The 55255-nt window shown below is 70.0% G+C and carries 60 protein-coding genes (2 of these 60 running past the window's edge); 36 read left to right on the top strand and 24 right to left on the bottom strand.

All coding sequences use genetic code 11. The features are described 5' to 3' along the window. On the bottom strand, positions 1-420 hold the 5' portion of the coding sequence (locus AB0K11_RS17535; RefSeq protein ID WP_364979187.1) for a trypsin-like serine protease. 381 nt of this gene lie to the left of the window's left edge; 420 of the gene's 801 nt are visible here — the first part of the coding sequence; the start codon lies at positions 418-420; its stop codon lies off the left edge, out of view. 300 nt (positions 421-720) lie between these two features. Here AB0K11_RS17535 and AB0K11_RS17530 point away from each other — a divergent pair, with 300 nt between their 5' ends. Genes AB0K11_RS17530 through AB0K11_RS17520 form a run of 3 tightly spaced genes read left to right on the top strand, consistent with a single transcriptional unit; the run spans position 721 to position 3452 of the window. Continuing rightward, positions 721-1683: a PAC2 family protein gene (locus tag AB0K11_RS17530; protein WP_364980426.1), complete on the top strand. Its 963-nt coding sequence runs from the start codon at positions 721-723 to the stop codon at positions 1681-1683. Positions 1684-1701: 18 nt separating this feature from the next. Beyond that, complete coding sequence (locus tag AB0K11_RS17525) at positions 1702-2724, top strand: alpha/beta hydrolase (RefSeq protein WP_364979184.1); 1023 nt, start codon at positions 1702-1704, stop codon at positions 2722-2724. Between the two features lie 41 nt (positions 2725-2765). Further along, the gene (locus tag AB0K11_RS17520; RefSeq protein ID WP_364979181.1) at positions 2766-3452 is read left to right on the top strand and encodes a PhzF family phenazine biosynthesis protein; all 687 of its coding nucleotides are present in this window, start codon (positions 2766-2768) and stop codon (positions 3450-3452) included. A gap of 4 nt (positions 3453-3456) precedes the next feature. Here AB0K11_RS17520 and nrdR read toward each other — a convergent pair whose 3' ends face one another. Continuing rightward, entirely contained in the window at positions 3457-3921 is a 465-nt protein-coding gene (nrdR, locus tag AB0K11_RS17515; protein WP_264015317.1) for a transcriptional regulator NrdR, read from the bottom strand. Positions 3922-4078: 157 nt separating this feature from the next. After that, positions 4079-4528 carry a peptigoglycan-binding protein LysM gene (locus AB0K11_RS17510; protein WP_364979177.1) on the bottom strand — a complete coding sequence of 150 codons (450 nt, stop codon included), beginning with the start codon at positions 4526-4528 and terminating at the stop codon, positions 4079-4081. Between the two features lie 224 nt (positions 4529-4752). Here AB0K11_RS17510 and lexA point away from each other — a divergent pair, with 224 nt between their 5' ends. Next, positions 4753-5466 carry a transcriptional repressor LexA gene (lexA, locus tag AB0K11_RS17505; RefSeq protein ID WP_364979174.1) on the top strand — a complete coding sequence of 238 codons (714 nt, stop codon included), beginning with the start codon at positions 4753-4755 and terminating at the stop codon, positions 5464-5466. A 4-nt stretch (positions 5467-5470) separates the two neighbouring features. Here the strand turns inward: lexA and AB0K11_RS17500 are convergent, their stop codons facing one another. Further along, positions 5471-7462: a hypothetical protein gene (locus AB0K11_RS17500; protein WP_364979171.1), complete on the bottom strand. Its 1992-nt coding sequence runs from the start codon at positions 7460-7462 to the stop codon at positions 5471-5473. Between the two features lie 185 nt (positions 7463-7647). Next, complete coding sequence (locus AB0K11_RS17495; RefSeq protein ID WP_364979168.1) at positions 7648-8814, bottom strand: acyl-CoA dehydrogenase family protein; 1167 nt, start codon at positions 8812-8814, stop codon at positions 7648-7650. 117 nt (positions 8815-8931) lie between these two features. Between AB0K11_RS17495 and AB0K11_RS17490 the strand changes: the two genes are divergently transcribed. Continuing rightward, positions 8932-11235 (top strand): molybdopterin-dependent oxidoreductase, encoded by a 2304-nt coding sequence (locus AB0K11_RS17490; RefSeq protein ID WP_364979165.1) that lies wholly within the window; start codon positions 8932-8934, stop codon positions 11233-11235. A 52-nt stretch (positions 11236-11287) separates the two neighbouring features. Here the strand turns inward: AB0K11_RS17490 and hflX are convergent, their stop codons facing one another. The 5 genes from hflX to AB0K11_RS17465 are packed head-to-tail and all read right to left on the bottom strand — an operon-like array spanning position 11288 to position 16117. Further along, positions 11288-12697 carry a GTPase HflX gene (gene hflX / locus AB0K11_RS17485; protein ID WP_364979162.1) on the bottom strand — a complete coding sequence of 470 codons (1410 nt, stop codon included), beginning with the start codon at positions 12695-12697 and terminating at the stop codon, positions 11288-11290. Between the two features lie 45 nt (positions 12698-12742). Then, positions 12743-13615: a diaminopimelate epimerase gene (gene dapF, locus AB0K11_RS17480; protein WP_364979158.1), complete on the bottom strand. Its 873-nt coding sequence runs from the start codon at positions 13613-13615 to the stop codon at positions 12743-12745. 16 nt (positions 13616-13631) lie between these two features. After that, positions 13632-14552, bottom strand: a complete 921-nt coding sequence (gene miaA, locus AB0K11_RS17475) for a tRNA (adenosine(37)-N6)-dimethylallyltransferase MiaA (protein WP_364979155.1) — start codon at positions 14550-14552, stop codon at positions 13632-13634. Continuing rightward, entirely contained in the window at positions 14549-15235 is a 687-nt protein-coding gene (locus AB0K11_RS17470; protein ID WP_364979152.1) for a hypothetical protein, read from the bottom strand. Before AB0K11_RS17470 ends, miaA begins: the two co-directional genes overlap by 4 nt. 9 nt (positions 15236-15244) lie before the next feature. Further along, positions 15245-16117, bottom strand: coding sequence for a DMT family transporter (locus AB0K11_RS17465; protein ID WP_364979149.1), 873 nt, complete (start codon positions 16115-16117; stop codon positions 15245-15247). Positions 16118-16308: 191 nt separating this feature from the next. Between AB0K11_RS17465 and AB0K11_RS17460 the strand changes: the two genes are divergently transcribed. Further along, on the top strand, positions 16309-17730 hold the full coding sequence (locus tag AB0K11_RS17460; RefSeq protein WP_364979146.1) for a DUF349 domain-containing protein: 1422 nt from the start codon (positions 16309-16311) through the stop codon (positions 17728-17730). Here the strand turns inward: AB0K11_RS17460 and AB0K11_RS17455 are convergent. Together AB0K11_RS17455 and miaB are read right to left on the bottom strand one after the other, a co-directional pair. Beyond that, positions 17727-18332 (bottom strand): hypothetical protein, encoded by a 606-nt coding sequence (locus AB0K11_RS17455; protein ID WP_364979143.1) that lies wholly within the window; start codon positions 18330-18332, stop codon positions 17727-17729. The two genes, AB0K11_RS17460 and AB0K11_RS17455, sit on opposite strands and share 4 nt — an antisense overlap. Further along, the gene (gene miaB / locus AB0K11_RS17450) at positions 18320-19840 is read right to left on the bottom strand and encodes a tRNA (N6-isopentenyl adenosine(37)-C2)-methylthiotransferase MiaB (RefSeq protein WP_364980423.1); all 1521 of its coding nucleotides are present in this window, start codon (positions 19838-19840) and stop codon (positions 18320-18322) included. Before miaB ends, AB0K11_RS17455 begins: the two co-directional genes overlap by 13 nt. Before the next feature lie 158 nt (positions 19841-19998). Between miaB and AB0K11_RS17445 the strand changes: the two genes are divergently transcribed. The 5 genes from AB0K11_RS17445 to AB0K11_RS17425 all read left to right on the top strand — a co-directional run bounded on the left by AB0K11_RS17445 (position 19999) and on the right by AB0K11_RS17425 (position 24353). Further along, the gene (locus AB0K11_RS17445) at positions 19999-20727 is read left to right on the top strand and encodes an amino acid ABC transporter ATP-binding protein (protein ID WP_364980420.1); all 729 of its coding nucleotides are present in this window, start codon (positions 19999-20001) and stop codon (positions 20725-20727) included. 28 nt (positions 20728-20755) lie between these two features. After that, positions 20756-21589 (top strand): glutamate ABC transporter substrate-binding protein, encoded by an 834-nt coding sequence (locus AB0K11_RS17440; protein WP_364979140.1) that lies wholly within the window; start codon positions 20756-20758, stop codon positions 21587-21589. A gap of 21 nt (positions 21590-21610) precedes the next feature. After that, positions 21611-22291 carry an amino acid ABC transporter permease gene (locus AB0K11_RS17435; RefSeq protein ID WP_364979137.1) on the top strand — a complete coding sequence of 227 codons (681 nt, stop codon included), beginning with the start codon at positions 21611-21613 and terminating at the stop codon, positions 22289-22291. Next, complete coding sequence (locus AB0K11_RS17430) at positions 22291-23172, top strand: amino acid ABC transporter permease (RefSeq protein WP_364979133.1); 882 nt, start codon at positions 22291-22293, stop codon at positions 23170-23172. The genes AB0K11_RS17435 and AB0K11_RS17430 overlap by 1 nt, the downstream gene beginning before the upstream one ends. 86 nt (positions 23173-23258) lie before the next feature. Continuing rightward, positions 23259-24353, top strand: a complete 1095-nt coding sequence (locus tag AB0K11_RS17425; RefSeq protein WP_364979130.1) for an LLM class flavin-dependent oxidoreductase — start codon at positions 23259-23261, stop codon at positions 24351-24353. Between the two features lie 104 nt (positions 24354-24457). Here the strand turns inward: AB0K11_RS17425 and AB0K11_RS17420 are convergent, their stop codons facing one another. The 3 genes from AB0K11_RS17420 to recA all read right to left on the bottom strand — a co-directional run bounded on the left by AB0K11_RS17420 (position 24458) and on the right by recA (position 26623). Then, complete coding sequence (locus AB0K11_RS17420) at positions 24458-24874, bottom strand: hypothetical protein (protein WP_364979127.1); 417 nt, start codon at positions 24872-24874, stop codon at positions 24458-24460. Between the two features lie 197 nt (positions 24875-25071). After that, entirely contained in the window at positions 25072-25593 is a 522-nt protein-coding gene (gene recX, locus AB0K11_RS17415) for a recombination regulator RecX (protein ID WP_364979124.1), read from the bottom strand. Then, positions 25583-26623 carry a recombinase RecA gene (gene recA / locus AB0K11_RS17410; RefSeq protein WP_364979121.1) on the bottom strand — a complete coding sequence of 347 codons (1041 nt, stop codon included), beginning with the start codon at positions 26621-26623 and terminating at the stop codon, positions 25583-25585. Before recA ends, recX begins: the two co-directional genes overlap by 11 nt. 273 nt (positions 26624-26896) lie before the next feature. Between recA and AB0K11_RS17405 the strand changes: the two genes are divergently transcribed. The 16 genes from AB0K11_RS17405 to AB0K11_RS17330 all read left to right on the top strand — a co-directional run bounded on the left by AB0K11_RS17405 (position 26897) and on the right by AB0K11_RS17330 (position 41429). Then, positions 26897-27226: a hydrogenase maturation nickel metallochaperone HypA gene (locus AB0K11_RS17405; RefSeq protein ID WP_364979118.1), complete on the top strand. Its 330-nt coding sequence runs from the start codon at positions 26897-26899 to the stop codon at positions 27224-27226. Position 27227: 1 nt separating this feature from the next. Beyond that, on the top strand, positions 27228-28124 hold the full coding sequence (gene hypB, locus AB0K11_RS17400) for a hydrogenase nickel incorporation protein HypB (RefSeq protein WP_364979115.1): 897 nt from the start codon (positions 27228-27230) through the stop codon (positions 28122-28124). A gap of 34 nt (positions 28125-28158) precedes the next feature. After that, positions 28159-29214: a hydrogenase expression protein HypE gene (locus tag AB0K11_RS17395; RefSeq protein WP_364979112.1), complete on the top strand. Its 1056-nt coding sequence runs from the start codon at positions 28159-28161 to the stop codon at positions 29212-29214. Positions 29215-29306: 92 nt separating this feature from the next. After that, entirely contained in the window at positions 29307-31103 is a 1797-nt protein-coding gene (locus tag AB0K11_RS17390) for a nickel-dependent hydrogenase large subunit (RefSeq protein WP_364979109.1), read from the top strand. Between the two features lie 3 nt (positions 31104-31106). After that, positions 31107-32045, top strand: coding sequence for a NifU family protein (locus tag AB0K11_RS17385; protein ID WP_364979106.1), 939 nt, complete (start codon positions 31107-31109; stop codon positions 32043-32045). Then, a complete protein-coding gene (locus tag AB0K11_RS17380; protein ID WP_364979103.1) occupies positions 32045-32692 on the top strand; it encodes a DUF5947 family protein in 648 nt (215 codons plus the stop codon). Before AB0K11_RS17385 ends, AB0K11_RS17380 begins: the two co-directional genes overlap by 1 nt. After that, positions 32689-33336: a DUF6084 family protein gene (locus AB0K11_RS17375; RefSeq protein WP_364979100.1), complete on the top strand. Its 648-nt coding sequence runs from the start codon at positions 32689-32691 to the stop codon at positions 33334-33336. Before AB0K11_RS17380 ends, AB0K11_RS17375 begins: the two co-directional genes overlap by 4 nt. Next, on the top strand, positions 33333-34679 hold the full coding sequence (locus tag AB0K11_RS17370) for a hypothetical protein (RefSeq protein WP_364979097.1): 1347 nt from the start codon (positions 33333-33335) through the stop codon (positions 34677-34679). Before AB0K11_RS17375 ends, AB0K11_RS17370 begins: the two co-directional genes overlap by 4 nt. A 120-nt stretch (positions 34680-34799) precedes the next feature. Next, positions 34800-35285 (top strand): hydrogenase maturation protease, encoded by a 486-nt coding sequence (locus tag AB0K11_RS17365; RefSeq protein WP_364980417.1) that lies wholly within the window; start codon positions 34800-34802, stop codon positions 35283-35285. A gap of 3 nt (positions 35286-35288) precedes the next feature. Beyond that, positions 35289-35546 carry a HypC/HybG/HupF family hydrogenase formation chaperone gene (locus AB0K11_RS17360; RefSeq protein WP_364979094.1) on the top strand — a complete coding sequence of 86 codons (258 nt, stop codon included), beginning with the start codon at positions 35289-35291 and terminating at the stop codon, positions 35544-35546. After that, positions 35543-37816 (top strand): carbamoyltransferase HypF, encoded by a 2274-nt coding sequence (hypF, locus tag AB0K11_RS17355; protein ID WP_364979091.1) that lies wholly within the window; start codon positions 35543-35545, stop codon positions 37814-37816. The genes AB0K11_RS17360 and hypF overlap by 4 nt, the downstream gene beginning before the upstream one ends. 37 nt (positions 37817-37853) lie before the next feature. Next, positions 37854-38165: a HypC/HybG/HupF family hydrogenase formation chaperone gene (locus tag AB0K11_RS17350; RefSeq protein WP_364979088.1), complete on the top strand. Its 312-nt coding sequence runs from the start codon at positions 37854-37856 to the stop codon at positions 38163-38165. A 4-nt stretch (positions 38166-38169) separates the two neighbouring features. Further along, the gene (gene hypD, locus AB0K11_RS17345; RefSeq protein WP_364979085.1) at positions 38170-39270 is read left to right on the top strand and encodes a hydrogenase formation protein HypD; all 1101 of its coding nucleotides are present in this window, start codon (positions 38170-38172) and stop codon (positions 39268-39270) included. After that, the gene (gene hypE, locus AB0K11_RS17340) at positions 39263-40342 is read left to right on the top strand and encodes a hydrogenase expression/formation protein HypE (RefSeq protein ID WP_364979082.1); all 1080 of its coding nucleotides are present in this window, start codon (positions 39263-39265) and stop codon (positions 40340-40342) included. Before hypD ends, hypE begins: the two co-directional genes overlap by 8 nt. Next, positions 40342-41100: a DUF6390 family protein gene (locus tag AB0K11_RS17335; RefSeq protein ID WP_364979079.1), complete on the top strand. Its 759-nt coding sequence runs from the start codon at positions 40342-40344 to the stop codon at positions 41098-41100. The genes hypE and AB0K11_RS17335 overlap by 1 nt, the downstream gene beginning before the upstream one ends. Then, positions 41097-41429, top strand: a complete 333-nt coding sequence (locus tag AB0K11_RS17330) for a hypothetical protein (RefSeq protein WP_364979076.1) — start codon at positions 41097-41099, stop codon at positions 41427-41429. The genes AB0K11_RS17335 and AB0K11_RS17330 overlap by 4 nt, the downstream gene beginning before the upstream one ends. Before the next feature lie 9 nt (positions 41430-41438). On the opposite strand, the gene AB0K11_RS17325 is transcribed toward AB0K11_RS17330, so the two are convergent. Together AB0K11_RS17325 and AB0K11_RS17320 are read right to left on the bottom strand one after the other, a co-directional pair. After that, a complete protein-coding gene (locus AB0K11_RS17325; protein ID WP_364979073.1) occupies positions 41439-41633 on the bottom strand; it encodes a DUF3046 domain-containing protein in 195 nt (64 codons plus the stop codon). Between the two features lie 9 nt (positions 41634-41642). Beyond that, positions 41643-42815 carry a glycosyltransferase gene (locus AB0K11_RS17320; RefSeq protein WP_364979070.1) on the bottom strand — a complete coding sequence of 391 codons (1173 nt, stop codon included), beginning with the start codon at positions 42813-42815 and terminating at the stop codon, positions 41643-41645. Between the two features lie 38 nt (positions 42816-42853). Between AB0K11_RS17320 and AB0K11_RS17315 the strand changes: the two genes are divergently transcribed. Both AB0K11_RS17315 and AB0K11_RS17310 read left to right on the top strand, forming a co-directional pair. Next, positions 42854-43291, top strand: a complete 438-nt coding sequence (locus tag AB0K11_RS17315; RefSeq protein ID WP_364979067.1) for a limonene-1,2-epoxide hydrolase family protein — start codon at positions 42854-42856, stop codon at positions 43289-43291. A gap of 8 nt (positions 43292-43299) precedes the next feature. Further along, positions 43300-43716 carry a DUF5313 domain-containing protein gene (locus tag AB0K11_RS17310; protein ID WP_364979064.1) on the top strand — a complete coding sequence of 139 codons (417 nt, stop codon included), beginning with the start codon at positions 43300-43302 and terminating at the stop codon, positions 43714-43716. A 4-nt stretch (positions 43717-43720) separates the two neighbouring features. Here the strand turns inward: AB0K11_RS17310 and AB0K11_RS17305 are convergent, their stop codons facing one another. From AB0K11_RS17305 to pgsA, 5 genes are all read right to left on the bottom strand, one after another. After that, positions 43721-44551 carry a hypothetical protein gene (locus AB0K11_RS17305; RefSeq protein WP_364979062.1) on the bottom strand — a complete coding sequence of 277 codons (831 nt, stop codon included), beginning with the start codon at positions 44549-44551 and terminating at the stop codon, positions 43721-43723. A 19-nt stretch (positions 44552-44570) separates the two neighbouring features. Next, a complete protein-coding gene (gene pspA, locus AB0K11_RS17300; protein ID WP_364979059.1) occupies positions 44571-45392 on the bottom strand; it encodes a phage shock protein PspA in 822 nt (273 codons plus the stop codon). Between the two features lie 169 nt (positions 45393-45561). Further along, the gene (gene clgR / locus AB0K11_RS17295; protein ID WP_364979056.1) at positions 45562-45894 is read right to left on the bottom strand and encodes a transcriptional regulator ClgR; all 333 of its coding nucleotides are present in this window, start codon (positions 45892-45894) and stop codon (positions 45562-45564) included. 130 nt (positions 45895-46024) lie between these two features. After that, on the bottom strand, positions 46025-46513 hold the full coding sequence (locus tag AB0K11_RS17290; protein ID WP_364979053.1) for a CinA family protein: 489 nt from the start codon (positions 46511-46513) through the stop codon (positions 46025-46027). After that, positions 46491-47096: a CDP-diacylglycerol--glycerol-3-phosphate 3-phosphatidyltransferase gene (pgsA, locus tag AB0K11_RS17285; protein WP_364979050.1), complete on the bottom strand. Its 606-nt coding sequence runs from the start codon at positions 47094-47096 to the stop codon at positions 46491-46493. Before pgsA ends, AB0K11_RS17290 begins: the two co-directional genes overlap by 23 nt. Positions 47097-47174: 78 nt before the next feature. Here pgsA and AB0K11_RS17280 point away from each other — a divergent pair, with 78 nt between their 5' ends. Then, entirely contained in the window at positions 47175-47660 is a 486-nt protein-coding gene (locus tag AB0K11_RS17280) for an amino-acid N-acetyltransferase (protein ID WP_269896262.1), read from the top strand. 2 nt (positions 47661-47662) lie between these two features. Continuing rightward, complete coding sequence (locus AB0K11_RS17275; protein WP_364979047.1) at positions 47663-48661, top strand: hypothetical protein; 999 nt, start codon at positions 47663-47665, stop codon at positions 48659-48661. A gap of 4 nt (positions 48662-48665) precedes the next feature. On the opposite strand, the gene AB0K11_RS17270 is transcribed toward AB0K11_RS17275, so the two are convergent. After that, the gene (locus tag AB0K11_RS17270) at positions 48666-51194 is read right to left on the bottom strand and encodes a DNA translocase FtsK (protein WP_364979044.1); all 2529 of its coding nucleotides are present in this window, start codon (positions 51192-51194) and stop codon (positions 48666-48668) included. A 176-nt stretch (positions 51195-51370) separates the two neighbouring features. On the opposite strand from AB0K11_RS17270, the gene AB0K11_RS17265 reads away from it, so the two are divergent. From AB0K11_RS17265 to AB0K11_RS17245, 5 genes are all read left to right on the top strand, one after another. Then, a complete protein-coding gene (locus AB0K11_RS17265; RefSeq protein ID WP_264013469.1) occupies positions 51371-51685 on the top strand; it encodes a putative quinol monooxygenase in 315 nt (104 codons plus the stop codon). Positions 51686-51716: 31 nt separating this feature from the next. After that, positions 51717-52544: a mycofactocin-coupled SDR family oxidoreductase gene (locus AB0K11_RS17260; RefSeq protein WP_364979040.1), complete on the top strand. Its 828-nt coding sequence runs from the start codon at positions 51717-51719 to the stop codon at positions 52542-52544. A 197-nt stretch (positions 52545-52741) separates the two neighbouring features. Beyond that, a complete protein-coding gene (locus AB0K11_RS17255) occupies positions 52742-53374 on the top strand; it encodes a TetR/AcrR family transcriptional regulator (protein ID WP_364979037.1) in 633 nt (210 codons plus the stop codon). A 40-nt stretch (positions 53375-53414) separates the two neighbouring features. Further along, positions 53415-54476 (top strand): oxygenase MpaB family protein, encoded by a 1062-nt coding sequence (locus tag AB0K11_RS17250; protein ID WP_364979034.1) that lies wholly within the window; start codon positions 53415-53417, stop codon positions 54474-54476. A gap of 2 nt (positions 54477-54478) precedes the next feature. Beyond that, on the top strand, positions 54479-54844 hold the full coding sequence (locus tag AB0K11_RS17245; protein ID WP_364979031.1) for a hypothetical protein: 366 nt from the start codon (positions 54479-54481) through the stop codon (positions 54842-54844). Here AB0K11_RS17245 and AB0K11_RS17240 read toward each other — a convergent pair. Further along, on the bottom strand, positions 54831-55255 hold the 3' portion of the coding sequence (locus AB0K11_RS17240) for a ribonuclease J (RefSeq protein WP_364979028.1). 1255 nt of this gene lie beyond the right edge of the window; only the last 425 of its 1680 coding nucleotides appear in the window; the start codon falls outside the window, past its right edge — the gene reads right to left on this strand; the stop codon is at positions 54831-54833. The genes AB0K11_RS17245 and AB0K11_RS17240 overlap by 14 nt on opposite strands.

The raw sequence follows: 55255 nt of genomic DNA, 5'->3' as shown, positions 1-55255 counted from the left end.
CCGGCTGACCCGCGCGATCGCGTAGTCGGCCAGCGGATCCTGCCCGTCGATCCAGCGCGGATCGAGGTAAACCGCGTCGAGGTGCCACGGCTCCTGGCCCTGCGCGGCGGCGTCGAAGCCGGGGACGAACGTCGCGTCGAGGCCGTCGACCAGGCAGTGCGCGGCGGTCAGGATCAGGTCGCCGCGCGCCGAATCCAGCACCGAGGCGGTGCAGGTGTGGACGGGACCGTCGCCGACGAACACGGCGCCGACCCGGGGATCGGCCGACACCGGCCGGGCGACCGCGGCGGGCGCGCCCTGCGCCTCGGCGTGCTGCGGCACGGCCGGGGACGGACTGGTACAGCCGACAAGGACGACGGCGGGCAGCGCCGCCAGGACTGCGGTCTTCCGCAGGGCGGCCGCGACCGTGGACCCACGCATGGACCGATGGTGCCCGACGACGCTGGCAATCCGCCGCGTGCCGGTGATTCGGCGTGACCCGATGGGGGCATCCCCAGCGGAATGCGGCCCCGGGGGGCCGTGTTCGAACCATGTGCGGGTCCGAACGACACGCAGGCCCGCACGCAGCGCAGGTTCGGGCCACGAACGGGTCCACCACGGCGTACCGGCCGCGATGGGCGACACTAGTGGTCCCGGCACGAGGAGGATGTTGAGATGGCTGACGAGACGGGTGGCGTTGCCGACACCCCAGAGCAGTACTACCAGCCCGAGTCCACCGGCATGTACGAGCTGGAGTTCCCGGCGCCGCAGCTGTCGTCGGCCGACGGCCGCGGGCCGGTGCTGATCCACGCGCTGGAGGGTTTCTCCGACGCCGGTCACGCGATCAAGCTGGCCGCTCAGCACCTGAAGAACACCCTCGACACCGAGCTGGTGGCGTCGTTCGCCATCGACGAGCTGCTCGACTACCGCTCGCGGCGGCCGCTGATGACGTTCAAGACCGACCACTTCACCCACTACGAGGAGCCGGAGCTCAACCTCTACGCGCTGCACGACACGGCGGGTACGCCGTTCCTGCTGCTCGCCGGGATGGAGCCCGACCTGCGGTGGGAGCGCTTCATCACCGCGGTGCGGCTACTGGCCGAACACCTCGGCGTGCGGCGCGTCATCGGGCTGGGCACCATTCCGATGGCGGTGCCGCACACCCGGCCGGTCAGCCTCACCGCGCACGCCACCGACAAGGAGCTGATCGCCGACCACACGCCGTGGGTGGGCGAGGTGCAGGTGCCGGGCAGCGTGTCCAACCTGCTGGAGTTCCGGATGGCCCAGCACGGTCACGAAGCGGTGGGATACACCGTGCACGTGCCGCACTACCTGGCGCAGACCGCCTACCCGCAGGCCGCCGAGGCACTGCTGGCCGAGGTCGCCAGGAGCGCGTCGCTGCAGATCCCGCTGGCCGCACTGGGCGAGGCGGGCGCCGAGGTGTTCGAGAAGATCAACGAGCAGGTCGAGGCCAGCGCGGAGGTCGCTCAGGTGGTGACGGCGCTGGAGCGACAGTACGATGCGTTCGTCACGGCACAGGAGAACCGGTCGCTGCTGGCGCACGACGAAGAACTGCCCAGCGGTGACGAGCTCGGCGCGGAGTTCGAGCGGTTCCTCGCCCAGCAGTCCGGCGAGAAGTTCAAGGAAGACAAGTACAAAGACGGCTACGGTGACGGTTTCGGCGAGGGCGAGGACCGGCAGTAGCCCCGCACCGGAGGCCGCATGTCACCACGCAAGCCCGATCTTCGCCCGGTGCGCCAGCTGACGCCGTCGCTGGAGTACCGCACCATCCACGGCTACCGGCGGGCGTTCCGCATCGCCGGGTCCGGCCCGGCGATCCTGCTGATCCACGGCATCGGTGACAACTCCACCACCTGGAGCACGGTGCAGACCGCGTTGGCGCAGCGGTTCACCGTCATCGCCCCCGACCTGCTCGGGCACGGGAAGTCCGACAAGCCCCGCGCGGACTACTCGGTGGCCGCGTATGCCAACGGCATGCGCGACCTGCTGAGCGTGCTCGACATCGACCAGGTGACCGTCGTCGGCCACTCGCTGGGCGGTGGCGTCGCGATGCAGTTCGCCTATCAATTCCCGCAGCTGGTGGAGCGTCTCATCCTGGTCGGCGCAGGCGGGGTGACCGGTGACGTGAACGTGGCGCTGCGGATCGCGTCGCTGCCGCTGGCCAGCGAGGCGCTGGCACTGCTCCGGCTGCCGCTGGTGCTGCCCGCACTGCAGGCCGCGGGCCGCATCGCCGGAACCGCACTCGGTTCCACCCGCGTCGGCCGCGATCTGCCGGAGATGCTGCGGATCCTGGCCGACCTGCCCGAGCCGACGGCGTCCTCGGCGTTCGCCCGGACGCTGCGCGCCGTCGTCGACTGGCGCGGCCAGGTGGTCACCATGCTGGATCGTTGTTACCTCACTGAATCTGTGCCGGTGCAACTGATCTGGGGCTCGCACGACTCGGTCATCCCGGTCGGCCATGCCGCGATGGCGCACGCCGCGATGCCGGGTTCGCGCCTCGAGGTGTTCGACAAGGCCGGCCACTTCCCGTTCCACGACGAGCCGGAGCGGTTCGTCGAGGTGGTCGAGCAGTTCATCGACGCCACCGAGCCCGCCGTCTACGACCAGGACCTGCTGCGCACACTGCTGCGCAACGGGCTGCGCGAGGGCGCGCTGACCGGATCGGTCGGCACCCAGGTGGCGGTGCTCGACGCGATGGGCGCCGACGAGCGCAGCGCCACCTGACAACCGGCCAACCCGGCGGGGCGAGCACGTAGCATCGGCGCATGGCTTCCGACGTGACAGTGCTGCGCGTGTTCACCGACGCCGACGGCCAGCTCGGCAACCCCCTCGGCGTGGTGGACGCGGGCACCGTGGACCCCGCCGACCGGCAGCGGATAGCGACCGAACTCGGTTACAGCGAAACGATTTTCGTCGACGTTCCCGAGCCGGGCGCGACCACGGCGCACCTCCGCATCTTCACCCCCGCCACTGAACTCCCGTTCGCCGGCCACCCCACGGTCGGGGCGGCCTGGTGGCTGCGCGAGAACGGGTCCGCGCTGCGCACTCTGCAGGTCCCCGCGGGCATCGTGCAGGTCGCCTACGACGGCGACCTGACCGCCGTCAGCGCACGCTCGGACTGGGCGCCGGAATTCGCGATCCACGAGGTGTCCTCGCTCGACGAACTCGCCGCAGCCGACCCGTCGGACTTTCCCGACGACACCCAGCACTACGTGTGGACGTGGACCGACCGCGACAAGGGCGAAGTGCGCGCGCGAATGTTCGCGGCCATCCTGGGAGTACCCGAAGACGAGGCGACCGGCGCCGCCGCCGTGCGCCTCACCGACTACCTCAGCCGGGACCTGACGATCGTGCAGGGGCGGGGTTCGGTGATCCACACCCGGTGGAGCCCGGAGGGTTGGGTGCGCGTCGCCGGCCGTGTCGTCAGCGACGGCGCCCGGCAGTTGCTCTGACCGGTCAGCCCGACGTCCGCACCCGGCGGTGCTCGCGCAGCGCCTCGATCTCACGCTCGAAGTCGTCGGCCGACGAGAACGACCGGTACACCGAGGCGAACCGCAGGTACGCCACCTCGTCGAGTTCACGCAGCGGGCCGAGGATCGCCAAGCCCACCTCGTTGCTCGGGATCTCCGGTGAGCCCGCCGCCCGCACGGCGTCCTCGACCTGCTGGGCCAGTAGGTTCAGCGCATCGTCGTCGACCTGACGCCCCTGGCAGGCGCGCCGTACACCCTTGATGACCTTCTCGCGGCTGAACGGCTCGGTGACGCCGCTGCGCTTCACCACCGCCAGCACGGCCGTCTCCACCGTGGTGAAGCGGCGGCCACACTCGGGACAGGACCGCCGCCGGCGAATGGCCTGGCCCTCGTCGGTTTCGCGGGAATCGACCACCCGCGAGTCGGGATGCCGGCAGAAGGGGCAATGCATCGTCGCTCCTTCGCCTCGTCGACCGGTACGCACGTCGAACCACTCTGAGCGTACCTGCGCGGCGCCGGGACGACCCATCGGCGTCGCGGTCGGCGCGCCTCGACGAGGCGCTGCCACTCCCCTTGCGCAGTACGGCGATTCACCGTGCACGACGCGGTCAGCCCACCGGGGCGATCAACGTCTGGCCGGCGTCGACCGCCGCCGAGTCCAGCGCGTTGAGTTCCCGGATGCGATCGACGACCGCCGCCACCGGCGCCTCGGGCGCCACCCGCTGCGCCACCTGATGCAGTGACTCGCCGGTCTGCACCTGTACCACCGCCAGTTCCGCAGGCACCTGCGCCGGCGTCCCGACCACCCCGCCGAGCTGCGCCACCACGCCCAGCCACACCGTGATCGCCGCGGCCACCAGGGCCAGGCCCACCGTCGCCAACGGGGTGATCGGCCTGCGCCGGTGCGACGCCCGCGACACCAGCACGCCCGTGCCGCGGTACTGGACGGGGCGCCCGCCGGGGCGGGTGGACTGCGGCCGCCTGCGCACCTGCGGCGGCCGGCACACAGCCCGGTCGACCGGTCGCATCTCACTCTGCCGGGGTTCCACGATTGTCATCTGCCTGCCCTCTCCGCCGGTGGTCGTTCGCTACTGTGTTCGAAACATACTCGCTCAGGTGTTCGATGGATAGAACATGTGATCGAACTGTTGCGAAACGATAGAGCAGGCCACCGACAAGTCCCCGGACGCGATCCAGGGCGGCCCCCGGCGACGCCCATTCCCCGCGACACACCTCGAACACATGTTTGATCAACGGGCGTCGGGCGACTACATTCGGCTGCATGAGCGACGACAGCAGGGACATCGGCGAAGGCGGCAGCGCACCGGCGAGCACCGGCGGGCGGCGCACCCTCGACACCCTCACCGAACGACAGAGCACCATTCTCGACGTGATCCGGGCGTCGGTCACCAGCCGCGGATACCCGCCGAGCATCCGCGAGATCGGCGACGCCGTCGGCCTGACGTCGACGTCCTCGGTGGCCCACCAGCTCCGCACACTGGAGCGCAAGGGCTACCTGCGCCGCGACCCGAACCGGCCGCGCGCGGTCGACGTCCGCGCCTCCGACGATCCCGCCACCGCGGTCGTCACCACCGACGTCGCCGGTTCGGACTCACTGCCGGAGCCGACGTACGTGCCGGTGCTCGGCCGCATCGCCGCGGGCGGCCCGATCCTGGCCGAGGAAGCCGTCGAGGACGTGTTCCCGCTGCCCCGCGAGCTCGTCGGCGAGGGTTCACTTTTCCTGCTCAAGGTGGTCGGCGAGTCGATGGTAGACGCGGCGATCTGCGACGGAGACTGGGTGGTCGTGCGTCAGCAGAACGTCGCCGACAACGGCGACATCGTCGCGGCCATGATCGACGGCGAGGCGACGGTCAAGACGTTCAAGCGCACCCGCGGGCAGGTGTGGCTGATGCCCCACAATCCGGCGTTCGACCCGATCCCCGGCAACGACGCGGCGGTGCTCGGCAAGGTCGTCACCGTGATCCGCAAGATCTGACTGCTCAGTCCGCTCTGACGAATCCGTTCGTACGGGCGAATTCCTCGCTGGCGAACCATAGTTCGGCCACCGTGTCCTGATACCCGGGGCTCTCCGGCGACCAGTACAGACCCGATCGGGTGTCGGCCTTGATCGGGTATCCCTCCGGTGGCTCGTTCGAGCCGTCCACCGGTAGATGGATCGCGGTGCGGCCCGGCGTCGGCTCGTCGATGTCGATCGCCGCATGCCTGCCGCTGGGCGTCTCGTCCACCACCTCCACCCGGGTGGGCGTGGTGTCGACGTCATCGGAGTTCTCCTGCAGCGCGGCCTCGAACGCCGGTGCCGTCGTCGCGAGCCCGGCCGACGCAACCAAGGGCGAAGCGGCACCGCCGGCTTCGGTCGCCCGCGGATCCCATGGACTGGCCGAGCCGGCCGGTTCCGGCACCGCGGCGCCGTCATCGCCGTTGTCCTCGCGCCCCGCATACGGCCGATCGCCGTACAGCGCATCGTCGTCGTGGTGCGGATCGTGGTGTGGCTCGTCGTGATGTGGCTCGTCGTGGGGTGCGTGTTCGTGATTCAGGTCGTCGTACCAGCCGTCACCGGCCGCGCCGAACGGCCCGTCGTCGCCGCGCCCGTCTTCGCGATGCCCGCGCCTGCGGCTGAGCACCACCGCGCCGACGACGAGGCCGATGAGTGCGAGGACCGGGATGAGCGCCAGTAGCCACCAGAGATTCCACTGGTCCCACGGCCGCTCGAACCACCGCTTGGAGTCGGTGTCGGCGGACTGCCCACCGGCCGGTGCCTGCGACTGCTGCTGGCCGGGCACCTCGAGGCCCGCCAACTGAGAGGCCAGGCCGGCTGGTTCGGTGGTGAACTTGCCCGTGCTGCGGTCCCACGACACTGCGCCGCCGCTGAACCGCTGCGTGACCACCTCGCCGTTCTCGCTCTGGTCGGCCATCGGAGCGCCGAGTTCACCCGTCGCGCCGCCGAGCTTCGACCATGCGGCGTTCATCGCTCCGCGCACGATGACCGGCCCGTAGTCCGGAGTCCAGTAGATGACCGGCTTGTCCTCGGCGGCGAAGGTGCTGACCCGGCTGTTGACGCCCAGGCCGCCGTCGGCCTCGTTGCTCGTCGGGAAGCCGAGATCGCCCTCCGGCCCGCCGACGCTCTCGTACTTGTCGAGCACCTGGCCGGACACGACGTTGGCGCCGGTGGCCGGGGTGTAGAAGATCTTTCCGCCGGCGAAGTCCTGCCCGACGCCGTCGGCGCCGATCGTGTACTGCTCGCCCTCCTTGGCGCCGAGCGGACCCAGCGCGCCGCCCGCGGCGCGGCGTGCGGCATTGATGGCCGACGTCGCGTCCTCGGGCACCTGGAGACCGGCCAACTGCCCGGCCAGCTCGGGCGGCACCGTGGTGTAGGCCTTGCTCTTGCGGTTCCACGTCAGTTCCCCGCCGGTGAACTTCTGCGACACCTGGTCGCCGCGGTAGACCTCGTCCTCGGCGGGCACCCCGAGCGGCCCCGCGGATCCACCGAGCTTGTCCCACGCCGCGTTGACGGCGCCGCGAACCACGCGCGCGCCGGTGGCCGGGGTCCAGAAGATCACCGGGTTGTCGGCGGCGCTGAAGGTGGTGTTGCGGCTCTCCGGGCTCACCCGGCCCGGCTGCTCGTCGATGGTCGGGAAGCCCAGATCGCCGTCGGCGGGCCCGCCGAGCGACTCGTACTTCTCCAGGATCGCGCCCTGGGTGAAGTGTGCCCCCGTCTGCGGGGTGAAGAACATCTTGCCCGCGGCGAAGTTCTGCGCGAATCCCGCGCCGACCGGGTAGACGCCGCCGTCGCGGGGGCCGAGCGGGCCGGTCGGTCCACCACTGGCGTCCCACGCCGCGGTGATCGCGCCGTCGGCGTCGGTCTCCGGAGTCGCCCATGCGAGCGGTGCAGGCGCCAGCGCGACGGCCAGCACCGTCAGCCCCACCGCTGCGCGCCCCAACGTCGCCTTCAGCAGGGTCCGCCGCCAGCTCATCCAACCTCCCCTGGTCCGGCAACTTGCCCGAACGTAGCGCTTTCGCCGACGAGGCGTCTGATGACGTCGGACGAGAAAGCATGAGACCGATCTGGAGGAAAATACCCCGCAAACCGTGCCACCGGCGGCTGGTTGGCCTCCCGCGCGCCGCGTGACGGCCATCGGGATGTCAAAACCGCAGGTGGCTACACCCCCAGGCTGCGTCCGATGATCTCCTTCATGATCTCGGTGGTGCCGCCGTAAATGGTCTGGACGCGCGAATCGAGGTACGCGCGTGCGATCGGGTACTCCCGCATGTACCCGTAGCCGCCGTGCAGCTGCAGGCATCGGTCGATCAGGTGGACCTGCTTCTCGGTGGTGTACCACTTGGCCATCGCGGCCTGTTCGACGGTGAGCTTCTCCTCCAGGTGCAACCGGATGAACTCGTCGACCATCATCCGCACCAGGGTGGCCTCGGTGGCCAGTTCCGCCAGCAGGAACCTGCTGTTCTGGAAGCTGCCGATCGGCTTGCCGAACGCCTTGCGCTCTTTGGCGTACTGCAGCGTCTGATCGAGGACGGCCTCCATCGCGGCAGCGGCCATGATGGCGATCGAGATGCGTTCCTGAGGCAGGTTCTGCATCAGGTAGATGAAGCCCTGGCCCTCCTCGCCGAGCAGGTTCTCCGCGGGCACCCGCACGTCGGTGAAGGAGAGTTCGGCGGTGTCCTGCGCGTCCAGCCCGATCTTGTCGAGGTGGCGGCCGCGCTCGAAGCCCTCCATGCCGCGCTCGACGACCAGCAGCGAGAAGCCCAGCGCGCCCTTGTCGGGATCGGTCTGGGCCACCACGATCACCAGGTCGGCGTGGATTCCGTTGGTGATGAACGTCTTGGCGCCGTTGAGCACGTAGTGGTCGCCGTCCTTGACGGCGCGGGTCTTGATCCCCTGCAGGTCGCTGCCGGTGCCCGGTTCGCTCATGGCGATGGCCGAGATCAGCTCGCCGGTGCAGAAACTCGGCAGCCAGCGCTGCTTCTGCTCCTCGGTGGTCAGCCGCAGCAGGTAGGGCGCGACGACGTCGTTGTGCAGGCTGAAGCCGATGCCGCTGTAGCGGCCCGCGGAGGTCTCCTCGGTGATGATGGTGTTGTAGCGGAAGTCCGCGTTGCCCCCGCCGCCGTACTCCTCGGGCACCGCCATCCCGAGGAAGCCCTGCTTGCCCGCCTCCAGCCAGATGCCCCGATCGACGATCTTGTCCTTCTCCCACTGGTCGTGGTGCGGCGCCACGTGGCGCTCCAGGAAGCTGCGGTAGGACTCGCGGAACAGGTCGTGTTCGGCCTCGAAGAGGGTGCGCTCGTACTTGATGGCCGCGGATGTGGGCAAGCCCATGTGGTACCTCCGGTACTGGGTTTCGGACGTGCGGCCAACATATACCAACCGGATGGTTGGTCGCCTGCGGCCCGCCGGTCACCTCGGTCCTCCGGCCGTAGACTCGCGACCGTGCGCACCCGCCCCACCAGCCTCACCCACTGGGGCGGCTTCACCGCGGACGTGCACGCCGGCGACATCGCCGCGGTGACACCCCTGCCCGGCGATGCGGACCCGTCACCGCTGCTGGGCAATCTGCCCGGGTCGATCCGGCACCGATCGCGGATCGCCGCGCCGGCCGTGCGCCGCGGATGGCTGCGCGACGGCCCGGGACCGACGGCGCGGCGCGGCGCCGACGAGTTCGTCGCCGTCGGCTGGGACGAACTGACCGAGTTGCTCGCCGCCGAGCTGCGCAGGGTCGTCGACACCCACGGCAACGAGGCGATCTACGGCGGCTCCTACGGCTGGGCCAGTGCAGGCCGGTTCCACCACGCTCAGAGCCAGGTGCACCGCTTCCTCAAACTGCTCGGCGGCTACACGTTCTCGCGGCACTCCTACAGCCTGGGCGCCACCGGGGTGATCATGCCGCGGGTGGTCGGCACCCACGACGACCTGTTCAAGCGGTCGACCGACTGGGAGGTCATGGTCGCCTACACCGACCTGATGGTGTGCTTCGGCGGCGTGGCACTGAAGAACACCGCGATCAACCACGGCGGCACCACTGCCCACCCTGCGCGGGATGCGTTGCGCCGCATGCGCGAACGCGGCGCGCAGATCGTGTCGTTCTCGCCCCTGCGCGACGACGTCGACGGCGAGTGCGAATGGCACGCGCCGGTGCCCGGCACCGACGTGGCGATCATGCTGGCCCTGGCCTACGTGCTGGCGACGGAGAAACTGGCCGACCGCGACTTCCTGCGCCGGTACTGCACCGGTTACGAACACTTCGAACGCTATCTGCTCGGTGCCGACGATGCGACGCCCAAGACCCCGCGGTGGGCGTCGGCGATCTGCGGTCTGCCCGCCGCCGATCTCACCGCACTGGCCCGCCGGATGGCGGCGGGCCGCACGATGGTCACCGTCAGCTGGTCACTGCAGCGGATCCGGCACGGCGAACAGGCGCCGTGGATGGGACTGACGCTGGCCGCCATGCTCGGCCAGATCGGGCTGCCCGGAGGCGGATTCGGCCACGGCTACGGGTCGATGAACGAACCGGGCCTGCCGCCGCTGCGGTGCGGCCTGCCGAAGTTGCCGCAGGCCCTCAACCCGGTGCGCACGTTCATCCCGGTCGCCGCCGTCAGCGACATGCTGCTGCATCCCGGCCGCGAATTCGACTACAACGGGCTGCGGCTCACCTATCCCGACATCAGGCTGGTGTACTGGGCCGGCGGCAATCCGTTCCACCACCACCAGGACATCCCCCGGTTGCGCCGTGCACTGGGCCGGCCCGACACCGTGGTGGTGCACGAGCCGTACTGGACGGCGATGGCCCGGCACGCCGACATCGTCATCCCGTCGACCACCGCGTTCGAACGCGACGACTACTCGGGATCGCGCAACGACCCGATGCTGATGGCGATGCCGAAACTGGCCGAGCCCTTCGCACAGTCCCGCGACGACTACACGACGTTCGCCGCACTCGCCGACCGCCTCGGATTCGGCGAGCAGTTCACCGAGGGCCGCACCGCCCGTCAGTGGCTGGCGCATCTCTACGAGAAGTGGTCGGCCGGGCTGGATTTCGATGTGCCGACGTTCGAGGAGTTCTGGCGGGCGGGGCGGCTGCGGCTGCCGACCGACGATGGGCTGACACTGCTCTCGGACTTCCGTGCCGATCCGCGGGCACACCGGCTGGGCACCCCGAGCGGACTCATCGAGATCTTCTCCGCCGACATCGACGGGTTCGGCTACGCCGACTGCGCGGGCCATCCGCGGTGGTACGAGCCCACCGAATGGCTCGGCGGTGACCGCGCGCGGCGCTACCCGCTGCACCTGCTGGCCAACCAGCCGGCGTCGCGGCTGCACGGGCAGCTCGACGGCGGCGCCACCAGTCAGGCCGCGAAAGTGGCTGAGCGCGAGGCGATCCGGATGCATCCGACCGACGCAGCAGCTCGCGGGCTGGCAGGCGGCGACGTCGCACGGGTGTTCAACGACCGCGGCGCGTGCCTGGCCGGCGTCGTCGTCGACGACCGGCTGCGCCCGCAGGTGGTGCAGTTGCCGACCGGCGCGTGGTACGACCCGGCCGATCCCAGCGACCCGGATTCCCTGTGCGTGCACGGCAATCCGAACGTGCTCACCGAGGACGTCGGGACGTCGTCGCTGGCGCAGGGCTGTACCGGGGCGCACGTGCTGGTCGAGGTCGAGAAGTTCTGCGGCACCCCGCCGCCCGTGCGGGCCCACGAGCCGCCGGTGCTTCACGACCGCCGAGACGACGGTTGTTGACGAGAAAGCCGAGAAGAGGTGTCAACAACCGTAGTGTCGGCGCGATGAACAGCTAGAAGGTGGCGAAGTCCCGAAGGCCGGCGGACAGCGCGACCGGAACCCGGGCCTTGATGCGGGTGCCCTGCTCGGTGTGTTCGGTGGCGTCCACCCTGCCGTCGGCGTGGATGCGAGCGACGAGATCGCCGCGGTCGTAGGGCACCGTGACATCGATGACGACGTCGGTGGGCTCCACCAGTTCGGCCATCCGCGTGCGCAGCCGGTCGAGCCCCTCGCCGGTGCGCGCCGAGACGAACACCGCACCGGGCAGCGCGCTGCGCAGCTGGGCCAGCGTCAGCCCGCTCGCGGCGTCGACCTTGTTGACCACCACGAGTTCGGGCGGCGGCGCCATGTCGTAGTCGGCCGCGACGTCGTTGATCACCTGCCGCACGGCGTTGACCTGTGCCAGCGGGTTGACGTCGGACCCGTCGATGACGTGGACCAGCAGGTCGGCGTCGACGACCTCCTCCAGTGTGGAGCGGAACGCCTCCACCAGCTGGGTGGGCAGATGCCGGACGAAGCCGACGGTGTCGGTCAGCACGAACGGCCGCCCGTCGTCGAATTCGCCTCGGCGCGTAGTCGGTTCGAGGGTGGCGAACAATGCGTTCTCGACCAGCACGCCGGCCCCGGTGAGCGCGTTGAGCAGGCTCGACTTGCCGGCGTTGGTGTAGCCCACGATCGCCAGGGCGGCGACGTCGCTTCGACGCCTGACACTGCGCTGGGTGTCGCGGATCTTCTTCATGTCCTTGATCTCGCGGCGCAGTTTCGACATGCGCTCGCGGATCCGGCGCCGATCGGTCTCGATCTTGGTCTCGCCGGGACCGCGGGTGCCGACGCCGCCGCCGCTACCGCCCGCGCCGCCACCCTGACGGGACATCGACTCACCCCAGCCGCGAAGCCGGGGCAGCATGTACTCCATCTGGGCCAGCGACACCTGCGACTTGCCCTCGCGGCTGGTGGCGTGCTGGGCGAAGATGTCGAGGATCAGCGCCGTGCGGTCGATCACCTTCACCTTGACCGCCTTCTCCAGCGCGTTGAGCTGAGCGGGACTCAGCTCGCCGTCGCAGATGACGGTGTCGGCGCCGGTGGCCAGGACGATCTCGCGGAGCTCCTGGGCCTTGCCGGAACCGATGTAGGTCGAGGCGTCGGGTTTGTCGCGGCGCTGGATCAGTCCTTCGAGCACCTCCGAACCGGCGGTCTCGGCCAACGCGGCGAGTTCGGCGAGGCTGGCGTCCGCGTCGGCGGCGCTGCCCTCGGTCCAGACGCCCACCAGCACGACGCGTTCGAGACGCAGCTGGCGGTATTCGACCTCGGAGACGTCGGCGAGTTCGGTGGACAGTCCGGCGACGCGGCGAAGCGACGCGCGGTCTTCGAGCGCGAGCTCACCGGTGCTCGGGATGTTGCGGTTGTATTCGGGATGAGTCATAGGCGAATCAAGGTTCGCACGGAGTCCATGTGTCATGCACCTCGATTAACGCAGATGGGAGCGCCACCATTCTTCGGCGAGCTCCCCGTCCGCCAGCAGCACCGACGGTCCGCGCAGGTAGCTGGTCGCCTCGGTGACCGTGACGACGACGCTGCCACCGGGGACGACGACCGTCAGCTGCCCGGTCTGGGCGCTGTCGTGCGCGAGTGCGGCCACCGCGGCGGCGACCGTGCCCGTTCCGCATGAGCGGGTCTCCCCCACTCCGCGTTCGTGCACCCGCATCGACACCGCACCATCCACCGGCGCGGTGAGCACCTCGACGTTGACACCCTGCGGGAACTGGGCGGTGTCGAAGTGCACCGGCGCGGCGACGTCGAGTGCGGCAAGGTCCGCGGCGGTCAGAGAGGCGTCGACGCAGGCCAGGTGCGGGTTGCCGACGTCCACCGCCAGGCCGGCGAAGACCCGGCCGCCGACGGTGGCAGAGCCCGGTCCGAGCTGGTTGGCCTTGCCCATCTCGACGGTGACGTCGGCCGACAGTCGATCGACCTGGTGCAGCACCACCGGCCGCGGACCGGCCAGCGAGCCGACGACGAATTCGTCCCGCGACTCCAGACCGCTGGCGCGCAGGTAGTGCGCGAACACCCGGACGCCGTTGCCGCACATCTGGGCGATCGAGCCGTCGGCGTTGCGGTAGTCCATGTACCAGTCGCCGTCGGCCACCCCGTCGGGAAGCCGGTCGAACACGCCTGTGGCCAGCGCGGCGCCTGCCGTGGTCACCCGGAGCACGCCGTCGGCGCCGAGGCCGCGGCGGCGGTCGCAGAGTGCGGCCACCGCAGCGGGCGCAAGGTCCACCCGCGCGTCGAGGTCCGGCAGCACGACGAAGTCGTTCTGCGTGCCGTGCCCCTTGGCGAACTTCACCTGGTCAGGATACGTGTCACGTCCTTCCTGCCCGCCGCCACACGGCCAGCGCCCGGTCCACAGTGTCGGCCGCAGCCCCGTCGAGCCAGGTGGTGCGGTGATCGCGGCGGAACCAGGACCGCTGCCTGCGGACGTAGCGGCGGGTGCCGACGAAGGTCGGTTCGCGGGCCGCCATGCCGTCGCCGCCACCGTCCAGGTCGGCGATCACCTGCGCGTAGCCCAGCGCGCGGGCCGCGGTGACGCCGTCGCGCAGTCCGCGGCCCAGCAGCGCGGTGACCTCACCGACCAGGCCGTCCGCGAACATGGTGTCGGTGCGCTGCGCCAGCCGCTCGTCGAGAATTGTTGTCGGCCAATCTAACCCGACGATGGCGGTGTCCCAGCGCGGCGGCGCGCCGATGGCGGGCGCCGAGGCCGCAAACGGTCGGCCGGTCAGCTCCACCACCTCCAGCGCGCGCACGATGCGTCGCCCGTCGGTGGGCAGGATGGCTGCGGCGGCGTCGGCGTCGACGGCGGCCAGCTCGCGGTGCAGCGCGGCCACCCCGGCCTCTGCGAGCCGCTGCTCGTAGCGGGCGCGCACCGCGGGGTCGGTGGCCGGGAACGACCACTCGTCGAGCAGCGACTGGACGTAGAGCATCGACCCGCCGACGATCACCGGCACCGCGCCACGCGCCGCGATCGCCTCGACATCGGCGGCCGCGGCGGCCTGGTACCGCGCGACGGTCGCGGTCTCGGTCACGTCGAGCACGTCGAGTTGGTGGTGCGGCACGCCCCGTCGCTCGGCCACCGGTGTCTTCGCCGTGCCGATGTCCATGCCGCGGTAGAGCTGCATGGCGTCGGCGTTGACGATCTCACCGCCGATCCGCTCCGCGACGGCGAGAGCCAGCGCCGACTTGCCGGTGCCGGTGGGCCCGATGACGGCCAGCGGCCGAACGCTCACGGCGTCCACAGGCCGGCGAAGTAGCCCACCCCGTAGGGCGCGCCGCGGTAGAACTCCTCGGCCGATCGCGGCCCGGGTCCGGCCAGGCCGGCGAGCACCTGGTAGGCGACCCGGCCGACGACCGCATCCGGCAGCTCGCCCAGCGCGGCGACGTCCCCGCAGGCCAGTGCGTCGTCGAGCGCCTCCTGCAGAGGGACAGAGTCGGGGTCGTACCCACCTGGGGCGGGCGGGGTCAGCGTGTTCGCGCCGTCGGCGACGACGAGCAGCCCGACCGGGTCGTCACGGGCGTCGAGTTCGGCGCGCAGCCGTCGGCCCCGCTCGATCGCCTCGCCGGCGTCGAGCCCGGCCGGATACACCCGCACCTGCGCCGTGGCGGCGGGCTGGGCCTGCCCGCGGATCCAGCCGGCGATCAGGGCGCACAGCGGAAGGTCGTCGGGCGGGGTGCCGTCGCCCGGCGAGAGCGTCACGCGCTCGTCGACGCCGTAGCCGGCGAACGTGCCCGTCCGGGATTCGTCGATGACCGCGTCGTGCATGCCCGCGCCGACTGCCACCCAGCGGGCGGGCAGGGCCGCGGCGGCGGTCAGCACCGCGTCGCGCAGGCCGGTCAGCTCGACTGCCGCGGCGCCCGCCAGCCGGGGCACCATGACCGGCGCCGAGGGCACGATCGCGATGGCGGTGAGCACGCCACCAAACTAGTGGCCGGCGGGTGTGTCGGCGCCGGCCGCCTCGCCGCGCGCCAGCGCCGCCGTGGCCACCACCATCGCCGCGGCCGCGGCGATCAGGGTGAACCAGCCGGCCTCGCCGGGACGCAGCGCCTCGCCGAGGACGACGACGCCGAGCACCGACGCCACCACCGGTTCGGTCACCGTCATGGTGGGCAGCGACGCGGTCAGCGCGCCCGCCCGGAAGGACGCCTGCTGCCACGCGGTGCCTGCCACGGCCACCAGCGCCCACGCGTAGAGCTCGGGCATCCGCAGCACCGCGAGCAGACCGTCGTCGAGGCGGTCGACCACGCCCTTGGTCAGCACCGCGAACAGGCCCCAGAGCGCTCCGGACACCACCGCCAGCAGGACGGCGGAGGCCGGTCCCGACCAGATCCTGGCGCCGATCACGCACAGCACCAGCGCAGGCCCGAGCACCACGGCGACCGACGTCCAGACCTCCAGCGAGGCCCGGGCCTGACCGGCGGTGGGGTTGCCGACGGTGACGATCACCGCGACCGCGCCGGCCAGCAGCGCCGCCCACAGCCACTCCCACCGGGTCACCCTCCGGTGGGTGAGCCGGGCATTGATCGGCAGGGCGAACAGCAGCGAGGTGACCAGGATCGCCTGCACCAGCAGCACCGAGCCCAGGCCGAGCGCGGCGGCCTGCAGGGCGAAACCCACCGCCGAGACCCCGCTGCCCAGCCACCACTGGCGGTCGCGCAGCAGCCGCAGGAACAGCCCGGTGTGGCTGACCGGCTCGTCGGTCACCTCGTGGGCGGACCGCTGGTGGACGACGTCGCCGATCGCGATGAACAGCGCGGCGCCGAGTGCCAGCAGCGCGGCGATATCCGCCTTGGCCATCGCGGTGGTGCCTTCCTGCCGGGTGGGCGTGTGGCGTCGAGCCTGCCCAGGAAGGCTCGCCGGTTGCAAACCGGGACGGCGAAGGCGTGCGCATCGCGGGCGGCGACCTGTTTCAATTACGTCGGTACATGCGAGGCGCCGCGTCGCGCGGCAGTGCGCGGAACTTCCGCGCGGAGGTGCGAGGAACCGATATGACGACCAGTGAGCCCGGTACGGCATCCGACGACGATCGACCGGCGGACAGTGAGGTGACCACACCGGCCGACACCGGTGCGGACGCGGCGCCGCCCGCGGCCCCGGCGCCGACTCCCCGGCCCGGTCCGAAACCGGCACCCCGGCCGGGTGCGGCACGGCCGGTGCCCAGGCCCGGACGCCCCGCGGCAGCCGTCGCCGCGCCGCCGGCCAGCGATCCGCACCGCTTCGGGCGGGTGGATCCCGACGGCACCGTCTGGCTGATCACCGCCTCGGGTGAACGCACCATCGGCTCCTGGCAGGCCGGCGACACCGAGGCGGCGTACGCGCACTTCGGCAGGCGCTTCGACGACCTGCACACCGAGGTGGCGCTGCTGGAGACCCGGCTGGCGTCCGGCACCGGCGACGCCCGCAAGATCAAGTCGGCGGCCGCCGCACTGGCGGAGACCCTTCCGGAGGCGCACGTGCTGGGCGACGTAGACGCGCTGGCCGCCCGCCTGGCGGCGATCGCCGAACACGCCGACGAGGCGTCCGCGGCCGAGAAGGCCCGCCGTGAGGAGCACCGGGCGGCCCAACTCGCCCGCAAGGAGGCGCTCGCCGCGGAGGCCGAGGAGTTGGGCGCCAATGCCACCCAGTGGAAGTCCGCGGGTGACCGGCTCCGCGAGATCCTCGACGAGTGGCGCACCATCAGCGGACTCGACCGCAAGACCGACGACGCGCTGTGGAAGCGGTATTCGGCGGCCCGTGAGACGTTCAACCGGCGGCGGGGTTCGCACTTCGCCGAACTGGACCGCGGCCGCGCCGGCGCCCGCCAGGCGAAGGAGGCGCTGTGCGAACGCGCCGAGGCGCTCGCCGGGTCCACCGACTGGGGACCGACGAGTGGGGCGTTCCGCGATCTGCTCGCCGAGTGGAAGGCCGCAGGGCGGGCGGCCAAGGACGTCGACGACGCGCTGTGGCAGCGGTTCAAGGGTGCGCAGGACCGGTTCTTCTCCGCCCGCAACGCGGCCACGTCCGAGCGGGACAACGAGTTCAAGGCCAACGCCGCGGCCAAGGAGGCGCTGCTGGCCGAGGCCGAGCGGATCGACGTGACCGACGTCGATGCCGCGCGCGCGGCGATGCGCACCATCGGCGACAAGTGGGATGCGATCGGGAAGGTCCCGCGTGAGCGGAGCGCCGACCTGGAGCGGCGGATGCGCGCGGTCGAGAAGAAGGTCCGTGACGCGGCGTCCACCGGCTGGTCGGACCCCGAGGCGCAGGCGCGCGCAGATCAGTTCCGCACGCGCGCAGAGCAGTACGAGCGGCAGGCGGAGAAGGCCGCCGCGGCGGGGCGCACCAAGGACGCGGAGCAGGCGCGGGCGAACGCCGAGCAGTGGCGGCAGTGGGCCGAGGCCGCGGTCGAGGCGCTCGGTAAGCGGCGTTAGGTCGCCGGGGCGTCCGGATCGTCGCCGAAGCCGTCGAGCAGCCCCTTGCGCTGACCCTCGGCGGCCCGCCGACGGCGCTCCTCCTCGGCGGCCAGTTGCACCGCGGTGCGCGACCACACCACCCGTGCCCAGTGGAACGTCAGCACGATGACCGCGATCCAGCCGACGATCAGGCCGATCCCGGGGCCGGGGTACTGCTCGGGTGCGGTCTGCCGTGACCACACGGCGAGCATCCCGATCGGGCAGGCCACCGCCGAACCCGCGAGCGCGATCCATGCGAGTGCCCACCGCCGGGTCAGCAGCGCGAGGATGGAGAAGCCGACCGAGAACACCAGCGCCAGCCACGTGAAGACCCGCGACGGCAGCGAGATGCCTTCGCCGACAGCGGCTTCGGCTCCCACCAGCACGTCGAAGCCCTTGGCGCCACCGGTGTGCGGGAGGATCAGCGACAGCAGCACCACGAACACCAGCACGGCGACCACCATCGCCCTGGAGCCGGGTTCGAACTCGCGCGCCATCCGCCGTTCGACGTCTTCGATGTCGCCCTTGAACTGTTCGAAGCCCCCGTTGCCGGGATCCCCCGCGGCGCTCATCGGCCGCATCCGTCCGACGGCGCCGCGGCGGGCGGGGCGCCGATGCCCGGGATACCGAGGCCGACTCCGGTCCGCGGTCGCCGACCCTCGGCGTGCGCGTCGCCTGCGCGGGTGCGGCGGTGCGCGAGCAGCCCGGCGTCGGCGATCAGGTGATGGGGCGCGGCGCCGGTCACGGTCGTGGTGACGACGTCGCCGGGCCGGATGTCCGCGCCGCCGGGCGCGAAGTGGACCAGCCGGCCGTCGCGGGCACGGCCCGACATGCGGGCGGTGCTGGCGTCTTTGCGTCCCTCGCCGGTGGCGACCAGCAGCTCGACGGTGGTGCCGACCTGTGCGGCGTTCTCCTCCATCGAGATTCGCTCCTGCAGCTCGATCAGCCGCTGATAGCGTTCCGACACCACGTCTTTGGGCAGCTGGCCGGGCATCTCCGCGGCGGGGGTGCCCGGCCGCTTGGAGTACTGGAAGGTGAATGCCCCGGCGAACCGCGCCCGGGCCACCACGTCGAGGGTCGCCGCGAAGTCCTCTTCTGTCTCCCCCGGGAATCCGACGATCAGGTCCGTGGTGATCGCCGCGTGCGGGATCGCGTCGCGTACGCGGTCGATGATCCCGAGGAAGCGGTCGGCGCGGTAGGACCGGCGCATCGCACGCAGCACCCGGTCCGACCCGGACTGCAGCGGCATGTGCAGTGTGGGACACACATTGGGCGTCTCGGCCATCGCCTCGATCACGTCGTCGGTGAACTCGGCCGGATGCGGAGAGGTGAACCGCACCCGCTCCAGCCCGTCGATGTGACCGCACTCGCGCAACAATTTCGCGAAGGCGCCGCGGTCGCGGGCAAGCCCGGGGTCGGCGAACGAGACGCCGTAGGCATTGACGTTCTGGCCGAGCAGGGTGACCTCGAGCACGCCCTGGTCCACCAGCGAGCGCACCTCGGCCAGGATGTCGCCCGGACTGCGATCCACCTCTTTGCCGCGCAGCGCAGGCACGATGCAGAACGTGCAGGTGTTGTTGCAGCCCACCGACACCGAAACCCATGCCGCATAGGCGGATTCGCGGGCCGCAGGAAGCGTCGACGGGAACTCCCGCAGCGACTCCTCGATCTCGACCTGGGCGACCCGGTTGTGGCGCGCGCGCTCGAGCAGCGCAGGCAGCGACCCGATGTTGTGGGTGCCGAAGACCACGTCGACCCACGGGGCCTTGCGCAGCACCGCATCGCGGTCCTTCTGCGCCAGGCAGCCGCCGACGGCGATCTGCATGTCGGGGTCGGCCTGCTTGCGGGGCGCCAGGTGACTGATGTTGCCGTAGAGCTTGTTGTCGGCGTTCTCGCGCACCGCGCAGGTGTTGAACACCACCACGTCGGCGTCGGCGCCGTCGGCCGCGCGCCGGTACCCGGCCGCCTCCAGCAGACCGGCCAGTCGTTCGGAGTCGTGCACGTTCATCTGGCAGCCGTAGGTGCGGACCTGGTAGGTGCGCGCAACCGGGCCTGCGGCGCTGTGCGCCGCCGCCTCCCGCGTCACCATCGAAGTCACGCGCCCATGGTACGGGGACCGCATCGACGCCCGATCGCGCGGATTGATCAGTTCTCGGCATGCTGAGCATTACCTGGGTAAGGTCTGCAGCCATGGACAGCTCCGGCCGGGAAGCGCAGGTCGCCGATCCACCGCCGCAGACCGTGCCGATGATCGCGATGGAGCAGGTCAACAAGCATTTCGGCAGCCTCCATGTCCTCAAGGACATCGACCTGCGCGTCGAACGGGGCCAGGTGGTCGTGGTGATCGGTCCGTCGGGTTCGGGGAAGTCGACGCTGTGCCGCACCATCAACCGGCTGGAGACCATCGACTCGGGCTCGATCGCGGTCGACGGCCAGCAGCTCCCCGCCGAGGGACGCCGGCTGGCGCAGCTGCGGTCCGACGTCGGCATGGTGTTCCAGTCGTTCAACCTGTTCGCGCACAAGACGATCCTGGAGAACGTCACGCTCGCACCGACGAAGGTGCGGCGGCTGTCCAAGGACAAGGCCCGCACCGAGGCGATGGCGCTTCTCGAGCGGGTCGGTGTGGCCAACCAGGCCGACAAGTACCCCGCCCAGCTGTCGGGCGGACAGCAGCAGCGGGTGGCGATCGCGCGGTCACTGGCGATGACGCCCAAGGTGATGCTCTTCGACGAGCCCACCAGCGCGCTGGACCCCGAGATGATCAACGAGGTGCTCGCCGTCATGGCATCGCTGGCGTCCGAGGGCATGACGATGCTCGTGGTGACCCACGAGATGGGATTCGCCCGGCGGGCGTCGGACCGCGTGGTCTTCATGTCCGACGGTGCGATCGTCGAGGACGCCGAACCCGCGGAGTTCTTCGACAACCCGCAGTCCGACCGCGCCAAGGACTTCCTCGGCAAGATCCTCCACCACTGAATTCCCGGCGAAAGGAAACCCAAGACCCATGCCGTCCCTCTCCGTGCCCTCCCGGTGGCGCGCCGCCGGTGTCGTCGCACTCGCCCTGGCCCTCCCCTTCGCGGCGACCGCGTGCGGCGGCGGTGGCGGCAGCGGCGACAGCGACAAGATCGTGATCGGCACCAAGTTCGACCAGCCGGGCCTCGGTCTGCGCACGCCGGACGGCAAGCTGACCGGCTTCGACGTCGACGTCGCCACCTATGTCGCCGGTGAACTCGGCTACACCCCGGACAAGATCGAGTGGAAGGAGGCGCCGTCGGGCCAGCGCGAGACACTCATCCAGAACGACCAGGTCGAGTACATCGCCGCCACCTACTCGATCACCGACGCGCGCAAGGAGAAGGTCGACTTCGCCGGGCCGTACCTGCAGACCGGACAGAGCCTGCTGGTGCGGGAGAACAACACCGACATCACCGGGGCGGCGTCGCTGCAGAACAACAAGAAGCTGTGCTCGGTCACGGGATCCACACCGGCGCAGAAGATCAAGGACGAGTACACCGGCGTGCAACTGCAGCAGTACGACACGTACTCGGCGTGCATTGAGGCGCTGAAGAACGGCGCCATCGACGCGGTGACCACCGACGAGGTGATCCTCGCCGGCTACGCCGCGCAGCAGCCCGGCCAGTTCAAGATCGTCGGCGACACCTTCTCCGAGGAGCGTTACGGCATCGGGCTCAAGAAGGACGACGCCGAGCTGCGCACCAAGATCAACGACGCGCTCGAGAAGATGGAGTCCAGCGGCGCCTGGAAAGAGGCGTTCGACAAGAATCTCGGTCCGGCGGGGATCACGGCGCCCGCACCGCCGAAGATCGACCGGTACTGAGCCGGAGGTCTGGCCCGGGCCGTGGACGTCTTCACCGAGTACCAGGACCAGATCTTCGCGGCGTTCTGGATCACCATCAAGCTGACGCTGTACTCGGCGGTCGGCGCGCTGATCCTCGGCACCGTGCTGGCCGCGATGCGGCTGGCGCCGGTGCCGGTGCTCAATTGGCTGGGCACCTCCTACGTCAACGTGGTGCGTAACACGCCGCTGACGCTGATCATCCTGTTCTGCTCCTTCGGCTTGGGCAACACGCTGCACATCACCCTGGTCGATGCCAACTCCACGACGTCCATCGCCGACAGCGGATTCCGGCTCGCGGTGGTCGGATTGACCGTCTACACCGCGTCGTTCGTGTGCGAGACCGTGCGATCCGGGGTCAACACGGTGCCGCTCGGGCAGGCCGAGGCCGCGCGGTCGCTGGGCTTCTCGTTCGGCCAGAACCTCCGGTTCATCCTGCTGCCGCAGGCGTTCCGGTCGGTCATCCTGCCGCTCGGATCGGTGCTCATCGCGCTGACCAAGAACACCACGATCGCCTCGGCGATCGGGGTGGCCGAGGCGGCGACGCTGATGAAGGTGATGACGGAGAACACCGCGGCGCTGCTCCTGGTGGGATTCATCTTCGCCGTCGGATTCGTCATCCTGACGTTGCCGATGGGCCTGGTGTTCGGTTGGCTCGGTAAGCGATTGGCGGTGCGACGCTGATGAGCACCGCCTCGGTGTTGTTCGACGCCCCCGGACCCCGCGCCCGGATCCGCAACCTGATCGCCACGCTGGTCGCCGCTCTGATCGCGGCTGCCGTGATCGTCTTCGTGCTGTGGCAGTTCTGGAAGCAGGGCCAGTTCACCGCCGCGAAGTGGGAACCGTTCCTGACGCCGAACCTGTGGAAGACCTACCTGCTCCCGGGCATTCAGGGCACGCTGACCGCCGCTGCGCTGTCGATCGTGCTCGCCCTGATCCTCGGATTCGTGCTCGGGGTGGGCCGGCTGTCACTGCATCCGCTGATCAGCTGGCCCTGTGCGGTGTTCGTCGAGATCTTCCGCGCCATCCCGGTGCTGATCATGATGATCTTCAGCTTCGCCGCCTACGGCATCTACGACGTGGTGCCGTCGAAGTACCAGGCACTGGCCGGGGTGGTCACCGGGCTCACCCTCTACAACGGCGCGGTGATCGCCGAGATCGTCCGCGCCGGGGTGAACGCGCTGCCCAGCGGGCAGGCGGAGGCGGCGTCGGCGCTCGGCCTGCGGTGGGGCCAGACGATGCGCGCGATCCTGCTGCCGCAGGCCGTGACGTCGATGCTGCCGGTGCTGGTGTCGCAGATGGTGGTGGTGCTCAAGGACACCGCGATCGGCTACCAGATCCTGTTCCTCGAGGTCGTCCGCCAGGGCACCAATATCGGGTCGGCGTACAGCAACTACATCCCGGCGCTGATGGTCGTCGCGGTGATCCTGATCGCCATCAACTTCACGCTGTCGGCGTTCGCGACCCGGCTGGAACGCCGCATGCGCCGGTCTCATCGCGGGCCCGCGCCGCTGCACGCCGGCGACGTCGAGCAGGAGGGCGCGCCCGGCGCCAGGGCGGTCTAACCCGCGCGATCGTGAAGCTGTACTGAACGATTCCCGTAGCGCGAGTGTGGCGATCTTTGCCTGCGCGGTCGATACGTTCCCTCTCGATGACAACGACGATTGCGCAGCCTTCAAGCCACGAATACCTCTGGTACATCCCGAACACCGTGACGCCCGGGCACCGCGGGGACGACACCGCAGCGGGCTGGGGCAGCCTGGACTACTCGGTCGACCTGGCCCAGCGCGCCGAGCTGCACGGCTGGGCAGGCGCCCTGATCGGCACCGGCTGGGGCAGGCCGGACACCTTCACCGTGGCGACGGCGATCTCGGCGCGCGCCACGAACTTCACCCCACTGGTGGCGATCCGGCCGGGCTACTGGCAACCCGCTCACTTCGCCGCCGCCGCAGCCACTCTGGCCGCACTCAACGGCGGCAGGCTCTTCGTCAACATCGTCAGCGGCACCGACGACCTGGCCGCTTACGGCGACGGCGAATTCGACAAGTCCCGCCGCTACGACCGCACACTCGAGTTCCTGCGGGTCGTGCGCCGGTTGTGGCGCGAGGAGGACGTCACCTTCCGCGGCGAGTTCTACCGGCTGGAGAACTCGACGGCGCAGCCGCGACCGTTCGCCGCCGGATTGCCCACGCCCAGGCTGTACTTCGGCGGGGCGTCGCCGGCGGCGGAGCAGGTCGCGGCCGCCGAAGCCGACGTGCAGTTGTTCTGGGGCGAACCGCTCGACGGCATCGCCGAACGGATCGACCGGCTCCGTTCGCTGTCCGACCGGCTCGGCCGCGAGCACCCACCACTCGAATTCGGCCTGCGTGTCACCACTCTGGTGCGGGAGACGTCGGAGCAGGCGTGGCGGGACGCTGAGGCGAAGCTCGCCGCATTCGCCGCCGCACCGGGCGAACTGCACCGCCGCGACCCAGGAGGCGCGGTGGGACAGCGCCGCCTCCTCGAGCTGACCGAGCGCGGCGAGGTGCTCGACTCGTGCCTCTACACCGCACCGGGTAGACATGGTGGGGGCGGTGCGGGGACGACGTGGCTCGTCGGGTCGGCCGCCGAGGTGGCTGCGGCGCTGCAGAAGTACGCCGACCTCGGCGTCACCCACTTCGTGCTGTCCGACACCCCGTACGTGTCCGAGGTCGAGAGGATCGGCCGGCAGGTTCTGCCGCTGCTGAAGCTGCCGGTCGGTCGGTGAGGGAGCGCCGTGGCGCAGGAGCGTGACCGGGTCCGTCGCGGCGGCGAGCCGCGCTCACTCGACGCGCGACAGGCGCTGGCCACACTCCCGGCGACGGTAGCGCACTAGGCGTTCGCCGGGTGGAAGCGCACTTCGTCGCCGCTCGGCGAGAGATATCCGAATGAACGCCGTTCCGGCACAACATCATTAGCGGCGATCTCGGCATCGTCGGTTTCGAAGCCGATGATGGCCCGACGGAAGTCGACCTCCCGGTAGACCTGTGCGCCGACGCCCGCGAGCCACGCGTCCAGTGGGAGCCGCCACACCAGCGACGACGGGCCGCCGTCGTCGCCGAACGGGAAACCGCCGATGCGTGGGTCGGTCCGTGTCAACGCACCCAGCGGGAGATACAGGTTCAGCCAGTCGATCCCGTCACTCAGTCGGATCGCCAGCCCGCCACACACCGACACCGCACCGCCGGGCAGGGTGAGCCGGCCGTAGAGGTGACCGAACGTCGACAACGACCCGACCGTCAGCGGCACCGCGTCCTGGTCGCGCGGTTCGCGGCTCCTGTCGGCGTAGCAGCCGTGGATATCCGCAGCGCGCCACAGGGCGTTGAGCGCGCGGCCGAGCCGCCCGTCGTCGCGAGGACCGACCTCGATGGACAGTTCGTAGAACCCGCCCGCCCAGTTGCCGGGATCGGTGAACGCGTCCGGACCGGGCTCGGCGGTGCGACCGGTCAGACCCGCCGCCGTTCCCGTTCGCCGGCCACCGCGACCTTGACCACGTCGAGCGCCATGGACTGGCCGTACCCGCGGCGGGCCAGCATCCCGACCAGCCGCCGCACCGCCTTGGCTTCCGCATCGTCGTCGTCGAGCCGCTCGCGGCGCAGCCGGTCGCGGACCAGTTGCTCGGCCCGCTGCCGTTCGGCGCCCGCATCGACGTCGGCCAGCACCTCGTCGATCACCTCGCGATCGACGCCCTTGGTGCGCAGCTCGGCGGCCAACGCGCGCTTGCCCTTTCCGGCATGCGTGTGTCGGGAACGCACCCACTGCTCGGCGAAGTCACGGTCGTCGATCAAGCCGACCTGGGCCAGTCGGTCGAGCACCTGCGTGCTCACCTCGTCGGGATAACCCTTGCCGGCCAGCTTCGTCTCGAGCTCGGCCCTGGTCCTCGCCCGCGCGGTGAGCAGGCGCAGGCACAGCGCTCGCGCCTGCTCTTCACGCTTGGCCGGCGCGACGTCGGTGGACTCAGAAGTCAACGGGAGCCGGCAGGACGTCTTCGGCGTTCACCACGGCCCCGATGCCGAGCTTCTCCTTGATCTTCTTCTCTACCTCGTTGGCGATATCGGGGTTCTCCATCAGGAAGTTGCGGGCGTTCTCCTTGCCCTGGCCGAGCTGCTCACCCTCGTAGGTGAACCAGGAGCCGGACTTGCGGATGAAGCCGTGCTCGACACCCATGTCGATGAGCGAGCCCTCGCGGCTGATGCCCTTGCCGTAGAGGATGTCGAACTCGGCCTGCTTGAACGGCGGCGACACCTTGTTCTTGACGACCTTGACCCGGGTGCGGTTGCCCACCGCGTCGGTGCCGTCCTTGAGGGTCTCGATCCGCCGGACGTCCAACCGCACGGAGGCGTAGAACTTCAACGCCTTTCCACCCGTGGTGGTCTCGGGCGAACCGAACATCACGCCGATCTTCTCGCGCAGCTGGTTGATGAAGATCGCGGTGGTTCCCGAGTTGCTCAGCGCGCCGGTGATCTTCCGCAGCGCCTGGCTCATCAGGCGGGCCTGCAGGCCGACGTGGCTGTCGCCCATCTCGCCCTCGATCTCGGCGCGCGGCACCAGGGCGGCCACCGAGTCGATGACCAGGATGTCCAGCGCGCCGGAGCGGATCAGCATGTCGGCGATCTCGAGCGCCTGCTCACCGGTGTCGGGCTGGGACACCAGCAGTGAGTCGGTGTCGACGCCGAGCTTCTTGGCGTAGTCGGGATCCAGTGCGTGCTCGGCGTCGATGAACGCCGCGATGCCGCCCGCGGCCTGCGCGTTGGCCACCGCGTGCAGCGCGACGGTGGTCTTACCCGAGGACTCCGGGCCGTAGATCTCGACGACGCGGCCGCGGGGCAGGCCGCCGATGCCGAGCGCCACGTCCAGGGCGATCGAGCCGGTCGGGATGACCGAGATCGGCTGGCGCACCTCGTCGCCGAGTCGCATCACCGACCCCTTGCCGTGACTCTTCTCGATCTGGGCGAGGGCCAGCTCGAGGGCCTTCTCGCGATCCGGGGCTTGCGCCATGGTCTTCTCCGTCCTGTGATGTTCGGTGATCGGTGTCGATCAGTTGGCCGTGACGCTAGAGGTAGCCACCGACAAGTCGGCTTGACCAGCATCTAGCCGTCGAACACCGTCCAGAGTAGACGAACACCTGTTCGACTCAAGCGGACACGCCGGTCACCGGCGGGCAGACATGAAATCGCACTCCGGGCGGCCCGTCGATGCGATTGTGCGTCTGCTCACCAAAACGGGTGACCGGGCCTATCGTGGGCGGACCGGCCCGGAACGGGGCACCTGATGCACGAGATGGCGATCACCCAGAGTGTTGTCGACGCGGTGTGCGAGCACGCCGCAGGCCGCCGTGTGCACAGCGTCCGGCTCGAGGTCGGCGCACTGTGCGCCGTCGTTCCACACGCCATGGAGTTCTGCTTCGAACTCGCCACCCAGGGCACGGTGGCCGACGGCGCCCGGCTCGACGTCGACCTGCGGCCCGGTGCCGCACGCTGCCGGACCTGCGGCTCGGAATTCGAACTCGGCGACCTGATCCTGCTGTGCCCCTGCGGCAGTGCCGACGTCGAGGTCCTCGCCGGCAGGGATCTGCGAATACTCTCGATGGAGGTGAGCTGACATGTGCGCGACCTGCGGCTGCGGTGAGGACGGGGCGGTGATCACGATGGCCGGCCAGGCCCCGGCGCATCACCACCCCCACACCCATGACGACCACGACCACACCCACGACCACCCCCATGACGACCACACCCATGTCCACACCGAGACGGTGTCCCTCGAACAGAAGGTGCTCGCCAAGAACGACCTGGTGGCCGCCGAGAACCGGCGCCTGCTCGCCGAGCTCGACATCCTGGCGTTCAACGTCACCAGTTCGCCCGGCGCGGGCAAGACCACCCTGCTCGAACGCACGATCCGGGACCTCGGCCGGGACCGGCCGATCGCCGTGATCGAGGGCGATCAGGAAACCCTCCTGGACGCCGAGCGCATCCGGCGGGCAGGCGCCCGCGCCGTTCAGGTCAACACCGGCGCCGGCTGCCACCTCGACGCCGAGATGGTCCGCCGCGCACTCGAGGCGCTCGACCCCGACCGCGGCACGTTGCTGTTCATCGAGAACGTCGGCAATCTGGTGTGCCCCGCCATGTTCGACCTTGGCGAGCACAGCAAAGTCCTGGTGATCTCGGTGACGGAAGGGGCCGACAAGCCCCTGAAGTACCCGCACATGTTCGCCGCCGCGGGGGTGGTGATCGTGAACAAGACCGACCTGTTGCCCTATGTCGACTTCGATGTCGACGCCTGCGCGCGGCACGCCCGCTCGGTCAACCCCGGCCTGGACATCCTGGCGCTGTCGGCGACGACCGGCGATGGTACCGCGGACTGGTATGCCTGGATCGCAGATCTGGCAAACGGGCCCAAGTTGGATATGTCACAAGAACTCGTTGACAAGACAATGTCGGCCGGAGTAGACCGAGAGACTAGCGCCGCGCAAGTGGGCCGAAGGTCGACTCCGGCGGTGTAGGGATCCCCAGCCCGGATCCCGGAGAGCTGTGGCGATGCCCAGTGAGGCTGCAGTCAAAGCAGAAGAGGCCTTGATCCACGTTCTGTGGATCAACGCCGGATTGAGTTGTGACGGTGACTCTGTGGCGCTGACTGCCGCCACGCAACCCAGTATCGAGGAGATCGCCCTCGGCGCTCTCCCCGGCCTGCCGAAAGTCGCCGTGCACTGGCCGCTCATCGATTTCGAATGCGGGCCCAACGGCGGCGCCGACGACTTCCTCGAGTGGTTCTTCAAGGCCGACCGCGGTGAGTTGGAACCGTTCGTGCTGGTGGTCGAGGGTTCGATTCCCAACGAGCAGCTCAAAACCGAAGGTTACTGGTGCGGATTCGGCAACGACCCGGCGACGGGCCAGCCGATGACCACGAGCGAATGGCTCGACAGGCTCACACCGAAGGCGACCGCTGTCGTCGCGGTGGGTACCTGCGCCACCTACGGCGGAATCCACGCGATGGCGGGCAATCCGACCGGCGCGATGGGTGTGCCGGACTATCTCGGGTGGGACTGGAAGAGCAAGGCGGGAATCCCGATCGTCTGCGTGCCCGGATGTCCGATACACCCGGACAATCTCTCCGAGACGCTGACGTATCTGCTCTACATGGCGACCGACCAGGCGCCGATGATCCCGCTCGACGACGCGCTGCGGCCGCAGTGGCTGTTCGGTCAGACTGTGCACGAGGGGTGTGACCGGGCCGGCTACTACGAGCAGGGCGACTTCGCCGACGAGTACGGCTCGCCGAAATGCATTGTGAAGCTTGGCTGCTGGGGTCCGGTCGTCAAGTGCAACGTGCCCAAGCGCGGGTGGATCAACGGTATCGGCGGGTGCCCGAACGTCGGCGGCATCTGCATCGGCTGCACCATGCCCGGGTTCCCGGACAAGTTCATGCCGTTCATGGACGAGCCGCCCGGCGGCAAGGTGTCCACGACGGCGTCGGGCCTCTACGGCTCGGTGATCCGCAGTCTGCGCCACGTGACGGGCAAGACCGTCGACAAAGAACCGAAGTGGCGCCATCCCGGCCTGAAACTCGAGACCGGAGCGACTCGTACCTGGTAGTGCCGCCGTAAAAGACCGCACTCAAGCAGGCGAGGCCATCGTGGGCACGATGCTGCCCGCGCATTGATATTCGAGGAAAGCAGTGCAGTCCGATGACAACGACAGTTCCCGAGCCCTCCCTTGTGAAGCGCGATCCCGGCCAACTGGTCGAGATGGCGTGGGACCCCATCACCCGCATCGTCGGCAGCCTCGGCATCTACACCAAGATCGACTTCGAGAACCGGGAGGTCGTCGAGTGCCACAGCACGTCGTCGATCTTCCGCGGCTACTCGATCTTCATGAAGGGCAAGGACCCCCGCGACGCGCACTTCATCACCAGCCGCATTTGCGGGATCTGCGGCGACAACCACGCCACCTGTTCGTGTTACGCACAGAACATGGCCTACGGGGTGCAGCCGCCGCACGTCGCGGAGTGGATCGTCAACCTCGGTGAGGCCGCGGAATACATGTTCGACCACAACATCTTCCAGGAGAACCTGGTCGGGGTCGACTACTGCGAGAAGATGGTCTCCGAGACCAATCCGAGCGTGCTGGCCAAGGCCGAGAACACCCAGGCGCCGCACGCCGACATGCACGGGCATCGCACCATCGCCGACATCATGCGGGCGCTCAACCCGTTCACCGGCGAGTTCTACCGCGAGGCTCTTCAGGTCAGCCGGTGGACGCGGGAGATGTTCTGCCTGATGGAGGGTCGCCACGTTCATCCCTCCACGCTCTACCCCGGCGGTGTCGGCACGGTCGCCACCATCCAGTTGATGACCGACTACATGACCCGGCTGATGCGCTACGTGGAGTTCATGAAGAAGGTCGTGCCGATGCACGACGACCTCTTCGACTTCTTCTACGAGGCGCTGCCCGGATACGAACAGGTGGGCCTGCGGCGCACGCTGCTGGGTTGCTGGGGCTCGTTCCAGGACCCCGAGCACTGCAACTTCGCCTACAAGGACATGGAGAACTGGGGCCGCAAGATGTTCGTCACGCCGGGGGTGGTGGTGGACGGAAAGCTGGTCACCACCTCCCTGGTGGACATCAACCTCGGCATCCGGATCCTGCTCGGCAGTTCGTATTACGACGACTGGGAAGACCAGGAGATGTTCGTCAAGAACGATCCGCTGGGCAACCCCGTCGACCGGCGGCACCCGTGGAACCAGCACACCAACCCCAAGCCGCAGAAGCGCGACTTCGACGAGAACTACAGCTGGGTGATGTCGCCGCGCTGGTGGGACGGCAAGGACCACCTGGCGCTCGACACCGGTGGCGGTCCGCTGGCCCGGTTGTGGTCCACCGCGCTGGCCGGCCTCGTCGACATCGGCTATGTGAAGTCGACCGGTCACAGCGTGCAGATCAATCTGCCCAAGACCGCCCTGAAGGGTCCGGTCGAGTTCGAGTGGAAGATCCCGCAGCACGGCAGCAACACGATCGAACGCAACCGCGCCAGAACGTATTTCCAGGCCTACGCCGCGGCGTCGGCACTGCACTTCGCGGAGAAGGCGCTCACGGAGATCCGGGCCGGGCGGACCAAGACCTGGGAGAAGTTCGACGTCCCCGACGAGGGCATCGGCTGCGGGTTCACCGAGGCGGTGCGCGGTGTGCTCAGCCACCACATGGTGATCCGGGACGGCAAGATCGCCAACTACCATCCGTACCCACCGACCCCGTGGAACGCCAATCCACGGGACAGCTACGGCACGCCGGGGCCGTACGAGGATGCGGTGCAGGGACAGCCGATCTTCGAGGAGAACGATCGGGAACACTTCAAGGGCATCGACATCATGCGCACCGTGCGCAGTTTCGATCCGTGCCTGCCATGCGGGGTGCACATGTACCTGGGTGAAGGAAAGAGCCTCGACCTGCTCCACTCCCCCACCCAGTCGGTCACCGGGGAATAGGCGATGCGCCCACCGGAATCGCCGCCCGTGGGCGACACCGAGGCCGACGCGCGCTGGCGTACCGCAGGCGACCGGATCCAGATCCTGTTGGACGCCAGCGCAATCGGTGGGGTGAGCTCGAGGGAGCGCGCCGAGCAACTGGTGCGGGAGGTCACCGACCTCTACGGGGCCGGCCTCGAGCGGATGATGCTGCTGGCGGTACGCGCGAAACCGGAACTCGCCGACGAGTTCGTCGGCGACGACCTGGTGGCCAGCCTGCTGCTGGTGCACGGCCTCCATCCGCACACCGTCGAGCGCCGCATCGCCGACGCTCTGGACACCGTCCGGCCCTACCTGGGCTCTCACGGCGGCGACGTGCACCTGCTCGACGTCGACGGCGACGTGGTCCGGCTCCAGTTCTCCGGGAGCTGCAAGAGCTGTCCGTCGTCGGCGGTCACGCTGGAACTGGCCGTGGAGGACGCGGTGCGGGCCGCGGCGCCGGAGATCGCTTCCATCGAGGTCGTCGCAGCGGAGAAGGACCCGGTTTCGGCCGTCATCCCCGCGGAGTCGCTGCTGAACCGCGTCCGTGCCGAGCGGCATCCACCGGCGGACTGGCATCCGGTCCCCGACCTCGAGGCGCTGGCCGCCGGCGAGGTGGGCGGGTTCATGGTGGCGGGCACCACGGTGCTGGCGTGCCGGGTCGGCGACGACCTGTTCGCCTACCGGGACGGGTGCGGCGGATGCGGCGAATCCCTGGCGGGCGCGGTGCTGCACCGGCGGATGGGTTCGGCGGACGTGGTGCTGCGATGCCCGCACTGCCGCGCACATTTCGACGTCGCGCACGGCGGGCGATCCGTCGACGACGACCGGCCGGCCGCCCACCTCGACCCGGTGCCGATGCTGGTGCGCGACGGGGTACTGGCGATGGCGCTGCCCGCCGCGGCGGCCGAGAGTGTCGCCTGATGACGGCCTACGACGTGCTGGCGCGGATCCGGGCCAACCGGACGACGCCACAGGCTGCAGGCGAACGCTGCGAGATGTGCGCCGAGCAGATCGCCGATGCGCACCAGCACGTGGTGAACGTCGCGGGCAGACAACTGCTGTGCGTGTGCCGCGGGTGCTATCTGTTGTTCACCGACACCCACGCCGAACTGCGCTTCCGTGCCGTGCCCGACCGCTACCTGGAGTTCCCGGACTTCGCCTTGGACCGCCGGTCGTGGGAGGCACTGCAGATCCCGGTGGGCCTGGCCTTCTTCTTCCGCAACTCCGACCTCGGGCGCACGGTGGCCTTCTATCCCGGACCGGCCGGGGCCACGGAATCCGAGCTGGACCTGCTGGCGTGGAACGACATTCGTGCCGCCGACCCGCGGGTGGACACCATGGCCGACGACACCGAGGCGCTGCTGGTCCGGGTCCCCTTCCACGAGGACGACGAAAACGACGAGAGCCGACCGCCGATCTGTCATCTGCTGCCGATCGACGCCTGTTACGAATTCGTCGGCAGGCTGCGGATGGTGTGGCGGGGCTTCGACGGCGGCCGGGAGGCGCGCGACTACATGGCCGACTTCTTCGGTGCCGTCGCCGACCGCAGCAAGGTGGTGGTCCGGTGACCACTCCGACCACCGAGGTGACGTTCGAGGTGCTGGACGTGGCGCCAGAACCGTACGCGGTGACGCCCGTGCTGAGCGCGCGCATCGGTGTGTCCGCATCCGGTGACGAACCCGTGCACGCCATCGCGCTGCGCTGCCAGGTCAGGATCGACCCGCTGCGCCGCGGATACGACGACGCCGAGGCGGTCGGCCTGACCGACCTGTTCGGGCCCCGGGAGCGTTGGGGCAGGACACAGCACACCTTCCTGTGGCAGCACACCGCCGCGATGATCCCCGGTTTCACCGGGTCCACCCGGGTCGACCTGCCACTGGAGTGCACCTACGACTTCGAGGTGGTCGCCGCGAAGTACCTGCACGCACTGCGCGGCGGTGCGGTACCGCTGCAGTTCCTGTTCAGCGGAACGGTGTTCGTCCAGGGGTCACGCGGCTTCGGCGTGTTGCAGGTGCCGTGGGACCGCGAGGACCGACACGACATGCCGGTGTCGGTGTGGCGCGACCTGGTCCACCTGCACTACCCGAACACCGGTTGGGTGCGGCTGGACCACGACACCGTCGAAGCGCTGGCCGGTTACCGCTCGGCCCACGGTCTGCTCTCGCTGGACGAGGCCGTCACCACCCTGCTGTCCAGGACGCCGGTCCCGTGAGCGCCGACTGGAACCGGGCCCGCGCCGTCGCCGACGCGGTGCTCTACGAGGGCTACCTGCTGTACCCCTACCGGGCGACGTCCCAGAAGAACCAGTCCCGCTGGCAGTTCGGCGTCCTCGGCCCGCCCGGCGCCGAAGCCGCAGGCATCGGCGAGGACGACCGGCTCTGCGCGCAGCTCCTGGTCCAGCCGGGGGAATCGGCGACGTTGACCGTCGTCGTGCGATTCCTGCAGTTGCAGCACCGCGCCGCGATGCGCGACACCGGCGACGGCCGCGTCGAGGCCGTCGACGAGTTGGTCACCCCGGGCGGTTCGTGGATCACGTGGGACGAGGCGGTGGAATGCGAGGCCGGCTTCGGCCCGGTCGGCATCGACGACCTGCGCGCCGGGCAGACGTATCCGATCGTGGTGCCGGCGGGCACCGACGTCGAGATCCTCACCGGCGGACGGCTGGTGCGCACCCGTCGGGCACTGAGCGCCGAACTGACCCTGACGGCCGAACCCGACGGCGACCTGTTCCGGGTGAGCGTGACGGTGCGCAACACCGCTGCGCCCGCCGAAGACAAGGCGGCGGCGATCGCCACGTCGTTGATCGGCACCCACCTCATCGGCGAGGTCAGCGGCGGCGAGTTCGTCTCGCTGCTCGAGCCGCCACAGGCCGCCGCCGAGGCCGTCGCGCGCTGCGTCAGGCACCGGTGCTTCCCGGTGCTCGCCGGTCCGTCGGGGGAACGCGATCTCGTACTGGTGTCGCCGATCATCCTCTACGACCACCCCGAGATCGCCGAGCAGAGCGACGGCGCCCTGTACGACTCCTGCGAGATCGACGAGATCCTCACGCTGCGGATCATGACGATGACCGACGAGGAGAAGGCCCAGGCCCGCGCCACCGACCCGCTCGCCGCGGCGATCATCGACCGCTGCGACACCATGTCGCCCGAGGCGATGATGAACCTCCATGGCGTGCTGCGGGATCCGCATGCGGTGGTCGGCGCCCCCGCGCTTGTCCCGGAGGTGCCCGACGGAGTCGACTGGTGGGATCCGGTCGCGGACAACGCCGTCGACCCGGGCATCGACGCGGTGCTGGTGAACGGTGTGCCGGTCAGCCGCGGCAGCCGGGTCCGGCTGCACCCGTCGCGCCGCGCCGACGCGCAGGACCTGTTCTACACCGACAAGGTCGCCCGGGTCACCTCGGTGCACGAGACCGTCGACGGCGAGACCCACATCGGGGTGGTGATCGAGGACGATCCCGCCGCCGACCTGCACGAGTGGTACGGCCGCTACCTGTACTTCGCACCCGACGAAGTCCAGCCGCTTCCCGAGAGGAGTTCGACATGCAGACAGTAGGGGTGACGGCGACGGTCGTCGTGGGTCTGGTGGTGGTCGCCGGCCTGGTGCTCGGCGTGCGGTCGATACCCGACGTCAAGCGGTACCTGAAGATCCGCCGGATGTGACGGGGGCGTAGGCATCACGTCCAGAATCCTGATTGCCGGCATCGGCAACATCTTCCTCGGTGACGACGGTTTCGGCCCCGAGGTGGTGCGCCGTGTGCCGCAGGAGCTCGCCGGAACCGACGTGACGGTCACCGACTACGGCATCCGCGGCATGCACCTCGCCTACGATCTGCTCGACGGCTACGACGCCCTGGTGCTCGTCGACGCACTGCCCGACCGCGGCACGCCCGGCACCCTGCACGTCATCGAGTCCGACCACGAAAGCCTCTCGGACACAGCGCGTCTGGATGCGCACGCCATGGACCCCGCGGCGGTGTTCGCGAGCGTGTACGCGCTCGGCAGCACCCCGCCGCGCACCGTGGTGATCGGCTGCGAGGTCGCCGACGTCGAGGACGGCATCGGCCTGAGCGCCCCCGTCGCCGCGGCCGTACCCGGGGCGGTGCGGGCGGTCGAGGACGTGGTCACCCTGCTGCTGACCAGCGCACCCGTGGAGGGCTGAGCGATGTGCCTCGGTATTCCCGGTCAGGTGGTGCGGATGCTCGACGGCTACGGCGACCAACTCGCACTCGTCGACGTCGTCGGTGAGCATCGCAAGGTCAACATCGGCATGCTGCCCGACGACGTGTTCGAGCCCGGTGACTGGGTGATCATCCACATGGGGTTCGTCGTGGAGCGGACCGACCGCGCGGGGGCGGCCGAGGCGCTGGCCGGTCTGCAGATGATGGGCCGCGGGGTCCCGCCGGGGGATGCGCCGCCATGACCCGGCAGCGGCTGCGGATCTGTGCGCACGGCGTCGTCCAGGGCGTGGGCTTCCGCCCGTTCGTGTACACCACCGCGGCCACCCTCGGCCTGTCCGGATCGGTGCGCAACGACAGCGCGGGCGCCGTGATCGAGATCGAGGGCGACCCGGGCGCCGTCCGCACGTTCCTGACCCGGCTGCGTGACCATCCCCCGCCACTGGCCGTCATCGAAGACCTCGAGGTCCGCGACCTGCCGTGCGCCGGCGGCACCGGGTTCGAGATCGCCGACACGTCCCGCTCCACCGGTGGCCGCACGCTCACCTCTCCCGACGTCGCCGTGTGCGCCGAATGCATTGCCGAGCAACGCGACCCGGCCGATCGGCGGCACCGGCACCCGTTCATCAACTGCACCAACTGCGGGCCGCGGTTCACCATCATCGGCGCGTTGCCGTACGACCGGGCGAACACCACGATGGCGCACTTCGCGATGTGCGCCGCGTGTGCCCGCGAATACGCCGATCCGGCCGACCGCCGATTCCACGCACAGCCCGTGTGCTGCCCGGCTTGCGGTCCGACGCTGAGTTTCCGCACGGGCACCGGCCTGCAGAACGGCGGCGAAGACGGCCTCCGGCAGGCCCGTCGCCTGCTGCGTGCGGGAGGTGTGCTCGCGGTCAAGGGCATCGGCGGCTATCACCTGGCGTGCGACGCCGCGAACACGCATGCGGTCGCGGAACTGCGCAGGCGCAAGCGGCGCGGCGACAAGCCGTTCGCGGTCATGGTGCCGGACCTGGCGGGGGCACGCCAGCTCGTCGACGTCGACGAGTGCACCGCCGCGGTGCTGTCCGGCGCGGCGCGACCCATCGTGTTGCGGCCCCGGCACTCCGACGGCCTGGTCGCCGACGCGGTGGCCCCCCACAACCCCGATCTCGGCGTGATGCTGGCCTACACGCCGCTGCACCTGCTGCTGTTCGGGCTGCCCGGCGACGAACCCGGCCCGCAGGCGCTGGTGATGACGTCGGGCAATCTCGGTGGCGAGCCGATCTGCTTCGGCGACGACGACGCGTTCGAGCGGCTCGCCGCCCTGGCCGACGGATGGCTGACGCACGACCGGGAGATCCTGGTGCCGTGCGACGACTCGGTGGTGCGCGTCCTCGACGGTGCCGAGGTGCCGATCCGCCGTTCCCGTGGCCATGCCCCGCTTCCGGTGGCACTGCCCGTGGCCGTGCCGCCTGCGATCGCCATGGGCGGCGACCTGAAGAACGCCCTGGCGGTCGCCGAGGGCCGCTATGCGTGGCTGAGCCAGCACATCGGCGACATGGACGACCTTGCGACGCTGTCCGCATTCGACGCCGCCGAGCGGCATCTGCGCGCACTGACCGGCGTCTCCCCCGGCGTGCTGATCGCCGATGCCCACCCGGGATACCGATCCACCGGCTGGGCACACCGCAACGCCGCGGGCAGGCCTGTGCGGAAAGTGCAACACCACCACGCGCACATCGCCGCGGTGATGGCCGAGCACGGCCTCGACGGTAGCGAGCAGGTACTCGGATTCGCCTTCGACGGAACGGGTTACGGAGACGACGGAGCGGTCTGGGGCGGCGAGGTGCTGCTGGCCGACTACAAGGGTTACCGCAGGCTCGCGGCGCTGCGCTACGTTCCGCTGGCCGGCGGTGACGTCACCGTCCGGCGGCCCTACCGGATGGCCCTGGCGCACCTCTGGGCGGCCGGGCTGCCGTGGGATGCGGACCTGCCGCCCGTGCAGGCCTGCCCGCCGGACGAACGACGGGTCCTGCGCCACCAGCTGGAGACGGGGCTGGGGTGCGTGCCCACCTCGAGCATGGGCCGGCTGTTCGACGGGGTCGCGGCCATGGTGGGTGTCCGGCAGACCGTCGCCTACGAGGCACAGGCCGCCATCGAATTCGAAGGGCTGGCCCGCGGCGCCGAACCTGACTGCGGCGCCTATCGATTCGATACCGACGGACCCACCGTGGATCCGGCCCCCGTCCTGTCGGCGGTGATCGCCGACGTGCGCGCGGGGGTTCCCACCCGGGTCGTCGCCGCACGGTTCCACCACGCGGTGACCGACCTTGTGGTCCACCTGGCCGGTGTGTGCGGCGGACCGGAGCGGACGGTCGCGCTGTCGGGCGGCGTGTTCTGCAACGCCCTGTTGCTGCACACCACGGTGACCGCATTGCGGACGGCGGGTTTCACCGTGCTGACCCACCGGCATGTGCCCCCCAACGACGGGGGAATCGCGCTGGGGCAGTTGATGATCGGGACGTCGGGATGACGACGCCCCAGGAGTGGCCGAGAGAGAGGATGCGCCCATGTGTCTAGCGGTGCCGGGCAGGATACTGCGCGTCGAGGACCGGGACGGCGCGCTGATGTCGATGGTGGACTTCGGCGGGATCCAGAAGGACGTCTGCCTGGAATACATCCCCGACGCCCGGGTCGGTGAGTACGTGATGGTCCACGTCGGCTTCGCCATCCAGCGACTCGACGAGGAATCGGCCATACGCACGCTCGCCGAATTCGAGCACCTCGGCGTGCTCGACGAGGAATTCGGCGACGGCTTCGAACTGGCGGCCAGACAGGCCGGGCTGCAGAACCCCCAACACACGGACAACGGGCAGAGGTGACGTCGTGAAGTACCTGGACGAGTTCAGCGATCCACAACTGGCGGGCAAACTGATCGAGGAGATCAAGGCGGTCACCACCAGGCGCTGGTCGATCATGGAAGTCTGCGGCGGGCAGACACATTCGATCATCCGCCACGGCATCGACCAGCTGCTGCCCGACGAGATCGAGATGATCCACGGCCCCGGCTGCCCGGTGTGCGTCACCCCGCTGGAGATCATCGACAAGGCCATGGAGATCGCGTCACGGCCCGGGGTGATCTTCTGCTCCTTCGGCGACATGCTCAGGGTGCCGGGCAGCGACAAGGACCTGTTCCGCGTCAAGAGCGAGGGCGGCGACGTGCGGGTGGTGTACTCCCCGCTGGACGCGCTGACCATCGCCCGCGACAACCCGGACCGGCAGGTGGTGTTCTTCGGCATCGGATTCGAGACGACGGCGCCCGCCAACGCGATGACCGTGTACCAAGCCAAGCGCCTCGGCGTCGAGAACTTCTCGCTGCTCGTCTCGCACGTGTTGGTGCCGCCGGCGATCGCGGCGATCATGGAGTCCCCCACCTGCCGGGTGCAGGCGTTCCTGGCCGCGGGTCATGTGTGCAGCGTGATGGGCACCGAGGAATACCCCGCGCTGTGTGAGAAATACGAGATCCCGATCGTGGTCACGGGATTCGAGCCACTGGACATCCTCGAAGGTATCCGGAGGACGGTGCTGCAGCTGGAGTCCGGGCGCCACGAGCTGGAGAACGCCTACCCCCGCGCCGTGCGGGCCGAGGGCAACGCCGCGGCGCGGCGCATGCTCACCGACGTCTTCGAGGTGACCGACCGGGGTTGGCGCGGCATCGGGACGATCCCGGACAGCGGGTGGCAGCTGTCGCCCGGTTACCGCGACTACGACGCCGAACACCGCTTCGCCGTCACCGGGATCCACACCGCCGAATCCGCGGAGTGCCGGTCCGGCGAGGTGCTGCAGGGGCTGATCAAACCGCACGAGTGCGCGGCCTTCGGCACCCTGTGCACGCCGCGGAATCCGCTCGGCGCCACCATGGTGTCGTCGGAGGGCGCCTGCGCGGCGTACTACCTGTACCGGCGGCTCGAGGTGAGCCATGCCTGACAGGCCCGCCGTCGACACCCCGAGCATCGACATGGAGGAGTGGGTGTGCCCGGCCCCGCTGCGCGACGCGCCCAACATCGTGATGGGCCACGGTGGCGGCGGGGCGATGTCGGCCGAACTGATCGAGCACCTCTTCCTGCCGGCATTCGGTTCGGCCGCCGACGCGGGAATGGGCGATTCGGCCATCGTCGAGGTCGGCGACGTCCGGCTGGCCTTCTCCACCGACTCGTTCGTGGTGAAGCCGTTGATCTTTCCCGGCGGCACGATCGGTGACCTGGCGGTCAACGGCACGGTCAACGACCTGGCGATGGCGGGCGCGACGCCGATGGTGCTGTCGACGGCGTTCATCCTCGAGGAGGGCACCGCGCTGGACGACATCGCCCGCGTCGCCCACGCGGTGGGAACGGCGGCGCTGGCCGCCGGGGTGAAGCTGGTCACCGGTGACACCAAGGTCGTCGACACCGGCCACGGCGACGGGATCTACGTCAACACCTCGGGAATCGGGCTCGTGGACCCGCGCGTCGACATCCGCCCGCAGCGCGCCACTTGCGGTGACGTGGTGATCGTCAGCGGTGAGATCGGTGTGCACGGGGTGGCGGTGATGAGCTGCCGCGAAGGCCTCGAATTCGCCACCTCGATCGCCAGCGACACGGCGCCGCTCAACGGCCTGGTGGCCGCGATGATCGGCACGGGCGCCGACCTGCACGCCCTGCGCGACCCGACGCGCGGCGGAATGTCGGCCACGCTCAACGAGATCGCCAAGGCCGCAGGCGTCGGCGTCACCCTGGACGAGACGGCACTGCCCATCCCACAGGGCGTGCGGGACGCGTGCGGGCTGCTGGGCCTCGATCCGCTGTTCGTCGCCAACGAGGGCAAGCTGGTCGCATTCGTCGCGCCCGAGGACGCCGACCGGGTCCTTGCGGCGATGCGCGCCCACCCGCTCGGCGCGAAGGCGGCGGTCATCGGCCGGTGCGTCGCGGAGCACCCGGGCATGGTGGTCGCACGCACTGCGCTCGGCGGCACCAGGGTCGTCGATCTGCCGATCGGCGAACAACTTCCGCGGATCTGCTGATGACCGGCGCCGTCGATCAGCAGATCGCGCCGGGACATGTGACGTTCGGCCGGTTCGCGTATCCGCCGAACGAACTCGGCTACTGCGGACCGGCAGGCGTCGCGGCACCCGATCTGGCCGCCCATGCCCGCGAGTTCGACGGCGCCTGGCCCTACCTGACGGCGATCGCCGATGCCGCGGGCATCGCCGATCCGCTCGACGAGGAGGTGGTGACCGCCTACTGGATCGGCGGGCCGCTGCTCGACGAGGTCGATCCGGGCGTCCTGCTCGCGGGCCTGCGCCATGCCTTCCGCGGACAGGTCAGCGGGCTGCTCACGGCATTGGCCGACAACGCAGGGGTGCTGGCGCACCACAGCCTGCACGTGTTCGCGGTGTACCCGTGGGTGCGATTCCTCGACCGCGACGCCGCGACACCGGTACGGGTGATGGAGAGCTGCCGCATCCGGTGGGGCACGGTCGAATCGGTGACCGGCACGGACGCGGTCATCACGTCGGCACCGCTGACGTTCGCGGCCGGGCGGCTGCGACTCGGCGATCCACGGGCCGAGCGGGTGCGGTGGCACCGGGACGGCACCTCCCTGACCGAAGCACCGGTGCCCGGCGACACGGTGGCCGCGCACTGGGACTGGATCTGCGGAATTCTCACCGCTGGCCAGACCGCGGCCCTCGATGCGGCGACGCGTTCCACCCTCGACGTCGTCAACACCACAAGAAGTTCCCTGCCGCGACAGCGCGGCGATCGTGAGGAGATGTCATGAACACACCGGGAAGCCACCTGACCCCCGAACCCCAGGAGGAGCGCGGCGCGCCCGGCTCCCGCGACACCGGATCGGACCAGCCGTCGGGCGGTCCCGCGGACCGGCCGTCGGGCAAGCTGGAGGGCGACGAATCCGTGCCCGCCCACGACGAGGCGGGTGAGCCGCAGCAGACCGGCGGCGCCAAGACCGAGGCGCCGCCCTCGGACGCCGAGCCGGCGGTGCCGCCGTACGAGGGACGACAGACCGAGGCGAAGCCGGAGGGCGGCGGTGGCGGCGACAGTCCGGAACGGACCGGCGGCGCCGTCAAGCCGGTCACCGAAGGGCAGTAGACAGTCCCGTCACCACTGATCGCGCGGCACGTCGAAGTCCGCGCACAGCGCCCGCCACACGTCGCGGGGTTCGGTGCCGTCCTCGATGGCCTGCGCCGCGGTCCGCCCGCCGAGCGCCGTCAGCACGTGGTCGACGAGCAGCGACTGCCCGCGGACGGAACCGAACTGTCCCTGGACCAGTTCCCGGAATTCCGTCAGGCGCACGCGACCAATTTACGCCCGGGCGGCGAGCGCCTCGTGGCACACCCGTACCGGATCAGCGACGGTGGTGACCGACGCGCCCGCCGCGCGGGCGGCCTCCGAGTAGCGCGGCGACGACAGCACCTGCCGGACCGCGGCAGTCAGCCGGTCGGCGTCCAGCGGCCGCACCAGCTCCGCACTTCCCTGGCGCACAACACGATTGGCGATCTCCCACTGATCGCCACCACCGGGCACCACCACCATCGGGACCCCGGCCAGCAGCGTCTTGGACACCATCCCGTGCCCGCCGCCGCAGATCGCCAGGTCGGCGTGCCGCAGCAGCTCGTCCTGGCGGCCCAGCCCGACCACCGCCCACGGCGGCACCTCGCCGTCCGGTCCGGCCAGCCGCGACACCACCACCCGCGACCCGTCGGGCAGCACGTCGCCAGGTGTCAGATGCGCCAGCGCCAGCTCGGCAAGGCCCTGGGTGCCGGTCGTCGCCGTCGAGGGCGCCACCACCACCAGCGGTCCGGTCCCGGCCGGCACGTCGAGCACCCGATCGGTCGGCTCGAAGTGCAACGGTCCCACCACGACGGCTTCCTGCGGCCAGTCCGGCCGGGGCACCTCGAGCGCGGGCAACGTTGCGATCAGCCGGCGCAGCGGACCGGGGTCGTCGGCGGGCAACCCGATGTCGACCCGCACCGCCGACCGCTGCTGCAAACCCGCTCGCCACGACCGGGCGGTCAGCGCGCGCATCACCGTATCGCGCAGTCGCCCGCGGATCCCGAGTCCCGGCGCCAAGCCGCTGCCCAGCGGCGGCAGACCCTTCGACGGCCGGTAGAGCGGATGCGGATTCAGTTCGATCCAGGGCAGGCCGAGCAGTTCGGCGGCCAGTCCCCCGCACGCCGTGATCACGTCGGAGACGATCAGTTCGGGCGACAGGTCCCGCAGGCGCGGCGCGTTGATGACCGCCATCCGCGCCGCCCGCTGGTGGATCTTCGCCCCGGCGTCGGTGTCGTCGTCGACGTCGATGGGGTCCAGGCCGGCCAGTTCCACCGCCTCGACGCCGGCCGCCCTGGCGGTCTCCAGCCATTCGACGCCGGTGAGCAGCACTGGACTGTCGCCCGCCGCGGCGAACCGCAGGCACAGCGCCAGCGCGGGGAAGGCGTGCCCGGGGTCGGGTCCGGCAACCACGGCGACGCGCACCGCCCCACCCTGCCACAGCCGGTGACTAGGCTGACCACATGACGCAGACCACACCGGCGCTGGACAGCACCGCCAATGCACGCACGGTCGAGACGTTCCTGTACGCCCTGCAGGACGAGGACTTCGACGCCGCCGAGGCGGCACTGGCCGAGGGCATCGTGTGGCAGAACGTGGGCTACCCGACCATCCGCGGCCGCGACCGCATCGTGAGCCTGTTCCGCCGCGGCCAGGGACGGATGCGCTTCGAAGTCAAGTTCCACCGCAACGTCGCCGAGGGTGACACGGTGCTCAACGAGCGGACCGACGTGCTGGTGTTCGGCCCGGTGCGTGTGCAGTTCTGGGTGTGCGGGGTGTTCGAGGTGCACGCCGGGCAGATCACGCTGTGGCGGGACTACTTCGACAACGTGGCCTTCTTCAAGGGTGTGGCGCGTGGTCTGCTGGGCGCTGTGATCCCGGCGCTGCGTCCGACGCTGTAGGACCCCCGATGGGCAATCCCGCCACCGGTCCCCGGCCCAGCCTGCTGCAGTACATCCCGTACTGCTACGGGCGGCGACTGCCCGATTCCATGCGGATGTGGGTGGCCGAGGACCTGGCGGGTGAGGGCGCTGCCCGGCGGATGATGTTCCGGGTGTTCCTGCCGGCGCTGGTGGTCCTGGCGCCGTTCTGGCTCATCCCGACGACGCTCGACGTCCACCTGAGCATGACGCTGCCGATCCTCATCCCGTTCGTGTACTTCTCCCACGCGCTGAACAAGGTGTGGCGCAGGCACATGCTGCGCAAGCACGGGCTGGATCCCGGTCTGGTCGACGTGATCGCCCGCCGCAAGAAGGCGCACGTACACCAGGCCTACATCGACAAGTACGGGCCGCGAACCGGCCCGCATTCGAGCCACGACATCTAGCGGCTCACGCCCGGCGCAGCCGCCCCAGCTCGTCGAACGCCTGCGCCCAGCCGTTGAGCCGATCGGTCGCGTTCACCAGCTCGTCGCGCTGACGCCGGGCCGACAACGGCGAACTCGACATCGGACCACTGTTGGCTGCTGACACCAGTTGCGCAGCAGCCGTGACCATTTCGTGGTACTGGCGGACACCCTGATCCATCTGACCGGTGAAGGCGGTGATGGTGGGCGCCAGGTGGGCGCGGGCCTGCGGTGCGGAACCGAGCGCCCGTTCCATCGACACCACCTCGGCCGCGGTGGCCGCCATGGTCTCCGCCGAGTGCTCGGCCGCCGCCCGGAGTTCACGCAGCTCGTCGGCCGGCAGCATCCGCCCCCGCTCGAGCACCCCGAGCAGTGACAGCAGTCCCCGTTCGGCGTCGACCAGCGCGGCCATCGGCCTGCGCGCCGCGGACGTCCACGGCGGCAGCCGCCTGCTTCCGCGCGCCCGCTCCGGGGGCAGCGGCGTGGACCGCAGCCACCGGTAGCGCAGCAGGCACAGCGTCGCGAGGAAGGCGGCGCCCGCCGCGATGGGCGTCGGGATCAGCAGCGCCCAGGCCGGGGTGCTCCAGGAGGCCAGCACGACGGTCACCAGCACCCAGAACACCGCCGAGACGACGAAGAACAGGCCCAGCCGCAGCGCCCAGCGGCGCTTGCGCAGCGCCTTGGCGCGGGGATCGGCGGCGGCGTGCAGCTTCTCGGCGAGCACGTCGGAGAACTCGGCAGCGGTGTCGATGCCACGCTGCACGCTCGAGCGCAGGACCGGGTTCCGACGCAACCTGGTTGTCGTCCGGGATGTCATGCGCTGATCCCTTCCAGAGCTATTGACTGAGCGGATTCTCGGGGGAGGCCTGGTTCGGGTTGGCCGCAGGGGCGGCGGGCGTGGCGCCTGCCGCCGGGCTGCCGCCGGCAGGAAGGGCGTCGCCCCGCATCGAGGCACGGATCTGCTCCAGCCGGGAGTGCCCGGCCATCTGCACGCTGGCCTGCTGCACTTCCATCATCCGGCCCTGCACGGAGTTCTGCGCGAGCTCGGCCTCACCCATCGCGGTCGCGTAGCGGCGCTCGATCTTGTCGCGCACCTCGTCCAGGCTGGGCGTGTTGCCCGGTGCGGCCAGCTCGCTCATCGACCGCAGCGAGGTGCTGACCTGCTCCTGCATCTTGGCCTGCTCCAGCTGCGACAGCAGCTTGGTGCGCTCGGAGATCTTCTGCTGCAGCATCATCGCGTTCTGCTCGACGGCCTTCTTCGCCTGGCCGGCCGCCTGCAGCGCCTGATCGTGCAGCGTCTTGAGATCCTCGACGCTCTGCTCGCCGGTGACCAGCTGCGCGGCGAACGCCTCGGCGGCGTTGTTGTACTCGGTGGCCTTGGCGGCGTCACCGTTGGCGACGGCCTGATCGGCCAGCGTCAATGCCTGACGGACGTTGACCTGCAGCTTCTCGATGTCGGCGAGCTGCCGGTTGAGCCGCATCTCCAGCTGGCGCTGGTTGCCGATCACCTGGGCGGCCTGCTGGGTCAGCGCCTGGTGCTGGCGCTGCGCGTCCTCGATCGCCTGCTGGATCTGCACCTTCGGATCGGCGTACTCGTCGACTTTCGAGTTGAAGAGCGCCATGAGGTACTTCCACGCCTTGACGAACGGATTGGCCATGAGTTCGCTCCGCCTTAAGAGTCGTTGTTCGTGTCTTCGGTCCGGGTCGCCGTCGAGATCATCATTGCCGCGACGGGGCGCCCCTAGTTCTCCTGTGCCAACTTATCGGTTCCACGCACGTCACCACACCCCTGCGGGAGTTTTGCGCGGTCCCGGGCCGGTCAGGGACTCAGGCGACCGCCATGGAGACGACCTGCGGGATGACCACCTTGGTGCTGACGTCGATGTTGGTCGCGCCGACCGGCGGACGGCTCGCGGCGGCGTGTTCCTGACCCGCCATCTCGTGGCCGGCATCGGAGAGCACCCGCGACAGCGGCACGTCGAGCGCTCCGCAGATGGCGCCGAGCAGCTCACTGGAGGCCTCCTTGCGGCCGCGTTCCACCTCGGACAGATAGCCCAGGCTGACCCGGGCGGAGTCCGACACCTCCCGCAGGGTGCGGCCCTGCGATGTCCGGGCACGGCGCAACACCTCACCGATCACCTCGCGCAGCAATGCCGCCATGTGCCCTCCTCTTTCGCCGGAAGCGTCCTCGTCCGTTTCGACGTCGTCGTTTCAGACGTCATCAAGTAGAACGCCGTGGTTCGCCGGGCGGTTCCCGCATCGTCATGACCATTTGCCGCGAGCGCCGCGATCACTGCGCTTCGACGATCTCCCGCAACCGGCCGATCGCCTCGTTGACCGCCGCCACCCTGATGTCCCACCGCGAGCCGGACAGGCTCAACTGCACCACGTCGGTGTCCACCGGCCCGGCCAGGCCGAGGAAGACGGTGCCGACCGGATGGCCGCCGTGCGGTTCCGGGCCCGCCACACCCGTGAGGCCGACACCCCAGGTGGCCCCGCAGCGCTGGCGGGCCCCGACGGCCAATGCCCGCGCCGTCGGCGCCGCGACCGGGCCGACCGCCTCCAGCACCTGGGGCGGCACCCCGGCCAGCGAGATCTTGGTGTCCTCGACGTAGGTGACCAGCCCGCCGCGCAACACCACGCTCGCTCCCGGCACCCCGGCGAGTGTGGCCGCGAGCAGTCCGGCGGTCAGCGACTCGGCGGTGGCGATGCTCTGCCCGCGGACGGTGAGGTCGGCGACCAACGCCCGGGCGTCGTCAGTGAGCAGCGGGTCGTCCACGGGAATCCCTGATCGCCGACACGACGTAGTCCACACCGGTGAGCACCGTGAGCACGATCGCGGCCCACATGATCACCCACGCCGTGGTCAGCCACGGCCCGGGCCAGGCGTGCAGCGGCAGCACGAACAGCCCGATCGCCACACCCTGGACCAGGGTCTTGAGCTTCCCGCCCCGGCTGGCCGGGATCACGCCGTGACGCAGCACGGCGAAGCGCAGCACGGTGACGCCGATCTCACGGGCCAGGATCACCGCCGTCACCCACCACGGCAGGTCGCCGAGCATCGACAGCCCGACCAGCGCCGCGCCGATGAGCGCCTTGTCGGCGATGGGATCGGCCAGGGTGCCGAACTCGGTCACCATGCCGTAGCTGCGCGCCAGCGCGCCGTCGAACCGGTCGGTGATCACCGCGACCGTGAAAACGGCGAAAGCCGTTAGCCGCCAGACTGTCTCGTGACCGTCGCCGACGAACAGCGCGACCAGGAACACCGGGACAAGGGCCATCCGCACACCGGTGAGGACATTGGCGAGGTTCGCGACACGGGCGCGCGGCACCACCGGATCGGTATGGGGTTGGCCCGGCACCGCAACAGAATATCGGTAGCCGATGCGGATACTCTCGCAGCTGTGAGCGGAGCGGACGCCCAGCAGCCCGGCGGGGTCGTGGTGCGCCGTGCCCGGACCTCCGACGTGCCCGCCATCAAGGAGCTGGTCGACGTCTACGCGGGCCGCATCCTGCTCGAGAAGAATCTCGTGACGCTCTACGAGGCGGTCCAGGAGTTCTGGGTGGCCGAGGTGGACGGTGAGCTGCTCGGCTGCGGCGCCCTGCACGTGCTCTGGGCGGACCTCGGCGAGGTGCGCACCGTGGCGGTGCACCCCAAGGTGCGCGGACGCGGCGTGGGACATCTGGTCGTGGACCGGTTGCTCGACGTCGCCCGCGAGCTCCGGCTGCAGCGCATCTTCGTGCTCACCTTCGAGGTCGAGTTCTTCAGCAGGCACGGCTTCGCCGAGATCGAGGGCACTCCGGTGACCGCTGAGGTCTACGAGGAGATGTGCCGTTCCTATGACACCGGCGTCGCGGAGTTCCTCGACCTGTCCTACGTGAAGCCGAACATCTTGGGCAACACCCGAATGCTGTTGACCCTCTGACGATGCGCCCTGTCGTCGCGATACCGGCGGTTCTGCTCGTCGTGTGCGCCGCGGGCTGTGTGACCAACCGTGAGGACGACGCGCAGGATCTCGACGGTCATGTCCAGGGGATGCCCGGGGTGGCCGACACCGAGGTGCGCTATCACAACGACTTCACCAACGGGGAGAACTTCGACCTGACGGTGACACTGCGTCCGGACATCACCGAACCGCAGGTACGCCAGGTCGGCGGGTACTTCGTCGAGCACGCCACCGGCACCGGCCTGGCCGAGGACTCCGCCGAACTGTCGCTGCGCCTGCCCGTCGTCCCGCCGCCGCCGAAGAACTCCGGCATCCTCGAATACTCGGAGGCGTCGTTCTCCTTCGGGCGTTCGACCACCATCAGCAACGCCGGTGCCGACGCCGTCGCGGACAGTGCCGCGGTGTGGCTGCGGACGGTTCGGTCGCCGGTGGCCGCCAGAGTCGCGCTGACGCAGCCCCGGTGGAACGGGTCCGGCGACAGCCGAGGCATCACCGTGACGCTGCGCCCGGACGCCACCTCGGCGGAGGCGCTCGCCGCCCAGGCCGCCGATCCGGCACTGGCCGACGCATCCTGGGGCATCTCGCTGCCGGCCGACCCCTACCGGCATCCGCACACGTACTACTCGACGCCCCGGCCCCCGACCGACGCCGACCTGCAGACCTGGCGCGAGATCAGCACGGTCGTAGGCGGTTCGGAGGAGGCCCGGGGAACCACGACGGTGCCGGCCGAGCGCGGTCGCCAGGCCGAGACCGAGGTCGAGATCGGCCTGCCGGACGGATACGGCAGCGAAGCCGACGCCCGCCGGATCGCCTTCGCCGTGGCCGGCCTGCTGACCCGGTTCGGCCGGCCGGTCGAGATGACGGCGCAGACCGGTGAGGGTGCCGCCGAACTCATCATCGGCGGGTGTTACCGGCACGACGCCGACCATGTACCGCTGCCACTCGAACGCGAGCTGTCCCAGCGGTACGAGACCTGCTGAGGGGTCAGTCCTCGCCGTCGCCACCTGTCGCGTCGCTGCCGCCGCGGATCAGCGCCAGCGTTCCGGCCAGCTCGTCGGGTTTGACCAGGACGTCGCGCGCCTTGGAACCCTCGCTGGGCCCGACGATGCCGCGGGTCTCCATCAGGTCCATCAGCCGGCCGGCTTTGGCGAACCCGACCCGCAGCTTGCGCTGCAGCATCGAGGTCGAGCCGAACTGCGAGGACACCACCAGCTCCACGGCCTGCAGGAGGACGTCCATGTCGTCGCCGATGTCGGGGTCGACGTCCTTGCGCTCGCCGGCCTTCACCGCGGTGACACCCTCGGTGTACTCCGGTTCGGCCTGCTCCTTCGTCGCGGCGACGACGGCCTGGATCTCCTCGTCGGTGATGAACGCACCCTGCAGCCGGATCGGCTTGTTGGCGCCCATCGGCAGGAACAGCCCGTCGCCCATGCCGATGAGCTTCTCGGCGCCCTGCTGGTCGAGGATCACCCGGCTGTCGGTCAGCGACGAGGTGGCGAAGGCCAGCCGGGACGGCACGTTGGTCTTGATCAGACCGGTGACGACGTCGACCGACGGCCGCTGGGTGGCGAGCACCAGGTGGATACCGGCCGCGCGGGCCTTCTGGGTGATCCGCACGATCGCGTCCTCGACGTCGCGCGGCGCGGTCATCATCAGGTCGGCCAGCTCGTCGACGATGGCCAGGATGTACGGGTACGGCTTGTAGACGCGCTCGCTGCCCAGCGGCGTGCTGATCTCCCCGGTGCGCACCTTCTCGTTGAAGACGTCGATGTGCCGCACCCGGGAGGCCTGCATGTCCTGGTAGCGCTGCTCCATCTCCTCGACCAGCCACGCCAGCGCCGCGGCGGCCTTCTTGGGCTCGGTGATGATCGGCGTGATGAGGTGCGGGATGCCCTCGTACGGGGTCAGCTCGACCATCTTCGGGTCGATCAGGATCATCCTGACCTCTTCGGGCGTGGCGCGCGCCAACAGCGACACCAGCATCGAGTTGACGAAGCTCGACTTGCCCGACCCGGTGGAACCGGCCACCAGCAGGTGGGGCATCTTGGCCAGGTTCGCCGAGATCATCTCGCCCTCGATGTCCTTGCCGAGGCCGATCACCAGCGGGTGGTGGTCGCGGCGGGTCTTCGGGTCGGTGAGTACGTCGGCGAGCCGGACCATCTCGCGGTCGGTGTTGGGCACCTCGATGCCCACCGCGGACTTGCCCGGGATGGGCGCCAGCATCCGGACGCTCTCGGTGGCCACCGCGTAGGCGATGTTGCGGTGCAGCGCCGTGATCTTCTCGACCTTCACGCCGGGGCCGAGTTCCACCTCGTAGCGGGTGACGGTCGGTCCGCGGGTGCACCCGGTGACGGCCGCGTCGACCTTGAACTGGTCGAGCACCGAGCTGATCGAGTCGATCATCTGGTCGTTCGCCGAACTGCGGCGCTTGGGCGGGTCACCGGCGATGAGCAGGTCCAGCGGCGGCAGCACGTAGGGGCCCTCGACCACCCGGTCGAGCGTCAGTGTGTCGGTGTCGGGCTTGGCCGCCTTCCTGTCGGCGGCAGGCTTCTTGCGCTTCGCCTTGGCGGCGGCCGGTTCGGGCACGGTCGGCGCATCGCCGACGTCCTCGGGGTCGAGCGGGTAGTTCTCCATCGGGGTGCCCGTCGGCGACGGCCACGCCTGCGGCTCGTCGCCGAGATAGCCGGCCGGGTCGTCGTAGTAGCCGTCGGAGAAGTCCTCGGCAGCAGCGTCGTGCGGCTCGTCGTCGTAGTCGTCGTCGTATTCGTCGTACTCGTCGTCGCTGAACTGCCGGGCGCCGAACATCTCGCGCACGGTGGCGGGCACCTCGCGGATCGTGGTGCCGGTGATCAGCAGCACCCCGAACAGCGCGCCGATGAAGAGCAGCGGTGCGGCGATCCAGGCGGTCAGTCCGTCGGACAGCGGCCCGCCGATCGCGAACCCGGTGAAGCCGCCGGCGTGCCGGCGGTCGGTCGGCGCCTGGGGCGAACCGGACCACAGGTGCCACAGCCCCAGGGCGGGCAGGGCGATCATCGTGGCGCCGAGGATCAGTCGCGGCCGGGCCTCCGGATCGGGTTCGCTGCGCATGAGTGTCACCGCGACGGCGACGAGCAGCACCGGCACCAGCACCACCGCGGAGCCGACGAGTGTCCGCAGCACGGTGTCGATCCAGGCGCCGACAGGGCGGGCGGCGTCGAACCACGAGCCCGCGGCGATCACCACGGCCACACCGAGCAGCGCCAGGGCGATGCCGTCGCGGCGGTGGCCCGGCTCGATCTCGCGGGCCCGGCCGACCGAACGCGCCGTCGACCCGGCGCCCCGGGCGAGCATCAGCCATCCGGCGCGCGCGCCACGGCCCACGGCGGCCCCGGCGGTGGCCAGTGGGGAGGCGTGTCCGCGTGAAGCGGGCTTGCGGCGGGCGGGCGCCGACTTGCGTGGTCGCGCCGTGCTCCGCGTACCCGCCTTTGACCTGCCGGAACGCGCTCCGGACCGGGCAACGGTCTTACTTGCCATGGCGCTCAGCCTAGTCGCATGAACCCCACTATCACCATCTGCCACACGGGTCACAGATTGGTTGCAAAGACCCCGGGTTGCCTCACATCGCTGCCTGGCCCGCTGTTTAAGGTGGACACCTGTCCGGTCAACGCGCCGGACGGCCACCCGCCGCCCCCACGAGGAGTCATCTGCCCATGCCCGTCACCGTCGTCGCCACCATGCAGGTCAAGCCGGAATCCGTGGACACCGTGCGGGAGATCATGAAGCGCACCGTCGCCGAGGTTCATCAGGAGCCGGGCTGCGACCTGTACTCGCTGCACGAGACGAACGGCACCTTCATCTTCGTCGAGCAGTGGGCCGACGGCGACGCGCTGGCGGCCCACGGCCAGGCACCCGCGGTGACGCAGATGTTCGCCGAGGTCGGTGAGCACCTCGCGGGCGCTCCCGACATCAAGGTGGCGCAGGCCGTGGTGGCGGGCGACCCGGCCAAGGGCTCGCTGCGGCCCTGATGAGCGCTTGCGCGAAGAAGCGAGGGGCCTGATGGCTGTCGACAAACCGCTCGCGGGCAGGGTCGCGTTCATCACCGGAGCCGCCCGCGGCCAGGGTCGCGCGCACGCCGTCCGGCTGGCGTCCGAGGGCGCCGACGTGATCGCCGTCGACATCTGTGACCAGATCGCGTCGGTCCCCTACCCGCTGGCGACCGCCGACGACCTGGCCGCCACGGTCAAGCTGGTCGAGGACACCGGCGCGCGGATCGTCGCGTCGCAGGCCGACGTCCGGGACCGTGCGGCGCTCAAGGCCGCGCTGACCGACGGCGTCGAGGCGCTGGGCGGACGGCTCGACATCGTGGTGGCGAACGCCGGTATCGCGCCGATGGCCGGCGAGGACGCCTGGCAGGACGTCATCGACGTCAACCTGACCGGCGTCTTCCACACCGTGGAGCTCGCGGCGCGCCCGATGGTCAAGGCGGGCAACGGCGGGGCGATGGTGCTGACCAGCTCCGTGGCGGGCCTGGTCGGTCTGGCCTCGCCGATGGCGGGCTCCGTCGGTTATGCCGCCGCCAAGCACGGCATCGTGGGCATCATGCGTGTCTACGCCAATCTGCTTGCCTCACACAGCATCCGGGTCAACTCGGTGCACCCTGCCGGCGTCGACACGCCGATGATCGACAACGAGTTCACCCGCAGCTGGCTCGAGGGCCTGGCCCAGGAGCACAAGGGCGGCCCGGACATGGGTAATGCCCTGCCCGTGCAGACACTGCAGGCCGAGGACATCGCCGCGGCGGTGGCCTGGCTGGTGTCCGACGAGGCGCGCTACATCACCGGCGTCACGCTGCCGGTCGACGCGGGGTTCGTCAACAAACGTTGACGCGCCGCAGATGAGAGCACTCTCATCTCGGTCTCACCGGCGGCCCGTCCGCCGCGATTTTCTTGCTGTCCCCGAAATCTGTTCCTGCAGCACAGCGGCCATCCCCGACCGACATGAACCTTCACTGGTGAAGGAATTTCCTACATTCATGCAGAAATTTCCTTCACAGATGTAGCTTCCGCTGGTACGTTGCGTTCATGGCCACCGCCGTGAAGTCGCGTCGACGCAGCCGGGCCGCCCACCTGGGCCCGGAGCGCCGCCGACCGCAGGTCCTCGACGCCGCCCTGGCCATCACCTTCGAGCAGGGCGTCAGCGAGGTCACCATCGGCGCTGTCGCGCAACGCCTCAACGTCACCCGCCCGGTGGTCTATGCGTGCTTCGCCGACCGGATCCAGATCATCTCGGCACTACTGGAGCGTGAGACCGCCGTTCTGCGCGATGCACTGGTCGAGGCGCTGCACTCTGCCCGCGGCGACACCCCTGAGGACGCGTTCACCACCGGCTTCCAGTCGCTGCTGCGGGTCGTGCAGGCCCGGCCACAGTCGTGGCGCTTCGTCTTCTTCGCCACCCCGGATCCCGCCGTGGCAAGCCGGTTCGCCCGCGTGCGTGCCCAACTCGGCGATGCGATGTCGGCCTGGCTGGCGCCTGTGCTGGAGAAATGGTGGTCGATGGCCGACGCCGAGGCCAAACTGCCCGTCCTGGTCGAGCTGCTGATGTCCTCCTCCGAGGCAGCCGTCCGGTCACTCCTCGATGACGCAAACCCCTGGACCGCAGACGATCTCGGCGAGCTCTACGGCCGGATGATGTGCCAGGCCTTCGCCGCCGCATAGCACTTTTCGGCAGCTCCACCCACCACTGAAGGGAAGTCGCATGTCCACAACGAGTCTCGAGCGCGTGACCGCTCACGAGGACTACGGGTTCTTCGGGCCTGACTCGGTGACCTGGAAGGTGTGGGGGTATCCGACATCGCTCACGGTCGGATTCCAGCGCGCCGTCGTCGTCGAAGAACTCGACCCGAACCTCGTCGCCGCGGTCGACACGACCCACGACATCTACAAGCGCCCGCGCACCCGGTACGACCGCACGCTGCACTATTTCGCGCTGGTCGCCTTCGGCGGAACACGCGAAACCGCCACCGCCTCGGATGTTCTGGTGAAGATCCACTCGAAGGCGATCGGCACCGAACCCTACGGCGGCGGGCGGTACGACGCGAACGACCCTGCCTCGCAGCTGTGGATCCACCTGACCGCGTGGCACTCGATCCTCTACGCCTACGAGAAGTACGGTCCCGGCCCGTTGCCTGCCGACGAGGAAGCCCGCTACTGGGAGGAATGCGCGGTCGCCGCCGAACTGCAGACCTGCTCGCCCGAGGACGTGCCACGGACCCGCGATGGGGTGCGGCGCTATTTCGAGCAGATGCGGCCGCAGCTGGCGGGCAGCGAGATCGCCGTACAGGCGATGGACCACCTGCTCGACGCCAAGGTGATGCTGCCACCGATGCCCAGGGCCGCGCGCCCGGTGGCGCGGGTGGTCGCCGAGGTGTTGCGGGCCGGCACCATCGCCACCATGCCGCACTGGATGCGCGAGATGAGCGGTATCCGCCAGCCCAGGATCGTTGACGTCGCGGTCCGGCCCGTGCTGTGGACGGCCTTCCGGGCGATGACCGTGAGCCCGCGGGCCGAACTCGCCATGCTGAAGGTGCTGTCGCCGATGACACATCCCGTCGTGGCGCCCGTCAAACTCGGTGTGCCCCCGGCCCGCCGAGAGACGCTCACCCCCGCCGAGGCGCGGACGCGCTACGGCTTCGAACCACCCGCCGTCGCGCACCGCGAATTGCGGGACCGCCAGGCCAAGCGCGTGTTCGGACAGCACATCGCGCCCAGCGACGAAGGCCTCATCGAGTCCGAGCCCATCCTGGGTTCCCTGGCCTGAGGATGCGACTGAAAAGGGCGATGCGCGACCGGGTCACGCTGGCTCTCGTCGCAGCGGCGATGATCGGCGTGGGATTCCTGGGGCTGTACTGGTCGACGTCGCTCGACGACTTCGACCAGTGGGGATTCCGCATCACGTGCGGTAGCGGCTTCGCGGCCGACTACAGCCAGGCCGCTACCGCGGACGCCGAAGCGGCAGCAGCGGAAACCCAACCCTCACAGACGGATTACGTCGGACAATGCCGTTCGGCGATCTGGATCCGGCGCGGCTGGACCGCGTCGCTGATGTCGATCGGCGTCGCCCTGTCCGTCGCGCTGCTGCTCAGCAGCCGGGAACGCGTCGATGACAGGGCCCTCAGATCTCGATGACCGTCGGAACGATCATCGGCTGACGGCGGTAGGTCTCCCCCACCCACTTGCCGACGGTGCGGCGCACCGCCTGGGCGATCCGCCCGGGGTCGGTGACCGTGTCCGCGGCCAGCGACTCCAACTCGGCCTCCACCTTGCGCGCAACCGGTTCGAGCGCCTTGGGATCTTCGGAGAAGCCGCGGGAGAACAGGTGCGCCGGACCGGCGGGGCGGCCGGTGCCGCGGTGCACCACCACGGTCACCGCGATGAAACCCGATGACAGGATGAGCCGTTCGCCGAGCGTGGCATCACCGACGTCACCGGTGATCAACCCGTCGACGAACATCTTGCCGACCGGGACCGCTCCGGCGATGCTCGCCTTGCCTGCCACCAGGTCGACGCTGACACCGTTCTCGGCGATCACCACGTTGT

Source organism: Mycobacterium sp. NPDC050551 (genome assembly GCF_040674075.1).
GTDB lineage: Bacteria > Actinomycetota > Actinomycetes > Mycobacteriales > Mycobacteriaceae > Mycobacterium.
The sequence above is the reverse complement of the archived record's forward strand: the minus strand, read 5'-3'. Positions and strand labels throughout refer to the sequence as shown.

Coding starts and splice junctions, on each gene's coding strand:
- AB0K11_RS17270 (WP_364979044.1), bottom strand. CDS start 51,194: ATGGCAAGTAAGACCGTTGCCCGGTCCGGAGCGCGTTCCGGCAGGTCA.
- hypB (WP_364979115.1), top strand. CDS start 27,228: ATGTGCGCGACCTGCGGCTGCGGTGAGGACGGGGCGGTGATCACGATG.
- AB0K11_RS17510 (WP_364979177.1), bottom strand. CDS start 4,528: ATGACAATCGTGGAACCCCGGCAGAGTGAGATGCGACCGGTCGACCGG.
- AB0K11_RS17445 (WP_364980420.1), top strand. CDS start 19,999: ATGATCGCGATGGAGCAGGTCAACAAGCATTTCGGCAGCCTCCATGTC.
- AB0K11_RS17520 (WP_364979181.1), top strand. CDS start 2,766: ATGGCTTCCGACGTGACAGTGCTGCGCGTGTTCACCGACGCCGACGGC.
- AB0K11_RS17460 (WP_364979146.1), top strand. CDS start 16,309: ATGACGACCAGTGAGCCCGGTACGGCATCCGACGACGATCGACCGGCG.
- AB0K11_RS17350 (WP_364979088.1), top strand. CDS start 37,854: ATGTGTCTAGCGGTGCCGGGCAGGATACTGCGCGTCGAGGACCGGGAC.
- miaB (WP_364980423.1), bottom strand. CDS start 19,840: ATGGTGACGCGGGAGGCGGCGGCGCACAGCGCCGCAGGCCCGGTTGCG.
- AB0K11_RS17525 (WP_364979184.1), top strand. CDS start 1,702: ATGTCACCACGCAAGCCCGATCTTCGCCCGGTGCGCCAGCTGACGCCG.
- AB0K11_RS17275 (WP_364979047.1), top strand. CDS start 47,663: ATGCGCCCTGTCGTCGCGATACCGGCGGTTCTGCTCGTCGTGTGCGCC.
- AB0K11_RS17380 (WP_364979103.1), top strand. CDS start 32,045: ATGACGGCCTACGACGTGCTGGCGCGGATCCGGGCCAACCGGACGACG.
- AB0K11_RS17455 (WP_364979143.1), bottom strand. CDS start 18,332: ATGCGGCCGATGAGCGCCGCGGGGGATCCCGGCAACGGGGGCTTCGAA.
- AB0K11_RS17260 (WP_364979040.1), top strand. CDS start 51,717: ATGGCTGTCGACAAACCGCTCGCGGGCAGGGTCGCGTTCATCACCGGA.
- AB0K11_RS17265 (WP_264013469.1), top strand. CDS start 51,371: ATGCCCGTCACCGTCGTCGCCACCATGCAGGTCAAGCCGGAATCCGTG.
- AB0K11_RS17395 (WP_364979112.1), top strand. CDS start 28,159: ATGCCCAGTGAGGCTGCAGTCAAAGCAGAAGAGGCCTTGATCCACGTT.
- AB0K11_RS17310 (WP_364979064.1), top strand. CDS start 43,300: ATGGGCAATCCCGCCACCGGTCCCCGGCCCAGCCTGCTGCAGTACATC.
- pspA (WP_364979059.1), bottom strand. CDS start 45,392: ATGGCCAATCCGTTCGTCAAGGCGTGGAAGTACCTCATGGCGCTCTTC.
- AB0K11_RS17330 (WP_364979076.1), top strand. CDS start 41,097: ATGAACACACCGGGAAGCCACCTGACCCCCGAACCCCAGGAGGAGCGC.
- AB0K11_RS17440 (WP_364979140.1), top strand. CDS start 20,756: ATGCCGTCCCTCTCCGTGCCCTCCCGGTGGCGCGCCGCCGGTGTCGTC.
- AB0K11_RS17255 (WP_364979037.1), top strand. CDS start 52,742: ATGGCCACCGCCGTGAAGTCGCGTCGACGCAGCCGGGCCGCCCACCTG.
- clgR (WP_364979056.1), bottom strand. CDS start 45,894: ATGGCGGCATTGCTGCGCGAGGTGATCGGTGAGGTGTTGCGCCGTGCC.
- AB0K11_RS17360 (WP_364979094.1), top strand. CDS start 35,289: ATGTGCCTCGGTATTCCCGGTCAGGTGGTGCGGATGCTCGACGGCTAC.
- hypF (WP_364979091.1), top strand. CDS start 35,543: ATGACCCGGCAGCGGCTGCGGATCTGTGCGCACGGCGTCGTCCAGGGC.
- AB0K11_RS17425 (WP_364979130.1), top strand. CDS start 23,259: ATGACAACGACGATTGCGCAGCCTTCAAGCCACGAATACCTCTGGTAC.
- recA (WP_364979121.1), bottom strand. CDS start 26,623: ATGGCGCAAGCCCCGGATCGCGAGAAGGCCCTCGAGCTGGCCCTCGCC.
- AB0K11_RS17465 (WP_364979149.1), bottom strand. CDS start 16,117: ATGGCCAAGGCGGATATCGCCGCGCTGCTGGCACTCGGCGCCGCGCTG.
- hypE (WP_364979082.1), top strand. CDS start 39,263: ATGCCTGACAGGCCCGCCGTCGACACCCCGAGCATCGACATGGAGGAG.
- AB0K11_RS17430 (WP_364979133.1), top strand. CDS start 22,291: ATGAGCACCGCCTCGGTGTTGTTCGACGCCCCCGGACCCCGCGCCCGG.
- AB0K11_RS17250 (WP_364979034.1), top strand. CDS start 53,415: ATGTCCACAACGAGTCTCGAGCGCGTGACCGCTCACGAGGACTACGGG.
- hflX (WP_364979162.1), bottom strand. CDS start 12,697: ATGACTCATCCCGAATACAACCGCAACATCCCGAGCACCGGTGAGCTC.
- AB0K11_RS17500 (WP_364979171.1), bottom strand. CDS start 7,462: ATGAGCTGGCGGCGGACCCTGCTGAAGGCGACGTTGGGGCGCGCAGCG.
- AB0K11_RS17335 (WP_364979079.1), top strand. CDS start 40,342: ATGACCGGCGCCGTCGATCAGCAGATCGCGCCGGGACATGTGACGTTC.
- nrdR (WP_264015317.1), bottom strand. CDS start 3,921: ATGCATTGCCCCTTCTGCCGGCATCCCGACTCGCGGGTGGTCGATTCC.
- lexA (WP_364979174.1), top strand. CDS start 4,753: ATGAGCGACGACAGCAGGGACATCGGCGAAGGCGGCAGCGCACCGGCG.
- AB0K11_RS17530 (WP_364980426.1), top strand. CDS start 721: ATGTACGAGCTGGAGTTCCCGGCGCCGCAGCTGTCGTCGGCCGACGGC.
- AB0K11_RS17245 (WP_364979031.1), top strand. CDS start 54,479: ATGCGACTGAAAAGGGCGATGCGCGACCGGGTCACGCTGGCTCTCGTC.
- AB0K11_RS17305 (WP_364979062.1), bottom strand. CDS start 44,551: ATGACATCCCGGACGACAACCAGGTTGCGTCGGAACCCGGTCCTGCGC.
- AB0K11_RS17405 (WP_364979118.1), top strand. CDS start 26,897: ATGCACGAGATGGCGATCACCCAGAGTGTTGTCGACGCGGTGTGCGAG.
- AB0K11_RS17385 (WP_364979106.1), top strand. CDS start 31,107: ATGCGCCCACCGGAATCGCCGCCCGTGGGCGACACCGAGGCCGACGCG.
- AB0K11_RS17390 (WP_364979109.1), top strand. CDS start 29,307: ATGACAACGACAGTTCCCGAGCCCTCCCTTGTGAAGCGCGATCCCGGC.
- AB0K11_RS17315 (WP_364979067.1), top strand. CDS start 42,854: ATGACGCAGACCACACCGGCGCTGGACAGCACCGCCAATGCACGCACG.